Source organism: Vibrio sp. 1CM8B, from assembly GCF_023161685.1.
In the GTDB taxonomy this organism is placed as follows: domain Bacteria; phylum Pseudomonadota; class Gammaproteobacteria; order Enterobacterales; family Vibrionaceae; genus Vibrio; species Vibrio coralliirubri.
Map to the genome: position 1 here is coordinate 1 of NZ_JALNTU010000021.1, position 57662 is coordinate 57662.

The window sequence follows — 57662 nt, forward strand, 5'->3', positions numbered from 1 at the left end:
TCAGTTGGTTAGAATACCGGCCTGTCACGCCGGGGGTCGCGGGTTCGAGTCCCGTCCACTCCGCCACTTATTAGAAAAGCCCTGCTAGAAATAGCAGGGCTTTTTTACATTTGAAGAAAAGTGTTTTGTGGTTAGACTATATGAGTGTTGTAAAGGCACCGAGCTCCCGCACTTCATGCTATCTCGGTACATATTAGAGAGCCTAGTCTGACGACTAGGCTTTCGTCGTTTCCGGTATCTGAGTCTTATTATTCGTCTCAGAGTTTGTAGAGGCGCTTTACGTTGATCACGAGCTCTGATATTCCGACACTTATTATCAAGCCTGCTCTCTCTAACAGCGCTTGATTACGTAAGTTTATACTTGTGGCTATTGATTCGATGATTAACTTTTCCTGAGCGTATTGAGAGCTCTATCTCCTACTAATTTGAACTGGCTGATAAAGATGCCTCGTTTCTAATAACAAGGTTTTGTTGGTCGGTAACTCTTGCTATATCCCTTCTACTAAATAGATGAATGTACAGGCAGTTACGTGAACTCCCCGGTTATAACGGTTTATAGTTGGAACATTGATGGCTATTTAATTGTTAATTCAGCGTGACTTTAAGTGGGTATCTGTCTGCGGGTAAATATCTTTAAACGCCTTCTCTCAAGGTGAGACTCAACTACTCTGGGCTTAAAGGTGTCACTTTTCTCTATGACTCCTCTCGAACCTCTTATAAGGACTTGTTTATAAGAATGGTAAAACTACGTACAGACACAATTAAAGTCGTTCTCCGTGTGTTTGGGAGGCTTAATTGCGCTATTTCATAGTGACTTTTGTGCACTAGGTTTGGTGGCATTGGGCGGGTAAGAGTTTGATGAGCTTGGTTTATAGCTATTGTAGAAGTTATCTAGGGGTTAATAGCAGATACAAAAAAGCCGATGCTAGACATCGGCTTAGTTTGAGTCGCTTTGAATTAAGCGGGTTGAACTAGAGCGAGCGCTTTACGAGAAACTTCGTGAGCTGCTTTCGTTAAGTTTTGCTTCTCTAAGGCGTCAGACAGGTATCCGTAATCTGAAACATTTGAGCGAAGTGCTAGGGCTTTTTCGAAGTGGCTTTGTGCTTCCGCCCACTTCTGCTCTCTTAAGTAGAACTGAGCCAGCGCGCTGTGTGCTTCTGCATTACCACTGTCTTTACTGATTGCACGTTCTAGCATGACAACTACTGGGTGGTGATCGGCTAGGTTCAGCTCTGGAAGCAACATGTAGAGTTCATTTGACCCACTCTTTGCAATGTTCTCTTTGATCACAGTGAAGGCTTCTGAATCAGCTTTACGCGCGATAAGTTGCTTCACAAAGCAGGATACAAGATGCGAACTTTGTTTCTGCTTTCTTGAAAGCTTGTTCCAATGGCTGATTAAACCTTCGCTACCTTGCTGTTGTGCCACATCATGAAGTAGTCCACATTGTGCTTTCTGTTCTAATTCACGTTGCTCATCAGCTGTTAGAAGTTTGTTCTTAACTAATTTAGGCGTTAGCTCTAGCAATGGCTGCCATAACTTCAGTTGCAAGTAAGTGGCTTTTAACAGGCCAAGTACAGCAGTGTTATTAGGGTATGTGCCTTTTAAAGTAGAAAGCGTATCGAATGCAGCTTCGTAGTTTGACTCACTGATTTGCTGTTTAGCTTTTGTTAGCTCAACCGCCAGTAGAGAGTCGTCCTGTTGGCTAGCAAGCTCGATGTACTTATCTCGCTCACTCGTATTACCTTGCTCGTGTGCCGCTTGAGAAGCGACTAAATAACAAAGTAGAGGCATGTCGTGATGGTTAGCCCAACGCGTTACTTTCTTCTCAGCGCCTTTCCAGTCACCTTCAAGCAGCTTGATGATGCCTTCATTGGTATAACGACGAGAGCGTTTCAGTTTACGAACACTGAACCAATTCCAAGTTGTCGAGCTTGCGTACATAAGCTTTTTAAATAGGTACTCTAAGCCGAATAGAGCCGCTAGAAGAGCAATGACAAAGATAACCAGTGTTGTCACGCTCATCTCAATGGTCTTATTCGCAATTGAGATCAGAACGTAGCCTTGTTGACCAGAGAACTGAGTACCAACAATTAACCCAGCACCTAGAACGAGAAAAAGAAAAATCCAACGAATCATTATTTTTCCTCCGTGGTCATAACGGTGACTTCACGACGTAGGCGCTCGCGTATCACATCTGACAACTCATTTTGAGATTCAAGCTTTACAGGGTATTTCACAGAGATGTTCTGTTCACTTAGCTGTTTAATCGCTTTCTCAAATTCAATCACTGAGTTGTTATCTTGGTTTAGATACGCTTTCGACCACTCGCTAGCGGTATTAAGAGCTGCGCTATAGAGTTCACCTTGTTCTTTGTAGACGGCGCGAATTGCGGTTTCTAATTTTCCTTTGATGTTTTCACGCAGGTAGAAGTGCTGTTCTGGTGATAGTAGAGGGATAACTTCGCCATCACGACTGCGGAATGTGATGAAGTTTTCTGAGAAGTCTTTCATCGACGTCATCAGGTTGTTCTGCCAATCATTAATATCTTGCGATACCGCTTTTTTCTCAACAGCTGCGGCTTCTGGAAGAATTGCATTGGCAAGCGGCAGTGTATCGACTTGCTTTTGCAGGCTTGTGATACGCAGAACTAAGCCGTCACGGTCGATCAGAGGAATGGTACGAAGCTTGGTAATGTCATTGGTCATTGATTGACGCAGTGACACTAAGCTCGGGTCATTCAGTGCTGCGATACGTTGATCAGCACTTTCCATTAACTTGGTTGCACTAACGGCATCATGCTCTAGGAACAGTTTACGTCCTGCTAGTTTCACAAGGTAATCGGCTTCGGCAAGTAACCAGTCATTCGGGCGGCGACCTTTCACGTCAGCCACTGCTAACTGCAGGCTTTGAATGCTCTTCTGCTGTTGAGACTGTACGACTTGAGTTTTCTCCACCGCGTGTGACGCTTCTTGGATAGTCTCTTGCTTGATGGTTTGTAGGTCTTTATTTACTGCAGATTGGGTATTTTGCAGTTGAGCTTGAAGAGCGGCGATTTGAGCCGAGTACTCAGCGCTCTTTTGCTGCATTTGAAATGCGATACCGCCACTGAAGATAATTGAAATAGCGATCGCAATAGCGCCTAGTTTGACACCGCGCTTACCTTGCTTTTCTGCTTTCTCAATTTGCTCTTGATGCTCAGCTTGAGGCTGCCCATTTTTAGCGGTATTTGACGCAGAGGCATCAAGCTTCTGTTCAGGCTGTTTTGTCTCTGTAGAGTCAGCTTTTTCGTTTTCAACAACTACTGGCTGAGTATCTTGTTTCTTTTCAGGTTCAATATGCTCATTATTTTTTTTGCTTGTCATGCTTATTTCCTGTTTCTAGCTAGGGCCGGAGAGCAGCCAGTAATATTTGGTTCGTAGCACTGTGAGTATTGGTCACATTCGAGAAGCCGAGTTGTTGTGCTCGTTCTACAATGCGCTGGCTTGGGACAAGTAGATGTCTTGTTGAAAGCCAAGCCAAATACTCATCAGGGGTAATTGAGCAGAGATACTCCAATTGTTCCTGACTAGTGATGACAACTTTGGACGTTTTTTTGTTTATCCATGTTTGATAGGTATTGTGGTCGCTAATAGGAATATATTCTCTACGGTAGGTCTCACAATAAGAGACTTGTGCACCTCGATTGAGTAGAGAATCTCTAATGAGCTCACGCCCACCATTACCACGTAGTATCAAAATGGACTTATTTTCTACGCCATTAAGTTCAGTAAGTTTAAGAAGATGTTCACTATCACTAACTTGAGGGTAGTTTACTTTTTGTTTACAGACTTTGCTTAAAACGTGCGCAGTTTTTTGACCAACGCCAAGATAAAGCGGCGAAGTGGGCCAAATGGATGAGGTTTTCGAAAGGATGTTTTGGGCAGCTGTCACGGCGTGGTGACTGACTGCAATAATGATATCGCTGTTGTTAAGCTGGGTGCTTAAATCCGCAGAGTTTGGATTATCAACGATACGAATTAGCGGATGATGGATTGCTTGAATACCTTCATCCGCTAGTTGTTGGCAAAGCGATTGTCCCTCTGAACCGGGACGAGTCACCAACACTGTCATGATTATTCTTGGTCAGCGTAGAGCTTGGTTAAGATTTCTCTTGCACCATCATCCAGCAATTGATTTGCCAGAGTCACGCCAAGCGCTTCTGCATCTTTACGAGGGCCAGAGATCTCACCACGAACCATCTTAGAACCGTCCGGTTCACCAACTAATGCACGTAGCCAGATGTTGTCGCCATCTAATAGTGAATAGCTACCGATAGGCACTTGGCAACCGCCTTCTAGAGTAAGGTTCATTGCACGCTCGCAAAGTACGCGATCAGCTGTGTCTTTATGATTCAGCGGCTCAAGAAGCTTGATTAGACGTTCATCATCTAGACGGCACTCAATACCAACAGCGCCTTGGCCAACAGCAGGTAGAGACTGTTCTGGTTCGATGAAGCTACGAATACGTTCTTCTAGCTCTAAACGCTTAAGGCCTGCAGCAGCCAGTACGATCGCATCGTATTGACCATCATCGAGTTTACCTAGACGAGTACCAACGTTGCCGCGTAGCTCTTTGATGATGAGGTCAGGGCGGTATTCTAACAGTTGGCATTGGCGACGCAGGCTGCATGTACCCACGACAGCACCTTGTGGGAGTTCGTCGATGTTGTTGTAAGTGTTTGATACGAATGCGTCACGCGGATCTTCGCGCTCACAAATCGTTACCAGACCTAGACCTTCAGGGAAGTCGACAGGTACATCTTTCATTGAGTGAACGGCTAGGTCAGCACGACCTTCTAGCATTGCTACTTCAAGTTCTTTAACGAACAACCCTTTACCACCCACTTTAGCAAGCGGAGTGTCTAGGATGATGTCACCTTTGGTCACCATAGTTACCAACTCAACCTCTAAACCAGGGTGAGCAGCTTGCAGTGCATCCCTTACAAAGTATGCCTGCCAAAGGGCAAGAGGGCTTTTTCTGGTCGCGATACGGATTGGTGCTGAATTTGTCATGGTGTTTCCGATATAGGTTCTGTAATAGCCTAATCCTACCATTATGAGGCGAGAATTCTTACTGTTTGATCATTCCATACTTTGATAGCTGAGAGATTTTCATGAGTTCACCAAAATAGTGTGATTGGTATCTCATTTGAAACATGGGCTATTATTAGAAATAGTCAATAAAGAGGACACTACGGCGCCGTGAGTTTAACTTTCTGTCATCAAGGAATTGACCAGTATGACGGGTTCCTTTGCTTTACCATTAAGGGTAAAAGTGTTAAATTGATCACGTTTTGTTGCTCCTTTCGTTCAGTAACTAAACAGAACTGCACTTAACCTCAAACCAAGGACTTACCTTGCAGGCTTACACTCAAACTTTGATTCAACGATTAGACAATCTAAATCAGCAGCGCATTGATCGTGCGTTGGCGTTGATGAATGTGCAAGGCCAGCGAGTATTCAACCTTATTCCCGCACTGCTTCACTTCAATCACCCGATGATGCCTGGTTATTATGACCAACAAGTTCCTTTTGGAATTCGTAGCTTCACGCTTAATGAATTCCAAAAGCAATTTGTCTCTGATACCGAATTAACGCTTGGTGGCAAACTCACCGAGGCGGATGAACCTGCAATCCTTGGCTTGTATACCATGGGCAGTACTTCTTCTATTGGTCAAAGCACTTCAAGTGATCTTGATATCTGGGTGTGTGTTTCCCCGGATATGGATGGCGCATCTCGCGATAGCCTAACCAACAAGTGTCTCTTGATTACCGATTGGGCTGAAACCCTAGGAGTAGAAGCGAACTTTTTCTTGATGGATGAAGAGCGTTTCCGTTCGAATCATTCAGAAGAGATGACAGGCGATAACTGTGGTTCTTCACAGCATTTATTACTGCTTGATGAGTTTTATCGCTCTGCGGTTCGTTTGGCTGGTCAACGTTTGTTGTGGCAAATCATTCCGCCAGAAATGGAAGAGTGTTACGACGAGTATGTTCAAGGCTTGTGTCAGGATGGTTATCTTGATTGCTCGCAGTGGATCGATTTCGGCAAGCTGAATCGCATTCCCGCTGAAGAGTACTTTGGTTCAAACCTGTGGCAGCTCTATAAGAGTATCGACTCACCGTATAAATCGGTTTTGAAGGCGATCTTGTTAGAGGCCTATTCATGGGAATACCCAAACACCCAACTGCTGAGTATTGATACCAAGCGTCGCTTCTTCGCGGATGAACCGGATCTGTACGGCATGGATAGCTACTATCTGATGCTTGAGAAGGTAACGCGCTACCTAGAACGTATTAACGACCACACTCGATTGGACTTAGTAAGACGCTGTTTTTATCTTAAGACCCACGAGAAGTTGTCACGAGATGCGGGCATTGGCTCTGTTGCGTGGCGTCGTGAAGCCTTAACCGAGATGACTAAGTCTTGGAATTGGGGACATGAAACCATTGCTGAGCTTGATAACCGCCGTAACTGGAAGGTTGAGCAGGTTAAAGTGGTGCACCATGCACTGCTTGATGCATTGATGCTGAGCTACCGTAATCTGATTCAATTTGCGCGTCGTAACGACATCACTTCGGCAATCAGCCCACAAGATATCAGTATCTTGGCACGTAAGCTTTACGCTGCGTTTGAGGTATTGCCAGGTAAAGTGACACTACTGAACCCGCAAATCTCTCCGGATCTGCATGAGCCAGATTTGAGCTTTATCGAGGTTCGTCAGGGTCAGTCGAATAAAGCCGGTTGGTACTTGTATAAGCAGCCTCTGGTTGCACACCGCATTCTTGGTCAGCCTTCTCTGGAACACCATGAGTATTTGAGTAAGTTGGTAGCATGGTCGTTTTTTAATGGCTTGATTACCGAGTCGACGCGTTTGCACTCTGTGGTTCGTGACGCTCACATTGATATCGATAAGTTCTATCAAATGGTGAGCGACCTGCGTAATACGTTTTCTTTGCGTAAGCGTCGCCCGAGTATGCAAGCACTGGCGAGTCCGTGTGAGATAAGCCAGTTGGCGATGTTCATCAACTTTGAAAATGATCCGACGTCTGAATTAAGTGGTCGTGCATTAAAAGTGGATCTCAAAAATGCGGATATCTTCAGCTTTGGTGAAGAAGGTAAGAGCTTAGTCGGCAGTGTCGATTTGGTTTATCGTAACTCTTGGCATGAAGTACGTACGCTGCATTTCCAAGGTGATACGGCAATGCTGGATGCGCTGAAGACGGTACTTGGCAAAATGCACCAAGATGCGCTGCCACCAGAGTCGGTTGATGTGTTCTGTTACAGCAAAAACCTGCGTGGTGTGATGCGTAACATGGTGTATCAACTGCTTGCTGAGTGTATCGACTTGCGATTGAAACCGATTGAACCCGAGAAGCGCCGCCGTTTTAAGGCTATTCGTTTAGCTAATAAGATGTTTGGCCTATTCTTCGAACGTCGTGGTGTGTCGGTGCAGATGTTGGAAAACTCGGTCGATTTCTACCGTAGCATCTCAACCAACAAGCTGAAGGGCTCACCTTTACTGATGCTCGATAAAGAGCAAGAGTACCAGCTGCCAGAAGTGGTTGATGGTTTTGCGAGTGAGGGCTTGATTCAGTTCTTCTTCGAAGATACTGATAAAGGCTTCAATATTTATGTATTGGACGAGTCGAACCAGGTTGAGGTGTATCACCAATACAGCGGTGAAAAAGATGAGATGATCGCGAGCGTGAATTCTTTCTACACATCGGTAAAAGATGAGTCGAAGATGTCGTCTAAGTTGATTAACTTTAATCTACCTCAGTACTACCAAATCGTTCATCCTGAAGAAGGCAATTCCTATGTTGTGCCTTATCGTAACGATGCAACTTTAGCTTCTCGGAGCTCAAAGATAGTTAACATCTAGTCTTACTAAGACTGATTGATATTAAAAAAGGAGTGATTGATTCACTCCTTTTTAGTTTTGCTTACAAATGATTAGACCCAATCGATCGCTTCACCTGCGTGCTTCACGCATTCTTCTTTAACCATCTCAAACAGCTCCATGCCCGTCTTTGAACATGTCCACTTGTCGTTAACTAGCTTGAAGTGAAAGCCACCAGATTTAGACGCTAACCAGATTTCTTTCATTGGTTCTTGGCGGTTAATGATGATTTGGCTGCGGTTCTCAAACTCCAGCGTCATCACGTTACCAGTCACTTCGTAATCAATATCTGCCTCTGACTCATCGATAGCTTCTTCGATGTTTTGCATCTGTATATCGACCAGCTGATGAAATTCAGTCTCGTTCATCCTTTCTATCCTATTGCTTTTCCTGAGTGTGGTGCGATTATAGGGGGCATTGAGTTAATAATCACGATATGCAAAATGAAAAAATTAATTACTGCTCTATTTATGATGTCCGTTATTGGACTTTCTGGTTGTGGTCAAACGGGTCCTTTGTACGATCCTGATGAAGTTCAGCAAACCGAACAATCACAATAAGTGAAAACACGCAGAAATCGTTATTTATAAGGGATAAGAACTTTGGATTACTTCAACTATCAGGAAGATGGCCAGCTTTGGGCTGAGGACGTCGCACTTTCACAACTAGCAGAGCAATATGGTACACCGCTGTATGTATATTCTCGTGCAACATTAGAACGCCACTGGAATGCGTTTGATTCATCGGTTGGTGAGCATCCGCACTTGGTGTGTTATGCCGTTAAAGCTAACTCGAACCTTGGCGTGTTGAACACTTTGGCTCGCTTGGGCTCTGGTTTCGACATCGTATCTGGCGGTGAGCTAGAGCGTGTAGTTGCTGCCGGTGGCGATCCAGCAAAAGTTGTATTCTCTGGTGTCGGTAAAACAGCCGCTGAAATGAAGCGTGCGCTTGAGTTGAACATTAAGTGTTTCAACGTCGAGTCTGAACCAGAACTAGAGCGACTGAATAAAGTAGCTGGTGAGCTTGGTGTTAAAGCGCCGATTTCACTGCGTATCAACCCAGACGTTGATGCCAACACTCACCCTTATATCTCTACTGGTCTGCGTGATAACAAGTTTGGTATCGCTTTCGACCGTGCTCCTGCTGTCTATGAGTTTGCAAAAACACTCGATAACTTGTCTATCCATGGTATTGATTGCCACATTGGTTCTCAGTTAACGGATATCGAACCTTTCATCGATGCAACCGATCGCCTGCTTGCGCTGATCGACCAGCTACGTGCTAACGGTATCAACATCAAACACCTTGATGTCGGTGGCGGTTTGGGTGTGGTTTATCGTGATGAATTACCACCACAGCCTTCTGACTACGCGAAAGCCTTATTGGCTCGTCTAGACAATCATTCTGATCTAGAGCTGATTTTCGAGCCTGGAAGAGCGATTGCTGCTAACGCTGGTGTATTATTAACGAAAGTCGAGTTCCTCAAGCCAACAGAGCACAAGAACTTTGCCATCATCGATGCAGCAATGAACGACCTAATGCGCCCAGCACTTTACCAAGCTTGGCAGGATATTGTTCCTGTGAGCCCTCGTCAGGGTGAAGCCGTGACTTACGATTTGGTTGGCCCAATTTGTGAGACAGGCGATTTCTTAGGTAAAGATCGTGACCTTGTTCTTGAAGAAGGTGATCTGCTAGCAGTTCGTTCAGCGGGTGCTTATGGCTTCGCGATGTCATCTAACTACAACACTCGTTCGCGTGCGGCTGAAGTGATGGTGGATGGCGATAAAACTCACTTGGTTCGTCAGCGTGAAGAGCTTACGAGTCTGTGGGAACTTGAAAACATTCTTCCGGAGTAATTTTAAGCGTTATGCACTTCCACTTTTCTAAAATGCATGGTTTGGGCAATGATTTCATGGTCGTGGACTGCATTACTCAAAATATTTTCTTTTCTCCAGATCTGATCCGTCGTTTGGCGGATCGTCACACTGGCGTGGGCTTTGATCAGCTACTTGTGGTTGAGGCTCCCTATGATCCAGAAACTGATTTCCATTACCGCATATTCAATGCAGATGGCAGTGAAGTGGAGCAGTGTGGCAATGGTGCTCGTTGTTTTGCACGATTCGTTCGCATGAAAGGCTTAACGAATAAGTACAGCATCAACGTGAGTACCAAGAAAGGTAAAATGGTTCTCAAGATCGAAGAGAATGACCTGATCACGGTGAACATGGGCATTCCTGAGTTCGAACCCGGCAAGATTCCATTCAAGGCGAAGCAGCCAGAGAAGACGTATATCCTAAGAACGGATGTACACACCTTGTTCTGTGGTGCGGTAAGCATGGGTAACCCACATGTGGTGACTGTGGTTGATGACGTCGACACGGCTGATGTGGACACCTTAGGCCCGCTACTTGAATCACACGAACGTTTCCCTGAGCGTGTTAATGCTGGCTTTATGCAGGTCGTTAACCGTGAAGAAGTTCGCTTGCGTGTTTACGAACGTGGAGCGGGTGAAACTCAGGCTTGTGGTAGCGGTGCGTGTGGTGCTGTTGCAGTGGGTATCACTCAAGGTTTACTGGCTGAGAATGTGAAAGTTCGTCTACCTGGCGGTGATTTACACATTAGCTGGCAAGGCCCGGGTAAACCTCTGTTTATGACCGGCCCTGCAACGCATGTGTTTGATGGTCAACTTTCTTGCTAATAACGACCCAAAACAAATAGATTCATAAAAATAAAGGATAGGTTTTGTCTTACGTTGAAGCCGACGCACTCACCGCAGAAGTGGTTGCGGAATATTTACGTGATAACCCAGATTTTTTCCAAGACCGAAAAGATTTGGTTGATCGCCTTGCTATCAATAACGTTGAGCAGGGCGCTGTTTCTCTGGTTGAGGTTCAGCTTAAACGCCAGCGTCATCGAATCGAAGAGCTTGAAGAAGAGATCACTGGCTTGATGTCGTTGGCGGCAAATAACGATAAAACCTTCTATGAGTTTATGGATCTGCAAGCGCAAGTGCTGAAATGCAGTGACTTTATGCAGGTGATAAAAGCCGTTGAACAAAAAGCGTTAGATCTTGGGCTTAAGGCTCATGTTCGAATTCTTTCGCAATCTGGATTTTATCAGTTGAGTGCTGAGGGTTACTCTAAGTTTTCGCTTAACCATTTCAATGGCAAAGATGCTTATCTTGGGCGCTTGAGAAAAGCCGACAGACACGATTTGTTTGGTGATTATCCAGTTCCAGAGCTAGGCTCTTATGTAGTACTACCGCTTGCTAAGCAGTCTCCATTGGGTTTGCTCGCCTTTTCTAGTGAAGATGGCGGACATTTCCAACCCCATATGGATACGCTCTTTTTACGCCATTTAGCACTTGTTGTCGCTCATTTGGCGGACACCTTACCTTGGCAGATAAATAATGAGCCTAGAGCCCAAAATACCTCTTCCTAACAGCCTTCAAAAGCCACTTTCTCGCTTCTATGAATATCTCAGAAGCGAGAAGGGACTCAGCCTACACACCCAACGTAATTACAAACAACAACTTGAAACCATGGCCGGTCATTTAGTCACGCTCGGACTTAAAGACTGGGGTCAAGTCGATGCGGCGTGGGTCAGACAACTGGCCAGTAAAGGCATGCGTGAGGGGATGAAGGCGAGCAGCATTGCAACGCGCTTATCTTCACTGCGCAGCTTCTTTGATTTCCTTGTGTTGCGTGGCGAAATGACCGCTAATCCAGCCAAAGGTGTCTCTGCGCCTCGCAAACAACGTCCTTTGCCTAAAAACCTCGATGTCGATGAAGTGGGTCAACTGCTTGATGTGAATGAGGACGATCCATTGTCGATTCGTGATCGAGCGATGATGGAGGTGATGTATGGTGCTGGATTACGATTGGCAGAACTGGTCGGTATCAATCTTAAAGATGTGTTGGGTCGACAAGGCGAAATCCGAGTAATTGGTAAAGGCGACAAAGAACGCAAAGCGCCTTTTTCTGGTTTAGCAAAAGAGTGGGTCGATAAATGGCTCAAAGTTCGTGGTGAATTGGCTTCACCGGGTGAAGCCGCGCTGTTTGTCTCTAAGCTCGGGACTCGTATCTCTCACCGTAGCGTGCAAAAGCGCATGGAAGAGTGGGGCAAGAAGCAATCCGTCGCGAGTCATATTAGCCCGCATAAACTGCGTCACTCCTTCGCAACGCATGTGCTGGAGTCGAGCCAAAACCTTCGTGCTGTGCAAGAGTTGCTTGGCCATGAAAACATCTCGACGACCCAAGTGTATACCCACTTAGATTTCCAACACTTAGCACAAGCTTATGATCAGGCTCACCCGAGAGCTCGTAAGAAGAATAAAGATTAGATTAAAGGGTTTACTATGCGAATTTATCGAGGGTTAAAGCCCATCAAAGCCATGACCTTTGACTTGGATGACACCCTGTATGACAACTGGCCTGTGATCATGAAGGTTGAGAAAGAGATGGCACAGTGGCTTTATCAAAAGCACCCAGTGTCTGCTTCTTTATCGCTTGAAGAGTGGCAGGGCATTAAACAGCAAGTCGCATCTGAAAACCCAGCTTTGAAACATGATGTCACCGTGTGGCGTGAAACTCAGATTAAGAGTGGTTTGCTGCAATTGGGTTACTCTCTGCAGCAAGCAGAGCAAGCGGCTCGAGAGGGCATTGAGCATGCCTTATGGCTGCGCAATCAAGTCGACGTTCCTCAAGAAACACATCGAGTGATGACTGAGCTTAGCCAACGTATTCCTCTGGTTGCGATTACCAATGGCAATGTCGACCCACACAAAATTGGCTTAGGGCAGTATTTTCAATTAATCCTTAAAGCTGGCCCTGATGGCAGAGCAAAACCCTACCCAGATATGTTTGAAAAAGCTCAGCAACACCTAGATTGCGACGCTGATAATATTCTTCATGTTGGTGATCACCTTAAAACGGATGTCTATGGAGCCAAGCAAAATGGCTTCCAAGCGTGCTGGTTTAATGACACTGGTTCCAATTTATACCGCTCCCCGAAGGCGAGCGTGCTCCCTGATGTTGAAATAGACCAACTTAGCGATCTTATGCGACTAATTTAATGGCTCGGTAAGCTTATTGTGTCGCATTTATGATAGTGAATTGTTACATTAGTCGCCTATAAAAGCCTGATTAGGCTAGGATAATTGGCGACTACTTTTTATCGATTCATTTCAGTCATAGCAGTGGTTGCGGGTTGTTACTTCACTCGATTTTGAACAAGGGTTGGCATGCAAACATTTACATTTCTCGCAAATACTGAGGCGTTATTTAGAGCTCAATTTGATCAGCGAGAATGGTGTGACAGCAAACAGTACCTTATTCAAATTTTCTCAGCTCAATCTCCAGACCTGGCTCGTCAAATCGCGAGTGTTGCCCTTAATCGTTTAAACAATGCGACGCTAATTGGTCAGAGTGCTCGTCATGTTATCTGTGATAATTGCCTTGAAAGTGCATGCACTTTAGTCATCATCAGTGAGTTCAACGAAACCCATCTAACCTCTGCGGTTCAGCCTTTTACCGGCAATCCAAATCAAGATAGCCAAGACTTAGCTTTTCAATTGCGCCTTACAGAAGACACCAAAACGGTCATCAGTTTGTGCGATCAAGTTGAAGGGCGTGATTATCCTATCTATAGCGCTTTTGAAAATTTGCCTTACGCCTTGCCGATTGCTGGTGGACTGTGTCATGAGAATGAATTTGGCCGTTGGGTTATGTATAACGAGCAAACCTACCAGCACGCCTGTGTTGCGGTGGCTCTGACTAACCCAAGATTGAAGGTTTGGTCGGACGCGTACTCTGAGTGGAACCCGATTGGGATGAAGCTACGAGTCACACACGCAATCGGAAATCGCTTATACGCATTGAATGACAAGCCGGCTATCGAAGTATTCAAACATTACCTTGCGGATGGCAAAGACCTTCCTTTTAGCCAGCTGATGAGCTTTCCGCTTTATCGAGAACTTGGCAGAAAGAAGGGGATCTCGACGCCGCTACGTATTAATGATGATGGCAGTATCGAGTTTGATAGCCCTTGGCATGTCGGTGAGGAGGCGCAGTTTTGTTATAACCACCCCTCGTTGACTGCAGAAAAGGTGCGCCACGGGGCCGAGATGCTAGCCATGCATCAGCCTGAATCGGTGATCATTTATAACTGCGTATCTCGACTTGAATTTATCGACAGTAAACTTGAGCTCAAGCCATTTGAAGGGATAGTGAATACATGTGGTGCCTACTGCATGGGGGAGCTATACCGTAATGAAGACCGCCAAGAGATACTGCACCACAGCCTGACTTATATCGCTATGCGCGAGTCTGACGAGATTAAAGAGTTTCATTGCGAAGACTTTCAGTGTGGCTCAACCGTGTCGCCATTGCTTAACCTTGTCAGAAATGCAGTCGCTGATCTCGACAGTATGAATACTCAGATGGAGAAAAAACTCCATCAACAAGCGCGTCGCTTAACCGAAAGCTATCGCATTGACTCGCGTACTGGTTTGCCGAACCGTATCGTATTGAAAGAACGCCTCAATACTATTCTGTTTAGTGAACACTTACTCACGTTAAAGCTCACGAATTTCCATCAAGTTAACGAAAAATACGGCTATCAAGTGGGTGATCAGCTACTGCTTGACCTGTCTAATCACTTTATCGAGCGATTGCAGCTTCGTGTCGTCAAAGAGCCTCGCGTGAAGGTAGAGCTATTCAGTATTGGTGTTGGAGAGTGGGCGATTATTTTCAATGCTAGTGTTAGTAGTACGAAAATAAAAGAAGGTTTCGTTGAGTTCGCCGATGACATCGAACACATAAATTTTGAGCCGTATGGTTTGGCTGATATTGATTACCTGTCGGTTTCTCTGTGTGGCGGCTTTGCTAGTCGTTGTGACTTCTTAACCGACAGTGGTGACGAGATCTTATTGAAAGCGATCGAAGCTCGACGCTATGGAGTACGTAACAATACCCACATCACCAATGCCAAAGACATTCAGGTGAGCGAAGAGGACCGCAAAGAGCAACTTGGTTGGTTGAGCTGTGTGAGCCGTGCAATTTTAGATCAGAACATCATCACTTACTCACAGCCGATTGTGGAATCGGGTACGCACGAAATGATTGGCCAAGAGTGTTTGGTCAGAATCATGGAGTCGGACGGTACCATTGTGCCACCAGGAAAGTTCTTACCTATCATTGCTGACACCCACCTATACACGCGCCTTAGTCGACACATGATTAAGAGCACTATTGGCTATATGGCGGATAAGCAGAGCTCGTTTTCTATCAATCTATCCCCACAAGATTTGTTGAGCGACAAGACGCTTGAGGTTCTTGAAGCTGCGATCAATGGTATGAACGATCCTACTCGACTTGGTTTAGAAGTTCTCGAGTCTGAACAGATTAAAGACTATGGCCGCATGATTGAGGTGTGTGATCACTTCCGTGCGCTTGGGGCGAGAATCATTGTTGATGACTTTGGCTCTGGTTACTCCAACATCGATGAAATCATTAAGCTTGAGCCGCAGATCATTAAGCTCGACGGTAGCTTGATTCGTAATATCGACAAAGATCAAAAACAAAGAAACATAGCCTCTCAGTTGGTTCGTTTGTGCCAAGTGTTCAATGCCAAAACGGTCGCTGAATTTGTCCATAACCAACAGGTTTGTGAGATAGCAGAGCAAATGGGTGTCGATTATCTGCAGGGTTACTACTTCGGTGAGCCTAAGCGACTGTTTTAGCGGTTAAAGCTTCCCGCATTGTGTAACTACTGGCTATAAAAGTACTGCGCCGCCATTAATGACTGCTTTTTGGCGGAATGAATGATGTCTAACTAAGGTCACATTATTCATAACACGATCGTAAGTATTCCGTGCAAGCCTTATCTATAATAAGCACAATAACAAATCATTAACGTAACGATTAATGTGAATATGCAGTCGACTTCTCTCCTGATACAAGACATTGAGCAAACCCAACGTGAATTGGAAAAGATAGATTTTCATCAACATGAAAGCCTTCTGATTCAGGTGTTTTCGTCTTTCGAGAAAGGTTCTGTTTTGGCTGCCTGCCAAGTGATTCAATCGACATTCCCCAATGCCAAACTGATTGGTTGCAGTGCTAACCACTACATCAGCCAAGGTGTCATCCTGCACCAAGGTCTTTATCTGATTGTTACCCGCTTTGACGCGACGTCATATTCCTGTGGTGTTGTCGAATATAGCGAACAACCATTGTTCGATAGCCACGCTATGTGGCAACAGCTTGAGTGCAATGATAATACTCAAAGTATCATCTGTTTCGCAGACCGCTTGCAGATAAATAACCGAGATCTATTTTCAGCGTTTGAGCAGTCGAGGTATTCATTACCTATCTGTGGCGGTGCATCGACCATCACAGATAATGGACGATGGGTGATGTTAGACGGCATTTGCTATGAAAATGCCTATGTGATGTTGGCGCTGCACAGTGTCGAGCTGTCCATTGCTAAGGGGTATTACACTGAATGGAATCCGATCGGTTGGACTTTTCGAGTGACAGGTGCTCAAGATAACCGGTTGCTGGAGTTGGATGGGATGCCTGTTCGCGAACTCTATAATCGTTACCTCGCTGATGGCTTCGAAGTACCTTTTGAGCAACTGCATAACTTTCCCTTGATGGTCGGTGACCCGAAAGAGCAAAACATTCACTTACCGCTCAAGGTAACGGAAAGTGGAGAGATAGAATTCAGCGGCCTGTTCCAAGTGGGCGATGAGGTCCGGTTTTGTTATGACCATCCATCATTAACCCTAGAGCAAATACGACTGGGCGTTCAACAGATCGCTTCTCATAGACCAGAACAGTTCTTCATTTACAACTGCACCTCTCGTATCGACTTTATCGATGGTAACCAAGAGGTTGAGGTTTTCCAAAAATTGGCCGACAGCTATGGCGTTTACTGCATGGGAGAACTTTATCAAGAGAATAGCCAACAGCGAATCTTGCACCATAGCCTCACTTACCTTGCGCTTAGAGAAGGCGAGGGTAAGGCGGTATTGCCATTAGAGACACAACCCGCGACCAACATATCCCCTCTGTTTTCATTGATCCGAAATGCACTGCTTGATGTCGATGACATGAACAACAGCATGGCGAGTAAGATTCAGCAGCAAGCGACCGCATTGACGGCAAGCTACCGAATTGATCATCGTACTGGTTTACCCAATCGCAGTGTATTGCGTGAGAAGCTGTCGAAGATGAGCAGTGACAGCCATTTGTTAGCTTTGAAGGTCACGACCTTTGGTCAGATTAATGAGAAGTACGGGTATCGAGTGGGTGACAAGCTTCTGCATGATTTGAGTGAGTACTTTCAAAAGGCGCTGTGGCAGTTCTTTGATGAGGGCTGTCAGCTCTACAGTATCGGTATTGGTGAGTGGGCGGTGGTGTTTGATAGCTGGGCGAGCCAAGAGCATATTCATCAGCGATTCTCGGAATTTGCGGATCAAACCGAGCATGTGAATTTTGAGCCTACCGGTTTACCCGATATTGATTACTTGTCGGTGTCTATCTGTGCGGGTATTGCCAGCCGTCGAGATTTCCCGACTACCTCTATTGATGACTTATTGTTGAAGGCTATTGATGCGCGGCGCAGCGCCGTCAGCCAAAACAAACACTTAGTGAGCGCCAAGGCACTCATTCAATTGGAGAAGCATCGCCAAGAGCAACTTGGTTGGCTATCGTGCGTGAGTCGTGCTGTGCTTAATCAGAATATTGTGGCGTGTTCTCAACCGATTGTTTCGGCGCATAGCCATCAGGTAGAGAGCTACGAGTGTTTGGTTCGAATTGAAGAGGACGGTCAGCTGATTGCACCAGGTAAGTTCTTGCCAATCATTGAAGGAACCCACCTCTATACACGTCTCAGTCGTCAGATGATAACGCGCACCTTCGATTTTATGAGTCAGCGAACCGATTCGTTCTCAATTAATTTAGCGCCACAAGATTTCAGCAATGAGAAAACCATTCTTCACCTTGAGCAAGCGATCAAGAAAATCAGTCACCCACAGCGTATTGGCTTGGAGGTGCTAGAAACGGAACAAATACAGGATTACGGTCGCTTGATCGAGGTGTGTAATCACTTCCGCGATCTTGGTGTGAATATTATTGTCGATGACTTTGGTTCGGGTTATTCGAACATTGATGAGATATTGAAACTGGAACCACAGGTGATCAAGCTTGATGGCAGTTTGATTCGCAATATTGATAAAGATAAAAAGCAACGCAAGATCGCTCAGCAGTTAGTGAGCTTATGTCAGATTCTGAATGCTAAGACGGTGGCAGAGTTCGTTCATAACGAACAGGTGTGTCGTATTGCTGAAGACATGGGCGTTGATTACCTGCAAGGGTATTATTTTGGTCAGCCTCAGCGTTTGTTTTGATGGAGCGACCGTTTCACGTGAAACACTCGTTGGATCAATAACGAAAGTACGATGTAAAAAGGGTGAGCTTATGGCTCACCCTTTTTGTTTTTAGTATCTGTCCCGTCCTGAAATGTGTTTATTGCCTTCCCGCGCGCCTGCTTCGTCTATTTGAGGGCGTGGCCACACTTGTCGGCGTGGAAAACTTTTAGATACTGTTGGTAGTAGTCATCAATGAGCTTGGCTGGCTCGCTGTCACCTAAAGACTTGAGTAACTCAATCCCAACTTCACAAGTACACAAGTGGCCGCTGTCTTGATTGCGGCGCAAGGTGTAAGAGGATTCGCTGGTGATGTCGAGGTGAACTTGTGGAACGGCTTGTAACCACGAGCTCTTGTTAAGCATCTTCTTCGCTTCTTGCCATGTGCCATCCAAGATGATGAATAGCGGCTTACGACTCTGGGCTTGGGTCATTACAGCTTGTTGGCACTCGATGCTTTTATCACTCGGGAATAACAGAAACGGTTGTCGTGTTTCATCGTCAAGCAGTGCCATTAGCTCCGCTGGTGGTGTTTTCCTTTGCCATACAAGGGACTGACACTGCTTAAGGGATTGCTGAAGCAGCTTTCCGGTATTGGTATCGCGCGACAGTTCATTCTCATGAGTGAGCAGTACAAGATCGATTTCGCTTTCGACACTAGGTATCAGGTGACAAATACATTGGTGAGTAAAGCCACAACCAGGGCAAGCTTGTTGGTTACTCATGTTTACAGCTTCACTCCACTTTGTGCGGGTGAGATACCATCAGCAAACAAAACCACGTCGCTGATATCAGCATCATCTGCTACTGGAGCGACACTTGGGTTTAGCGGGTAGCTGACACCAGAGTATGACAGTGTGTGTTTCGCAGCTGTTGCACCGCCGCCACTGACGTTGAATATCAGATCCTGCCAGCCGTGGTTTTGCGATTTACCTAAGCGTATGTCGCCCTTAACCAGTGTCACTCGGCTATTGAAGCGCCAGTTATCTTGATGGTTTTCGAAAATTAGCAGGGTACAGCCACCAGAACCACACCAATCGAGTTGGGCGAACAGCTCTTCTTTACCGTCGCCGTTGAGGTCGTAGGTTAACCAGCGGTATTTGGTGTCGTCAGGTGAGCTGTTGTTGATCTTAAAGTATTCGCGGATCGCTTGGTCGACTTTTGGATCAAGTTGATCACTGGAGTTGACCTGCTTTGCGGTTAGATCAACGTTAGTGATGGTGTTTACTTGCGCTTGCGCACTCTTAGCTGCGAATAGCACCAGACCGCCATTGGCAATCGGATACACCACGTTGCCCACTTTCTCTTTTTCAGCGATTAGCTTGCCATTATCGAGTGTGAAGATGCGCTCGGAGATCAAATACTGTTGCTGATGGCGAGTCATAACCACTTGTACCTGATTTTGGTTCAGTTGCTGCCAGAAGCCTTGTTCAACAATAGAAGGGTCTCCATTGTTGTATGAATAAGTCGTGATAGCACTGTGGTCATTGTTGAGTTCAAGGTTGATAGATAACCCTGAGTTTTGCGTTGAGCTAGCGAAGTAGAGTCCGCTCCAATCCAGTGTTGGATCTTGGTTAGAGACTGTCGCACAACCATTGTAGTCACTGTCATTGAGGTTAAGCTTGGCATGCCACCCATAGATAGAATCGCTCATGCCGTCGCTACAGCTCTCTTTCGTAAGGTTGAGTTTGCCTTGTGCTGCTTTACCTTCTAATTGGTAATCACGGCTGCTCGATGTGGTGCGGCTTGATTCAATATCGAGGGTTTGTGGCTGTTCGCCCATCTTAGTGTATTTGAGCTGGTCTTTATCGAAGGTTGCTGACCAGAAGGGTTCATTACCAAATACTCGTGTTGAACGCAGTGGTTGGTCGCAGCGCTCTGGGTTCTCTGCGGTTAGGATGTTCACTTGGTCAACCACGAAACGGGCTGTGAAATCTGCGTTATAACCCGTTTGGCTCGGTACAGTTAGGTGACCAATCAGCTCGCCATATAAGGCTTGGTAAGGTCTCGTTGAGAGCCCTTGTGCTTCTAACGCTAACTCTGGAGATAAGTCTAGCCAGTATTGTTGTTGGCTACCGCAAGGAGTGAAGGTTCGGCTTTCATGACCAACCACCACCTGACCACGCATGATGAAGGTTTGTGGTTGAATGCTCAGTGGCTCATCCAAGGTTGCTGGGGGCTGTTCAGGTTGTTGTGGCGTATCAGGTGCCGTAACACAGCCTTGTAGAGCGAACGCGACTAGCCATGTCACTGGGTTTTTCATTACCTTCATGTTATATCTTCCTCGGAGCAACCGTTAATTGGATTTATTATGGCATATTGGTTATTTAAAACAGAACCCGACACCTTCTCTATTCAGGCCCTGAGAGTACAAAAAACCTCTTGTTGGGAGGGTGTACGCAACTATCAGGCTCGAAACATGATGCGTGATGACGTCAAGCTTGGAGATTTGGTGATGATATACCATTCATCATGCAAAAAAGTTGGCGTAGCGGGGATCGCTAAAGTAACCAGAGAAGCCTACCCAGACCACTTTCAGTTCGACCCAGAGAGTGATTACTACGATCCTAAGTCTTCACCCGATAACCCACGTTGGATCATGGTGGATGTCGAGTTTGTGCGAGTGACTGAGCGCTTGATTCCTTTGGCAACGCTTAAAGCCATGCCTGAACTCTCCGAAATGCCATTGGTGAAGCGCGGTAATCGCTTATCGATCATGCCGGTTACCGAACAAGAGTGGCAGGCAATCTTAAGCAAAGAAGTGCTAGGTTCTCGATAGCGTTAGAGAGAGCTTTTTACGTAAGGTTCAAAAAAGGCAGCCAGTTGGCTGCCTTTTTAATTATTCAGATCTCTTCAACGAGCGAGATTAGAGCAGGTGCTTTTCTAGGTAGTGAGCAACAGCATCGTCTGCGTTACTGCCAATCACTTCATTGTCTGGTAGTGCTTTCATCACTTTCTCATGTGATGTGCCCATGATTAGCCCTTTACCTGCCATAGCCAGCATTTCAGCGTCGTTCATGCCATCACCAAAGGCAATACAGTTGTCCAGTGTCAGGTTCAGTGATTTCGCAACAGCGTCTAGAGCGTGGCCTTTAGAGACTTCAGCTGCCATCACTTCCAGACACCAAGGTGTAGAGAAGGCGATGTTCAGTTTGTCGCCAAAAGCATCTCTTAGCTTTTGTTCAAACGTGACGAGATATTCGTGGTCTTGTTCTGGATGTGTGAAGAAGACTTTCGCGATGCCTTCGCTTGGTGCGTTTTCAGCTTCAAAGCGCTTGTAGCTAAAGCCAGACTCACTGTGGAATTTAGCCAACATTTCATCTTCACGGTCTAGTAACCAATCTTCATTCTGGTACATGTGAATAAAGAGGTTTGGATCTTGGCGCACAATATCAATAACCGGCTGAACGAGTTCCTGAGGTACGTTCTGGCTATACATCAGTTGATCGTTTTGGTCATGCACGCGTGCACCGTTTGAAGTGATCATGTACGCCGGAATGCCTGCTATCTGACGAATACCCGCCACATCGACGTGGTGACGACCCGTAGCGAAGATGAAGGTATAACCTTGGTCGTGTAATTTCTTAAGCGTTAGCTTGGTAAAGTCGCTTAGCTGATGGTTGGGAGCCAAAAGCGTACCATCTAAATCAGAAGCAACAATTTTCACGGAATCTTTTAGTGCAGGAATACTCATTTAACCCTCATTGCAAAATGCTTAACCAATATTGACGCTAGCCAGCGCTAGAATCGTTTTAACTACAATATCTCTAGGTAGAAATTGTATGCCAAATTCATGCAAGAAAAGAGGGCAAAGCTCACTTACTTCTCTTCCTCTTTAGCGCTTATTTTCTTGGTAGGTTGCTTAGCCTATTGGCTTTAGGCGAAAAACTGATTGATCGCATCCAGTGTTTGATTGCGATATTCATCTTGCTCAAACAACACCTCATGCCTAGAACCCTCAACCAACTTAAACTGACAATCAGAGTTGGTTTTCTTCAGCTTAGAGATGAACTTTACTTGGGCACTGTTACTGACAATCTTTTCATCCCCAGCTTGAATCAATAGCAGAGGGATCTTGATTTGACGAGTTTGTTGAATCGCTTGCTTGGCGGCCATTAACCCTTGCCACACCCAACGCGTGCTTGGTCCACCCACCTGCAAAGATGGAGACTCGTCATATAAGCGACGGAACCACTGATAACGAACCTTGCTGTGGCTTAGTAAGTTGTTTTCAAAAGGCTTCGAATAATATGCTTGCTGGCCCGGCGCGTAAGTCGGCTTGGTATAAAAAGCGGTGAGCACTTGCCCAACGATCATCGCGATAGGTTTCAGGTACCACTCGGTATTGATACCAAACATCGGAGCACACAGAGTCACCTTATCAAATGGGTGGTCTGGATGGGTTTGTAGGTAGCGGGTGGCTATGGTGCTGCCCATTGAGTGTGCGAGCAGGTAGCGATTGGAATACTTACTGAGATCGAAACTGGCAATGACGTCAGACATGTCAGATGCATAATCATCAAACTCATGAATGTGACCAATGTCAGAGTCTGTTACCATACGCTCAGACTGGCCTTGACCTTGGTGGTCAAATGAATAAACGTCATAGCCTTGTTGATAGAAATCATAAAAAAGTTCTTGGTATTTTTGGCAGCACTCAATGCGGCCATTTGAAATAACAATCGCCTTGGTATGAGTCTCTGAAGTCAGGCTACACCAGTACAGCTTCTTTTTACCGGATGTTGTTACATACCCATCTTTTCGTTGTTGCCAAAGGGTGGGGATCGGGTGTTTAATCGCTTGCTCGAATTGAGGTTCTTGCGTGTACGAAATCGGGGCGCCGCTGTGGTTTTCCATGGGAAATTACCTGAACTGATGCGTGTGAGAGCTTTATTGCTACTAATGTTGTTAGATTAAAGAACTAGTAAGGAAATGCAAATGGATACTCATGTTTGGCTTGCTTATGTCGTCACGGCGATATTGTTTAGTTTGGCTCCGGGCTCAGGTACCGTTAACTCAATCAGCAATGGGCTAAGTTATGGCACCAAGAAGTCACTTGCGTCGATCGCGGGCTTACAGCTCGGTCTTGCATTCCACATCATGCTGGTGGGCGCGGGCATTGGTGCATTAGTCGCTCAATCCGCGTTGGCGTTCACCATCATCAAATGGGTGGGCGTGGTTTACCTTCTTTGGTTGGGTATTCAAAAGTGGCGTGACAACTCTAGCTTAGTGGCTTCACAAGAAAACTCGATGCTATCGAGTGGTAAGCTGCTTAGAAATGCGGTGCTGATTAACCTTACCAACCCAAAATCTATTGTGTTTTTGGTGGCTCTTTTCCCTCAATTTATCGATCCAACACAGCCGCAAGCACCGCAATTATTAGTATTAGGTGTTACAACAGTATTCATTGATAGCGTTGTTATGTTGGGTTACACCTCATTAGCTTCGCAAATGGGACGTTTTATTCGTTCAGATCGCATAATGGGTAAGATAAATAAAATCTTTGGTGGTATGTTCATGGGCTGCGGCGCATTGCTGGCTGCTGCCAAAGCCTAATCAAAGCAATAGAGTTAAAGTTAAACCAATTAGAGTTATCAAGAAATGACCGCTACCTACGTTGCTCGACAACCTATCTTAAACCGTAAGAAGAACACGCTTGGTTATGAGCTGCTGTTTCGTGACGGAGAAAGGAATGCCTATCCAGCGCATATAGAGTCTAATCGAGCAACGTATCGTCTGATCGTTGAGAACTTCTTGTCGGTTGGGCTTAACCCATCGATCCCATCTTCACGCTGCTTTATTAACTTCCCTTACCAAAGCTTGATTCGTCGGTTGCCTTTGAGCTTGCCGAAAGACAAGGTGGTGGTTGAGATCCTTGAAACCTGCCAACCGACCGACGAATTATTAGAAGCCGTTAAAGAGCTTTATCAAGCGGGGTACATGATTGCTCTAGATGACTTTACTTCGACGCCAGAATGGGAACGTTTCCTCAAATACACGCATATTGTTAAGCTCGATATCATGCAGATGGGCTTGGATGAGGCGTGTGATTTGGTCAAAGCACATCAAGGGAAAAAGTTTAGCTTTCTTGCTGAACGAGTCGAAACCGAACAAGAATTCCAGCAAGCCAAAGAGGCGGGCTTTAAGTTCTTCCAAGGCTATTTCTTTAGCAAGCCGGAAATCATCAAGACTAAGTACATTAGCCCAGAGCAAGTGATTGCCATGGAGCTGTTCCAAGAAGTGTGTAAGCCCGATGTCGACTTTCAGCGTGTCGAGAGCATCGTCGCGAAAGATGTCGCCTTGTCTTATAAGCTACTGCGCTTTGTGAACACCATGTCGCCTCGTCTAGAGGTGACCATCTCTTCATTCCGTCAGGCCTTGGTGTATCTAGGGCAAGAAAAACTGAAAATGTTTGTCTCGCTGGCGGTGGCGTCTTACGTTTCGGATAAAAAACCGAAAGAGTTGTATGGCTTGTCTTTGCAGCGAGCACAGTTTTGCCAGCGTATGTCTCGTTATCAGGCATTTGAAGGACATACCGAGCAAGCCTTTATGATTGGTTTGTTCTCGTTGCTGGATGCATTGCTCGACCTATCGTTAGAGAATTTAGTTGAGCAACTGCCTTTGTGTAAAAGTATCAAGGTGGCTCTGCTTCGTAGAGAAGGGCCATATGGTACTTTGCTCGCACTTGAAGAGAGCTTTGAACATGCCGATTGGCAACAGATTGATGAGCACTGCGCTGATTTAGGATTAAGCGTGGATCAGGTCAAAACGGAGCTTACTGAAGCTCGTCGCTGGAGCCATACCGTGACTAACAAGCTCTGATATTTCTTCGTTAAACTTTTATGACAATTGAAACGCACGCCTTGACGTGCGTTTTTTTATAACTAATATATACGCATATCCATATATGAGTATGTAATTATGCTTCCTCACCAATTTTTTAAATTACTGTCTGATGAAACGCGAGTGCGTTGCTTAATGATGATTGTGCGCCAAGAGTGCCTTTCTGTTGGTGAGTTGACTCAGGCATTACAAGAAAGTCAGCCAAAGGTTTCACGCCACCTTGCGCAGTTGCGTTCAAACGGCATTTTGACTGACGTTCGCCAAGGGCAATGGGTGTTCTATCGCCTTGCTAATGATTTACCGGGTTGGATGCTAAAGTTAATTGATGACCTTATCGCATCGAACTGTTTGAAAACTGAATACCAACAAGATATTGAGCGCCTAGAAGCGATGACTTCACGTCCTCAATGTTGCGTTTAAATACATTAAAACTTATTGCCAAGATAGTTTAAGTTGCAGCTAGGCGACAAGTGAACTTATCCCTATGAGCATAGGTTTCCTATGTGATTAGGGCGGCCGGCGATCCGGTAAGTGAATGCAGTCAACAACGCTGCGGCTTCAAATATGAAGGCAATTAACTGAGAGAACAGAAAATGACAGTCAAAGTAGGTATTAATGGTTTTGGTCGTATCGGCCGTCTAGCACTTCGCGCAGCTTTCGATTGGGAAGAGCTAGAGTTTGTTCAAATTAACGATGTTGCTGGCGACACGACAACACTGGCTCACCTTCTTGAGTTCGATTCGGTTCAAGGTCGTTGGAATCACGAAGTGGCTGTTGAAGGCGACGAGATGATCATTAATGGCCAGCGCATCAAGACCACACAAGAGCGCGACATCGATGCGATCGACTGGTCTGGTTGTGATGTGGTTATCGAAGCGACAGGTGTTCACCGTAAGACCTCTTTCCTAAACAAATACCTAGAGCAGGGCGTGAAACGTGTTGTGGTATCGGCGCCAGTGAAAGAAGAAGGCATCGCAAACATCGTTGTTGGTGTGAATGACAATATCTTCGACCCTGCGGTACACAAAATCGTAACGGCAGCGTCTTGTACAACGAACTGTATCGCGCCAGTGGTTAAGGTGATCAACGAGAAGCTTGGTATCGAGAACGCAGCCTTCACCACTATTCACGATTTAACTAACACGCAAACTATTCTTGATGCGCCGCACAAAGACTTACGCCGCGCACGTGCATGTGGCATGAGTCTTATCCCAACAACGACGGGCAGCGCCAAAGCGATTGTTGAGATCTTCCCTGAGCTAGAAAACCGCATCAACGGCCACGCAGTTCGTGTACCGCTAGCGAACGCTTCTCTGACAGACATCATCTTCGAAGTGAAGCAAGACACCACGGCAGAAGAAGTTAACGCGATGCTGAAAGAAGCGTCTCAGAATGAACTAAAAGGTATTCTTGGCTTTGAAGAGCGTCCACTGGTTTCTATCGATTACAAAGGCGACCAACGCTCAACAATCGTGGATGCACTATCAACGATGTTGGTCGGTAAGCGCATGGTTAAGATCTACGCTTGGTACGACAACGAGATGGGTTACGCGACACGTACCGCTGAGCTAGTTCGTACCGTTGGCCTTGCTTAATAAGAATCTGGAGAAGATATAATGACACATCCAACATGGCAACTAGACCTAGAGCAAGGTGCGCTAATCCTGACTCCATGCCCAGGTACAAAAGAAGCAACGCTTGATGCATCACTGGCTCAGCTAAAAGAGCAAGGCGTTGAAGCTATCGTGACAGCACTTGATGACCATGAGCTTGCAAGCAAAGACGTGGCGGCACTTGGTGAAAAAACACGTGCGCTAGGCATGCAATGGTTCCAAATCGAAATTGAAGACGACTGTGCACCGGGTGCTGATTTTGCTGCGAAGTGGCAAGCGGCTAGCCCTGAGCTACATAACATCGTTGATAACGGCGGCAAGGTTGCGATGCATTGTATGGGTGGCTCTGGTCGCACTGGTTTGTTCGCGGCTCACCTACTGTTAGAAAAAGGCTGGGATTTGAGCAAGGTTGTTCAAGAGGTGCAGGCACTGCGTCCCGGCGCATTTACTAAGCCTATTCAGGTTGAGTATATCAACGGCGTAGCTTCTGCGTAGCTCTTCATACTTGAACCTGCAGCGTTGTTAACTGCGCAAGTTCACCGGAACGCCGGCCGCCCTAATCACATAGAACACCTATGCTCATAGGGCTGAACTTGCTTGTTGCCTAGCTGCAACTCCAATTATTTTGAGTATAAGTTAAGTGGAAAGTAAGAATTAGAGCTTTTGGACACCTATGATCTAAAAGCTCTTTTTGTTTAGATTGCAGAGATAGCGTTATGTTTTCAAATCTAAGTAAGAGCGTTCGCCAATACATGTTGGTGACTTTTAACTACTGGAACTTCACCATTACTGATGGTGCACTTCGTATGCTGGTGGTTCTGTATTTTTACGACCTTGGTTACAGTTCGTTAGAAATCGCCTCACTGTTCCTTTTCTATGAATTCTTTGGTGTGGTGACTAACCTAATCGGTGGCTGGTTAGGGGCACGTCTTGGCCTCAATAAGACCATGAATATCGGGTTAGGCATGCAAGTTGTCGCCTTGGGTATGCTCGCTGTGCCAACGGCAATGCTGACCATTCCTTGGGTCATGGCGGCGCAAGCCTTGTCTGGTATCGCTAAAGACCTCAATAAGATGAGTGCCAAGAGTTCGATTAAGACTCTGGTTCCTGATGAACAACAGGGCGCGCTTTATAAATGGATTGCGATTCTGACCGGATCTAAGAATGCGCTTAAAGGGGCTGGCTTCTTTATTGGTGGTTTGCTGCTTTCAACGATTGGCTTCCAATACGCTGTGCTCGCGATGGCAGCCGTGTTGGCATTGGTCTTCGTTGGCAGTGTGTTGAGCTTAGAAGCGGACATGGGTAAAGCGAAAACCAAGCCTAAATTCAAACAGATCTTCTCTAAGTCTGAATCCATCAACATCCTATCTGCAGCGCGTATGTTCCTATTTGGTGCTCGTGATGTGTGGTTTGTGATTGCTTTGCCGATTTACCTAGGCAGTGTGTTTGGTTGGGATCACTCATGGGTTGGCGGTTTCTTAGCGGCTTGGACTATCGCTTATGGCTTTGTACAAGGCATAGCGCCGAAGATTACTGGTAAAGCTCAAGGCAAGGTGCCAGATGGCCATGCTGCGCTGTTATGGGCGGGGGCGTTGGCTATCGTGACCGCTGCTATCGCTTATGCAGTACAGATTGGTTGGCAACCAGAGCTCGTTATCGTGGGTGGTTTGATGGTATTTGGTGCCATCTTTGCGGTGAACTCATCACTTCACTCATATTTGATTGTGAGTTATGCGAAAGGCGATGGCGTTTCTCTTGATGTCGGTTTCTACTACATGGCAAACGCGATGGGTCGTTTGATTGGCACGATATTGTCGGGCTTGGTATTCCAAATGGCAGGTTTGTCTGCGTGTCTGTGGGTCTCTTTCGCATTCTTAGCGATAACGACGGTGATCTCTCTGCGTTTACCGAAAGTACCGCAAATTTCAGCGGCATAAGCTTCAGCCGCATGATTGAGAGCCAAAGTCGCATAAGCTAGCGTCGTATGAGCTAAATTCGCGATAAGCATCTCCTTTAACACTAAGCTGACTTGGTATTTATTCCGGTCAGCTTTTTTATTGCTATAGTAGAATGATTGAATATTAATCAGGCATTTACATGAAGCAGCGAATTCTCTTTTTTGATTTAGCACGATGTGTCGCGGCCGTAGCGGTTATCGCGATTCATGTTTTGGCGCCTTATCGCAATGAATTGGGCACTATTCCTTTCGGTGAATGGCTTACTGCCATAACGGTAAACGGCTTCAGCCGCTGGGCAGTACCTGTGTTCATCTTGATTACTGGTGCACTGATGCTCAGTGATCAGCGCCCGTTTGACGCCAAATACTACCTCAAGCGTCGTCTGGGCAAGGTACTGATACCTTTCATTGTCTGGTCGCTTTTCTATACCTATCTGTCAGGTTGGTCGGCAATGGGCTTTGATGCCAACGTCAGTTGGGACGTGTTGCTTAATAGCTACCATCATTACACCTATTACCACCTTGGTTTCTTCTATTACTTCATTCCGCTCTACTTTGTGATTCCTTTCTTGCAGATCATGGTTAGAAAGTACGGTGATAGATCGGTCTATGTCTTTACGGCGGTATGGTTGTTCACAACATTACTGTTCTTACTGAAAATCGATGGCCCTTGGAGTCACGAGTTGTGGTTGTACACCGGTTACTTACCATTGGGTTACTTGCTGTATAAAATTGTGCCACTTAACAAGATGACTGTTGGCGTGAGTGTGTTACTGGGTGGGCTAGCGTTACTAACCACGGTTTACATGGTTGTTGATGCAAGCTTGGTTGCAGAAGAGTACACGGTAGGGCGCTGGTTATCTTACAAAACGTTGAATACCGTATTAGCCGCGAGCATGGTGTTCATGGTATGCCGTTACTATGGTGAAGGCTTGTCTGAGAAGAGTAACCAAGTAGTTGGCTTTATCAGTAAACACAGCTTGGGTATTTACCTGCTGCACCCGATTTTCTTGTGGCCGATGAAAGAGTTCGGTTGGTACCAAGGACACCCGGCTTGGGTTATTCCATTATGGATCGTGATCAGCGGAGCTGGCGCGTTATGGATGAGTTGGTTGGTGTCTAAGTCAGAGAAAACGCGTTGGTTATTGCCTTAGCGGTGAGTGCTAAGGCTTTCTGATGGATTGCTTAGGGACGAAAGTTGAAGCGGCTGACGTTTAGCGCTTCAACGCAAAGTGTAAGAACTTATCGCCTTGGTAGGTTAAGGTTCCTTTGTCGCCAGGGTTAAGGGCGTGGAAATAGTGGATGCCGACTTGGAATTCTCGCTTCGGACCAACCACACCACGTTGAACGTAAATCCAGTACTCTTGATCTTCTTGGCCCGGTTCTGCGTCAGGAAGGTCGATCGATTGTTTGTCTAACACCGTGACATTCACTTTCTTCTCTGGCGCATTTTCACCTTGCGAGTGTTTTCGATAGAAACCAATAAATACCCAAGCCGCTAGAGCAGCGAGAGCAAAGATGGCAAAAAAGAGTGAATTAGGCATATAACCTCCATGTAGTCGTGATGGTTATTCTAGTCTTTCAGGCAATAGGGATATGTGTTTAAAGCCGTTATTCGTGAACTGTTGTAAGCCAAGCTGATTATTTTTCGGCAGACATCACATTTAATGGTCAGTTTGGGATAAAGCATTGTTATTTATTGTCTCTTTCTCTCGTAAATAACAGTGATTTTGTATAAGAATAGGGAAATGCTCGACTAGAATTATAGTGTGGAGTGGGAGGGCCAAGATGACCGATATTGAAAAAGTGGTGACAAGAACTCGCAATATAGAGAAATTATTGAGGCTTCAATATCATGCCGAAGGCGAAGGATTGCATGAGCTTGTAACAAGCTGTGAAGAAAGGCTACCGCACGATATGGTGAGCAAGCTGCGCTATATCGCAACGTGTCGTAATAAGGTAGTCAATGAACATGAGGCTAAGTTGGAAGACCAACATAAGTTTATCATGATGTGTAACGACTGCGAGAAGGAGCTGACTCCACGTAGTGGTCGTTTTATCTGGCGAGTTGCGATCTTACTGATGATGGCAATGACTTTAGCTGCCGCAGGTTTCTATTATGCGAACTGGGATGTGCTAACACTGCATCTGTTTTCGAAGTGAAAATGAAAAAATTGAACAAAAAAAGGGACGCTCATGGCGTCCCTTTTTTTATCTGTAACTTGCTTAGTACATCATCGGTAGTGTCATTAGACCTACAACTACCGCGATCATTACAAGTCCTTGTCTTTGCGAAGATGAAATCATAACACTACTCCTAAATTTGGTTGTCTCTCGCTATGTTTTAAAGAATAGCACTACTTATGGCTTTAGATCAAGAATTACTTTCGAAAGCTTTAAAAGTAGTAGAAAACTATGAGTTTTTGGCTGGTTTGGCAGTGTTTAACTGTGTTTTATGGTGTGTTCTTAATTTGTTCGTTGTGATTTATGTTTGTTCTGATTTAATTTAACTTGTTGTTTTATAATGGTTGTTTTGTGTAATTTATATTGTTAAAGGTTGTTAAACTGTATTAATAGAGGTTGGTGGTGGCTAGGTTGATTTTGGTTGGTTTTTTAAGTTTTCGGCTTGGTTTTTGTGGCGATTTTTACCGGAGGCTTGAAATAACCTGACAAAACTGGGCGTTAAAAAAGAAAACTGGCTACTTTACAAGTCTAGGCTTGGTTGGCGTTTTTATTTCCCTATTAATCTTGAGTTTGTTTGTTTAAGTTATTGTTATTATTTGTTTTAAATGTGGTTATTTTAATTTTTTAAGTGTGGTATTTGACGGAATTAGGCCGGTTTTGGTGGGGCCGACAGGTTAGAATTGGCCAAAATTCAAGTATGGCGACTCTAATGCCAGTTTGAATGGGTTTTATGTTGATTCGTTCTAGTTTTAAACGAATGGCCATTGTCATGGTGGTAATTGTTACGACTTCAATCTAAAGAGACTCTTTTTAGTGGAAGCGTAATCAAGATCCAATTTTGAGGGGCTGAGGCTTTACATCAACACTCGTGTGCCTAGACTGGCGACGATTTAAAGCAATAGGGCAAATGGTATGTGGAGTTGGTTGGCGGTTTCCTTGTCTGGTATCGGAGCAATAGCAGGAACGAAACATGGACATATCGGTCAGGCCTTATCGTATAAGGTTTTTACCTATGTATTATTAGCGACCATTGCTTTAACTCAATCTGTCGTTGCTGATTTTACCTATTGGGTCGTTGCTGGGTTGGCGGTCTCTGCGATCGCAGATGTCTTGCATACTGTTACTCAAAAACGTCCACTGCATTTTGTTTGCTTCTTGCTGGCTCAGCTCTGTTACAGCAAAGCATTTTGGTTACAGCTATCAGGAGAAATGGTCTGGTGGTTGTTCGCGCTGCTGTTGGCGGCTTGTGTCGTTGCTTTCTTCTTGCTTCTGCCTCGTTTAGACAAACTCGTCTTTCCTGTGGTTATCATGGGTATCGTGCTTATTCAGCTTGCATGGGCTTCTGGTGAGCTCTGGTTGCTTGATCCTCAACTGTCGCATGCGGTGGGTTTTGCGGGTTGTGCCGTGTTGCTGCTTTCAGCATTGGCATACGCGCTAAATTTCTATCGTAGCCCAATTAAGGGTGCCTACTTTTGGGTGACGGGCAGCTACTTTCTGGCTCACGCTCTCATTGTTGCTTCCCTTACCATTTAGGGTAGAGCTAACTTAACTCTGAGCTACATCAAGGCAGCTCAGATGAAAGTAGGTACTCTACGTCTAGTTCATTAAACATGAGATAGAGTTATGACTACCGAAATTCATGCACACAACGTTTTAAACCTACTGAGTGAAAAGCCACTGACTCGTGAAGAGTTGACGCAAGAGCTCGCTCAAACTTATGGCGCAGAAGCGCGTTTTCATACCTGTAAGCTGAACGGCCTGGATTTAGATGGATTGCTGAAGTTTTTCCTGAAGATGGAAAAAGTCGTAGTTATTGATGACAAGCTTTGCACTAATCGCGAACGTGTGTGTAACCACTAATTCCCAGTGACTTGGTTTTTAGCGCCTTTTGGCTTTTATAGATAAGAAGAGTGGATGCGACGTTTCGGCTTCACTCTTTAAATTCTCTTTTTACTTTTCTCCTTTCTACCTTTCTATTTGCTTTCGCAAAATTCCCTTCTAATTACATAAGTTAATCCTTTTATTACTGCGTTCGAAAATCAATGTTGAGGCTGCTATACTCCGCGCACTTACGCTTTTCGAGACAAACTTATGGAAATTTTATCTGCAGCAACCATGCTGTTTCTTATTATGGACCCGCTTGGCAATCTACCAATCGTGCTCTCTATCCTTAAGCATATTGATCCGAAGCGTCGCCGTATTGTTCTTGTTCGTGAACTGATGTTTGCGCTGGTTATCCTGCTGTTGTTCTTGTTTGCTGGTCAAAGCATCATGAACTTCCTGCATGTGCAGCCTGAAACCTTGAGTATCTCAGGCGGTATTATTCTGTTCATCATCGCGATTAAGATGATTTTCCCAAGTGCGGGCAGTATTACCGGCCTTGCGGCGGGTGAAGAACCGTTTATCGTGCCGATGGCGATCCCAATGATTGCTGGCCCTTCAGTGATTGCGGCATTGATTCTGTTGTCGACTCAGCACCCTGACAATATGTTAGAGCTTTCAGGTGCTGTGATGCTGGCTTGGGGTGCTACCTTCTTTATTCTGATGTTTAATGGCTTCTTCCTGCGAGTGCTGGGAGAGAGAGGTCTTAAAGCCATCGAACGCTTGATGGGCTTGTTGTTGGTTATGCTGTCGACGCAAATGTTCCTCGATGGTGTGAAAGGCTACATGGGCTAACATCAATATCGTTGCTGAATAAAAAAACGCCGCTCAAATGAGCGGCGTTTTTGTCTCTACTGTTTCTGTCATGATGTTTTCTGTAGCTAAGCGTTTTATATCTGGGCTTAAGCTCGATTACATCATGTGTTTGCGTCGGATATCGAGTAAGGCGAAGACACCGAAAATCAATATTGACCATTTCTCCCAACGTGACATCTCGATCTTGTCGCCGAATGCACCGATGAAAATCAGCATCTGCAGGCCGTGCATGAAGAACAAGAATGCTGTCATGATATAAAGCGCAATCGCAGCGTTACCCGGGAACGGGTAGAAAATATTTACTATTAAGATAAACCAAACAAAGGCGATGGCTGCTTTTGCTAGTGGAAGCAAGAACTTCATTCAATAACTCCTATTCTTCAGTGATTCGATTGAACAGTCGGTAGCTTGACTGTCCGGTGGTCTTATCGCGATGCAATTCCCAGTTTTCTGGCATAGCTTCGAGTTTCAGTTCTTTCTCGGTCTCGACGTAAATGATGGCATTGTCTGCAAGCCAACCATTACTCTCAAGCAGTTGTACTGTTTCTGCCAGTAAGCCTTGACGAAATGGTGGATCAAGGAAAACCATATCGTAAGGAGTGCCTGGTTTCTTAAGGAAAGAGATAGCATCAGTATTCACGACATTAATGTTGTCTGCCTTGAGCTCTTTCGCGTTATCAGAAAGCTGTTTAGCCGCCTTTTGATTCATTTCGAGCAGTGTCACCATTTTTGCTTGGCGAGAAGCTGCTTCAAAACCTAGACCGCCAGAGCCGGCAAATACATCCAAGCAAGTTGAATGTGGGATATCTTGAGCCACCCAGTTAAAGAGCGTCTCTTTTACTCGGTCAATGGTTGGGCGTAATCCTTCTAAATCATGAACAGGTAGCTTTCTACCTCTCCATGAGCCACTAATAATTCGAACAAAGCCTCCGGATGGCTTTTTTTGTGATGTGTTTTGCTGGCGACGTCTTACCATAGATTTTTTGACCGCTAATAAAGTGATACTATACCGAGCCCAATTTAAGTGGGTTCGTGTATTAAATAAATTTGCAATGACAAAGTGTATCAAGCTAAAAGCAAACTTATCACTGCTTTGTCATTTTTCTTTACTATTCGTTTGTACAAGCTTGTATTGTATAACAATAGCAAAGAGTCGACGTGTATTAAGTCAATACAGCTAATTAGTAGATCTAGGAAACTCCTCTGATGACGGAAAAAAAGAAGCGCGGATTATTATCGTGGCTTGGTTTTGGTGAAGAAGAACAAAGCCCTAAAACTCAGAATGAAGCGAACGTAGAAAGCGTTGAAGATCAAACTGAAGTTGAATCACAAGTTGAGGCTGAACAGGTCGCGCCTGAAGCTGAACAATCTAAGCCAACTGAACCTGAGCAAGTGCTTGAAGAAGCTCAACAAGAGCAGCAACCTGTCGCAGCAGAAGCAGAAGCAGAAGCAGAAGCAGAAGCAGAAGCAGAAGCAGAAGCAGAAGCAGAAGCAGAAGCAGAAGCAGAACAGGAAGAAGTGGCTGCTCCGCAAGCCAAGGTTGAAGAAGTTCAAGAAAAGCCAACAGAAAGCTTCTTTGCTCGCCTCAAGCGCAGCCTAAGCCGCACTAAAGCAAACATCGGTGCGGGTTTCTTTGGTCTGTTCAAAGGCAAGCAAATCGATGAAGACCTGTTTGAAGAGCTAGAAGAGCAACTTCTGATCGCTGACGTGGGTATGAATACTACGGTTAAGATCATTGAAAACCTGACAGAAAAAGCATCTCGCAATGACCTAAAAGATGGTGAAGCGCTTTATGGTCTGCTCAAAGAAGAGATGGCAGACATCTTAAGCCAAGTGGAACAGCCACTGGTTGTTGATACCACTAAAACACCTTACGTTATCTTAATGGTGGGTGTGAACGGTGTAGGTAAGACAACTACGATCGGTAAGCTGGCGAAACAATTCCAAAATGAAGGCAAGAAAGTGATGCTAGCAGCGGGTGATACCTTCCGTGCTGCAGCCGTTGAACAGCTTCAGGTTTGGGGCCAGCGTAACGATGTGCCAGTTATCGCTCAGCACACGGGTGCGGACAGTGCGTCTGTTATCTACGATGCGATTGAAGCTGCGAAAGCGCGTGGCGTTGATGTTGTGATTGCCGATACGGCAGGTCGCTTACAGAACAAGAGCAACCTGATGGAAGAGCTGCGCAAGATTGTTCGTGTAATGAAGAAGATTGATGACTCTGCACCACACGAAATCATGCTAACGCTCGATGCAGGTACGGGTCAGAATGCTATCAGCCAAGCGAAGCTGTTCAGTGAAGTGGCTCCAGTAACGGGTATTACACTGACTAAGCTAGACGGTACGGCGAAAGGTGGTGTAATTTTCTCAATTGCTGACCAGTTCCAGATTCCAATCCGCTACATTGGTGTGGGTGAAGGTATTGATGACCTGCGTCCATTTGAATCTAAAGACTTCATTGAAGCACTATTTAGCCGCGAAGAGTAACGCGAGTAGCAAAGTGGTTTATCCTTAATCTGCTACCGTTTTTAAATTTGATATTAGTGATCGTAAGAGGAATTTTCGGTGATCAAATTTCAGCAAGTGAGTAAAGCCTACCGAGGTGGAAGACAAGCGCTCCAAAAAGTGGACTTTCACCTGAAACGTGGAGAGATGGCTTTTTTGGGTGGGCACTCTGGGGCTGGTAAAAGTACCTTGCTGAAGTTGATCTGCGCGATAGAGCGTCCAACCGATGGACGAGTCTGGTTCAACGATCACGATATCACTCGTATCCCAGCCAAAGACATTCCTTTCTTACGCCGTAATATAGGGATTGTTTTTCAAGATCATCGCCTGCTGATGGACCGTTCGATTTTCGATAACGTCGCTCTGCCTATGCGTATTGAATCTATTTCTGAAAACGAAATAAAACGCCGAGTCAGTGCTGCGTTGGACAAAACCGGTTTATTAGATAAAGCCCGTTGTTTGCCAAGTCAACTTTCTGGTGGTGAACAACAACGTGTGGGTATTGCTCGCGCCGTGGTGAACCGCCCAACTCTGCTTTTAGCAGATGAGCCTACCGGTAACCTAGATCCTGAATTATCCAACCGTGTGTTGCGATTATTTGAAGAGTTCAACCGCGCAGGCGTGACGATCATCCTAGCAACGCACGATATCGGGTTAGTGAACACTCGCCCTCAATACCGCCATCTTGAATTAAACCAAGGATTTTTGAGTGAGGTTGAAGACTATGGCCGCGAATAAGCGCATCAAGAAACCTCAATCTAATCGAGCAGCGAACCGCGCCTCAAGCGACGACTTCTTTATTGTTCACTGGAAACAAGCCAAGTCATCGTTCTCGCAAATGTGGCAGCGCCCGTTAGGCAACTTGCTGACCCTTGCGGTGATCTCAATGGCTTTAGCGATGCCAGCTTGTTTGTACCTACTAGGTAAAAATGTGGGTGAAGTGGCGCAAGATGTCACTAGCCCGTCACAAATAAGTGCTTATGTAGAGGATGGTGTTCCTGAGCCACGAGTAATGGTGCTTAAGGATGAAATCGAAAGTTGGGATCAAGTCGAGCTGGTGGAGTACATCTCTCCACAGCAAGGGCTTGCAGACCTCAGCCAGTATTCTGGTTTTGAAGATGCCCTAACCATCCTAGACGATTATTCACTGCCAGGTGTGCTGGTGATTACACCAAGCGTACACAGCGATACCCTAATTAAAGAACTGGCAGGCACAGTTAAACAACAAGAATTAGTCACCGATGTTCGCTTAGACGAAGATTGGTTAGCTCGATTAGATGCGATCAAAGCATTAGCGGCTGTCATCGTGATTACCTTAACGGTATTGATGTTGGGCGCGGTATTTCTGATTATCGGCAATACACTACGATTTAATGTGTTGGCGCATAAAGAAGAGATTCAAACCATGAAGCTGATTGGTGCGACCGACAGCTACATTCTTCGACCATACCTTTATGCAGGGATGTGGTTTGGCGTTTTAGGTTCGATTAGCGCTTGGGTAATGACGGCATTGATTACCGTATTACTGAACAGCGCAGTGGATGACTTGGCTCAGCTATACGACAGCCACTTCCGTTTAATTGGCCTGAGTTGGGATGAATCTTTACTGCTTTTGATCGTAGGAACCCTACTTGGTAGTGTGGCTGCGAAGCTTTCTGCACAGCGTCACCTAAAAGAAATTGAACCAGTTTAGGTGAATAGAGTCATATTTAGACAAAAAATAGGCACTTCTTAACCAGTTTTTGCCTTGTATAGACGAATTGATTATGCATAATTACTTCCCCCTCCTTGAAACCTGTTCATTTTAGGTTCAAGATTGTCGGGTTTTAATAGATGTATTACTCCAGATCAGAGATTGATGAGGAACCGAATGGCAAACCAAGCGTATCAAATGGCTTTAGTCACACAAGATAGTTTAGATAGCTATATCCGCTCAGCGAACAGCTACCCAATGCTGACACCTGAAGAGGAACGTGGACTTGCAGAGCGATTACATTACAAAGGTGAGATCGATGCTGCGAAAGGTTTGATCCTTTCCCACCTACGATTCGTGGTGCACGTTGCAAGAGGCTACTCTGGCTACGGGTTGCCAATGGCTGATCTCGTCCAGGAAGGTAACATCGGCTTGATGAAGGCTGTTAAGCGCTTCAATCCAGAAGTTGGTGTTCGTCTCGTCTCGTTTGCTGTTCACTGGATCAAAGCTGAAATCCATGAATACGTTCTACGTAACTGGCGTATCGTTAAAATTGCGACCACTAAGGCACAGCGTAAATTGTTCTTTAACCTTCGTAAGTCTAAAAAGCGTTTGGGTTGGTTCAATAACGGTGAAGTTGAGACGGTTGCTCGTGAACTGGGTGTTGAGCCTTCAGAAGTTCGTGAGATGGAATCTCGCTTAGCGGCACAAGATGCGACGTTTGAAGCGCCTATGGACGATGACGATGGCGGTTCTGCTTATACTGCTCCAGTTTACTACCTAGAAGACAAAGCGTCAGACGTTGCTGAGACGGTTGAAGCGGCTAACTGGGAGTCACACACCAATAATCGCCTAGGGCTAGCACTAGCAAGCTTAGACGAGCGTAGCCAACACATTGTTCGCTCACGTTGGTTAGACGACAACAAGGCAACACTGCAAGATTTGGCGGATACCTACAGTATCTCTGCTGAGCGTGTTCGCCAGTTAGAAAAGAATGCGATGAAGAAATTGAAACAAGCCGTTGGTGATTTCTAATAGCATCTAGTTTCTATTAGCTTCTACTTTTTAGTAGAGCTAACAAATAGCTGAATTTTGAAAAGGCCGAGATCGAGAGATCTCGGCCTTTTTGTTTTGGATCGATTTCTCAACTTTTGCGATCGAAATTTGCAAAATGATTTTGTGGATAACTCTGTGAGAAGTTTATTCGTCAGCTGTCTAAAAGCAGGGTGTAGTAAGGCTTTGACGGAGTTTTTCGAGTGGGGATATGTTTCAGTTAACCCACAGTTAGATCAGGATCATTACTACATGTTGTGGATCTATTTTTGAAAAGGCACTTTATTCACGCAATTCACAGATTTATCCACAAATGGTGTAAAAGTGATCGCTGGTGGATAACCTTATTAAGTGGATGTGAATGTTAGCCTTGGGATAGGTTACAATGGCAGCAAAGTAAATCAGTATAAAAAGAGAAAGTCATGGACCAGTTTAAACATATCGATGTTAAAGGCGCTCAAGCCCTCATTGAACAAGGCGAAGCTCGACTTGTCGATATACGTGACCCGCAGTCTTTTGCGGTTGCCCACCCAAAAACAGCCTACCACCTGACTAACGATACGATGGTGTCGTTCATGGATGAGGTGGAGTTCGAACAACCTATCTTAGTGATGTGCTACCACGGCATCAGTAGCCAAGGTGCAGCACAATATTTAGTGAACCAAGGCTTTGAAGAGGTATATAGTGTTGATGGTGGTTTCGAAGCTTGGCATCGTGCTGAACTTCCAGTGATCGCAGGTTAATTACTTTCGTCACCTGAACCGCTTCAAGCATCCCTCATAGAATGAATAGGAAGTAACAATGATTAGATTGATGGTGTTAGACAATCCACGTCTTGCTCAAGCATTTATTGATTATATGGCCTCTCGTCAGATCCCTATTCAGATGTCTCCAGAGGGAGAAGGGCGTTTTGCTCTTTGGCTTCTTGATGGCCAATTTCAGGTTGAAACCGAAGCTGAGCTGAATCGTTTTCTGGCTGAACCCAATCATAAGCGCTATCAAGCGGCGTCTTGGGACATGGCAGAGACCAGAAAGAGCAACTTCCATTACTACACGCCAAGCTTCATGGGCATGATCAAAGCCAAAGCAGGCCCTGTGACACTAAGTCTGATGTTGGTGTGTGTGGTGATTTTTGCGCTGCAACAGATCGGTTTTGGCCAAGCAATTTTCAATGCCCTGCATTTCCCAGCGGTTGATGGACAGCAATGGCAATTGTGGCGTTGGCTGAGTCATGCCGTTCTGCATTTCTCTGTTATGCACATCGCATTTAATATTTTGTGGTGGTGGCAGCTAGGTGGAGACATTGAGAAGAAACTTGGCAACCTCAAGCTACTTCAGATCTTTGCTGTCTCTTCTGCGCTTTCAGGTGCTGGGCAATATTGGGTTGAAGGGGCGAACTTCGGTGGTTTGTCTGGTGTTGTGTATGCCTTGGTTGGTTACTTATGGGTTGTCGGTGCGAAGGCGCCACAGCTTGGTTTGGGTATCCCAAGACAGATTGTCGGCTTTATGTTGGTGTGGTTGGTGCTTGGGTACATGCAGCCATTTATGGCTATCGCCAATACGGCGCATTTAGCTGGCCTAGCCGCTGGTGTGATTATTGGCTTTATCGATGCGATGAAAGCACCAAGCTCGGCAAGAAGTTAACTCATCTCTTCTAGTGAGTAGCCAAACGATAGAGACAAAAAAAGCGGCCAGATGAGCCGCTTTTTTATTGGGATTCGTTTTACATCATTACTGATAAAGGTATTTGGTAAACAGTAAATCAGCAATCAGGGTTTTACCTGTCTCTGGAAGCAAAATCTTGTTGAGGTGTTCAACTAAGGATTTTCTTAAGTCTTCACGGCCAGATAGAGATTTAATGGTTTCTTCGTTTTGTTTGCCAAGCAATTCAATCACCGCATCACGAATCAGTGGTTGGTGATGCTCAATAGCGGCCAAGTCGTTACTATTTGCCACCATGATGTCGAGGCGAACCTGAATGTAGCCCAGTTTTTTACCTTTAGTGTAAAAATTGGTGGTCAGGTCTGGCTCTAGCGTGAAGTAGGCGAGTTTAGCTGCCGACTCCTCTTCAGCGAAACTTGATGCTGAAAAGAGTAGGGTAATCGCAAGAAATATTTGGGCTACATAACGTTTGTGCATATTTGTGACTTTTCTTTAGTTTATTCGCGATATTCGAAACGCATTAGTCTTGTTACAATGAGCGGTCTAAATCTAAATACGTTTACAATTCGAAGAACGCTTTAATTTTGTTCGAAAGTTGAAGCTTTATTGTACGTGTAAAGTCACCTATTGAATACTAGTATGAATCAGCCAATATCGCTGTATCTTAATTCGTTAATGAATGTAGATTGGCAAAGTACAGAAACATTTGATTTTCCTAATGAAACCACCAAAGAGTGGCTGATGGAGCAAGGTTCTCTTTCCCGCAAGTTGGGGAAGAGCTGTCAGCACCTGTCTGTTGAGTTGCTTCATAATCAAGTTGTAGAACGCTCAATGCTACAACAAGACGAGGAACATCTTTTATCATCGTTTGATTGCTTACTGCGTAAAGTGATTTTAAAGGGTGATGACGAACCGTGGGTGTTAGGTCGAACCTTGATTCCCCGAGTCACATTAGAAGATCATCAGCACTCAGACCTTTCTCAACAAGGTAATGTCCCGCTTGGATTGACCGTTTTCAGTGCTGAGAACGTGGAGCGAGATGCGCTGCAAGTCGGTTGGGTTATTGCAGGCGATGAGCGATTACTCGCGCGTCGTTCTCGATTATGGATGAACCATAAACCGATGCTTGTGGCAGAACTGTTTTTACCAACATCACCCATTTACTCTAAGGAGAGTGTGTAAATGCTTGCCACCAAAGCGAAGGCGTATTGGCAATTAACGCGAATGAATCGCCCGATTGGTACCCTATTACTCCTTTGGCCGACCTTGTGGTCACTGATTATCGCCGCGCAAGGTATGCCTGATTTTGATGTCTTGGTTGTTTTCGTACTCGGCGTAGTGTTGATGCGTTCAGCTGGCTGTGTGATCAATGACTTTGCTGACCGTAAAGTAGATGGCCATGTTAAACGTACCAAGCAGCGCCCATTACCCTCAGGTTTGGTTTCCAGCAAGGAAGCGATTCTGCTCTTTTTAGTGCTCGCCGTAGTTTCATTCTTGCTGGTACTGACCATGAATCCACTGACCATTAAGCTCTCATTTATTGGTGTGGGTCTGGCGTTCATTTACCCTTTCATGAAGCGTTTTACGCATCTTCCACAGTTGTTTCTTGGCTTAGCGTTTAGCTGGGCGATACCAATGGCTTGGGCGGCACAAACCAATGAGCTGCCAAGCATTGTGTGGTTTATCTTCGTGATTAACGCGTTGTGGACGATTGCTTACGACACGCAATATGCGATGGTTGACCGAGATGATGACTTGAAGATTGGTATTAAATCGACGGCTATTTTATTTGGTCGCTTCGATAAACTGATTGTGGGCTCTTTGCAACTCGTCACCCTAGCGATGCTGATTGCGTTAGGCATGCATTACCAACTAGGAGATACCTTCTATTGGGCATTGTTGGTAGCGGGAAGCTTATTTGTGTATCAACAACATCTGATGCGCCATCGCGATCGAGACCTTTGTTTCCAAGCCTTTCTAAACAACAACTATGTTGGAATGGCAGTGACAGCGGGCTTGTTCATTACCTTCTGGTAAGCATCAGCTTTTCGAGTTAACGAACGCTAAAGAAAAAGGCACCCATTGGGTGCCTTTTTTGATCGTGTTCGGTCTCGCTATTCAAGAGACTCCAAGCTGTTGATTACTCCGCTTGGTGGATACTTTCTTGAATCGTCAAACGTACTTCAGGGTAAAGCATTGAGTAGAGAAGCTTAGCGAATTGCTGAGTCTTTTCTAAATCACAGTTACCATCGTTATCCAGATATTGCTGTTGTTTCAGAGTGGCGAACATCGACGCAAACACGCCTTTATCGAAGAACTCTGGTGCATTGATGCCTTGCAGACGACCAAGTCGCTGTGCAATGTCTTGGCTCTTCTGTTCAAGATCGGATTTATCCAGATCAGGATTCTCTGCCAACAGGTTCAGAGCAATAGAGTAGCGTTGTAGCGTCTCTGAAATCGTACGACCTAACAGCATCAGTGCTTGGCTGTTTGATTGGTTAATGGTGACTTCGTTATCAGAAACCACAAGCATACCTTGGTTAACCAGCTCTTCAATGATGTTAGAAACCACGTCTTCAAGCTTGTCTTCGTCGTAGCTTAGGAACAGCTCTTTCTTCAAGAACGGGTAGATAGCAGCAACGTTCTCTTGGATCGCGTCAATCGATAAACCGCGTTGACGAATGGTCATCTGTGCAATTAACGATGGCAGAGCAAACAAGTGAATGATGTTGTTTCGGTAGTAGGTCATCAGAATTGACTGGTGACGGTCTAGCGAAATGATGTCGCCCATTGAGTCTGATTCAATCAAGAACTTATTCAGTGATTCAGCATGTTTTACCAAATCTTCAGCACTGTCTTTTGGCACAGTGAACGTTGCAGAATATGGAACATTCTTAAGCAGAGATAGGTAGCAATTGATCTGAGAAACCAAAGAGTCACGAGACAATGCGCGCTGTCTTGAAGCCAATAGCGCCGTTGCACAAAGGGTCAGAGCATTGGTCGCTGCCGCATCGTTAATGTGCGTCATCATTTTAGTCGCCAAGTCATTAACCACCGGGTTCATCCATTGTGGCTTGCTGGTGCCCATTGGATCGATGTCTTTCGTCCACTCAGGTGAGTGTTCATTCAGGTATTGGTTCAGTTGAATCGGCTCACCGAAGTTCACGTAGCCTTTACCAAAGTTACGCAGCTTACGAATGGTACGAATCACTAAGCTCGCGTTTTCTTTCTCTTTACGCTTGCCACGAAGTTCTTTTGCGTAAGTCGCCACTTCCATCACGTGCTCGTAGCCGATGTACACAGGAACCAAAGTCACCGGACGGTTCATGCCGCGCAGCATTGCTTGGATTGTCATCGCTAGCATGCCTGTTTTCGCCTGTAATAGACGACCAGTACGAGAACGACCACCTTCACTGAAGTACTCTACTGAGTAACCTTTAGCGAACAGTTCCGCTAGGTATTCACGGAAAATCGTCGAGTACAGCTTGTTGCCTTTAAAGCTACGACGAATAAAGAACGCACCACCATGACGGAAAATAGGACCGGCAGGGAAGAAGTTTAGGTTGATACCCGCAGCGATATGCGGAGGCACCATGCCTTCATGATAAAGCACATAAGAAAGCAGTAAGTAGTCCATGTGGCTACGGTGACAAGGCACGTAAACAATCTCGTGACCATCTTGAGCCAACTTGCGAACCGTTGAAGCGTTACTGATATGCAGGCCTTGGTACAGCTTATTCCACAACCAACCGAGAATCTTCTCACCACGCTTGATCAGCGAATAAGAGAAGTTCGCAGCAATCTCGTCCATGATGTCTTGAGCTTCTTTGCTCGCTTTCTCGATCGAGATGTTCTTTGCTTGTGCTTCGTCTTCAATCGCTTTCTTGATCGCTTCTGATTTTAGTAGGCGATCAAACAGAGCTTGGCGGCTTGGCAGGTTAGGGCCTGATGCTGCAAGCTTTTGGCGAGAGAAGTGAATACGTGCCACGCGCGCCAATTTATGTGCGATGGTGCTGTCGGTACCATGTGAATTAGCCATGTAGCGTAGAGAAACCACTGGGCTGAAACGAACCAGACAGTCACGACCGGCTAGCAACACCGCTTTTGATTTCTCTAAGCCGTTCATTGCTTGTAGGTAAGGCTTCTGGTTATTCTCTTTACCAGGCTTACGTCCCCACAGCACTGTAGCAGGGATAACTTGAACATCGAGTTCAGAGTCGTCAGCGTGCAGTGAAAGCAGCTCAGAGAACACTTCAATTGAAGAGCTTGGTACATAATCATCGTCTTGCAGCAGAGTTTTACGAGAAGAGATGAAAACGTAGCGTTGCAGTGATTTGCCGTTGATTTCAAGCTTGCTCAACGGATCAGGTAGGCCTAATTCAAGTGCATGTTTTTGCAATGTAAGAATGTCTACACTTGAGCGAAACGGTAAGGCGTATACAATCGGTTTGCTCAAATCAATGTTCAAATCCTCAACAGGGTTTGAAGGAATTGATGTGCCCTTTACCAATACGGATAAAGGTAGCTTCATTAATGAACGTGAAAAAGATTGTCCAGAAGACATATAGGTTCACTGCCTCAATAGTTATTTCAATGTGCTGAAGCGTATCTCTATTTCTCTGATAAAAAGGATAAATCCTATGAGTGAAATAGGGATAAGCCTAGGCGTAAATTTAATCGATGCAAGAATACCAGAAACTGGTCTAACCTTTTAATGGAAATAGTCATATTGCCGTTAAGTTTGTGGAAAATCATTCATCGACTGATTGAGTATAGGGTTAAAAATGACCAAAAAATCAAACACCGGATTCAAACGCATCATCAAAGCTGCAGGCTTTTCATGGCAAGGTATTACGAGTTCGTTTAAAAACGAGGCTGCATTTCGACAGGAAGTGTTCATGGCGGCCGTGCTTATTCCGTTGGCATTTTACCTGGATGTAAGCCAGGTTGAACGAATCTTAATGATCTCATCGGTGGTATTGGTGATGGTTGTCGAGCTAATCAATACCGCGATTGAAGCGGTTGTCGACCGAATCGGCAGTGAGCATCATGAGTTATCTGGAATGGCGAAAGATGTCGGTTCGGCAGCGGTTTTCATCTGTTTGGCACTCGCAGGTTATGTGTGGCTAGAGATCTTGTTTTTGTAATTTGCTAAAAATGAACTAAAAACAACCAATTGCTTTGCTTTTGTTCAGTTACTGGATATACTCACAGTCAACTGTATAAAAAGACAGGTGAATCATGAAGCCGTTAACGCCCCGCCAGCAACAAGTCTTTGACCTTATCAAAGGTAAGATCGAAGATTCCGGTATGCCACCGACACGTGCAGAAATCGCGCGTGAACTAGGCTTCCGTTCTGCTAATGCTGCAGAAGAACATTTGAAAGCTCTTGCTCGTAAAGAAGCGATTGAGATTATCCCGGGTGCGTCTCGCGGTATTCGTATTTTGCTTGAAGATGCAGCAAACGAAGAGCAAGGTTTACCATTAATCGGTCAGGTTGCCGCTGGTGAGCCTATCTTGGCTCAAGAGCATGTAGAAATGCATTACCAAGTTGACCCTGGCATGTTTAAACCACAAGCTGACTTCTTACTTCGTGTAAATGGCGAAAGTATGAAAGACATCGGTATTATGGATGGTGATTTATTAGCTGTTCATAAAACACAAGATGTACGCGATGGTCAGGTTGTCGTGGCTCGTGTCGATGATGATGTAACGGTAAAACGCCTAGAACGTAAAGGTTCAACGGTTCTGTTACATGCTGAAAATGAAGAATTTTCTCCAATCCATGTCGATCTTGAATCTCAACACTTGTCTATTGAAGGACTTGCGGTTGGTATTATTCGCAACACCGACTGGATGTAGTCAGTACAAACAGCTTATTGATATTTATTCTCAATAACTTGTTATTGTAATTGATATTCATTATCATCTTCTTTGTCGAGATACAAGGAAGATGATGATGCCAAACCCAACCAAACCTCAAATGAAGCCGCTTACTCGTAAGCCGCGCTCCTCTGTTCAAAAGGCTTCTTCTGAACAAGGGTCTGCACATCAAGAATTCCAAGTTCCGACGAACCTCGTTCAACATCTTTGGTTTCGTAGTCGCGAAAGCCTAGCCGATGATGGTCTCGTTTATGACCCCATCGCAGCTCAAGCCTGCAAGCGTTGCCAGCTCGCACCTGAATGTCTTACTGGCGAGCTCGACCAGCAGCAACTCCTTTACGCTACACTGACTCAACTTTGTGACTCTCAAGTTCAGCAATTTCTATCTCACAACCCAGATGCTTGGATCATCAATGTTGGGGCAGGGCTCGACACCCGTTTCTACCGTTTAGATAATGGACGCTGCCATTGGGTTGAGTTGGACGTCACGGAAAACCTAGTGTGGCGCCAACGCCTGTTCCACAAAAATGAACGCTATCGCTTGGAGTGTGGTTCTGTCGATGACCTAACTTGGTTGGATGAACTTAATATTCCAGAACAAGCCTCGGTGATGGTGGTGTGTGAACATGCTCTGCTCGATTGCAATGAACAGCAGACGGCGAACTTCATTCAGTCTTTGAGCCGCTACTTTACTCATGCACATGCGTGTTTAGTGTTAGCTGGAGATAAAAGCTCAAGTACGTTGGGGCAAAAACTTGGTTCAGGAAAGTATGCTCATGGGTTGTCTTCACCAATAGACAGCGTTCTTAATTGGCTGCCATGGGCACAATGGGTAAAAGCGTTTTCTCCCCTAGACCAACAATGCAATCGTTGGAAATTGTGGCAGCGGCTTCTTTGTAAAATCTCTCAGGTCAAAAAGCGTTTAACGCCACAGTTAGTGCTCGTGAAATGGTAACCCTAGTGGTTCTGTATTTCGAGTAACTGAGCACATAGCCGGTATAAGTAAAATTCCACAACATAGTGACCACCCACTAGGTTAAACTATCGCCTCTAATCTAAGAGGTGATCGTGAAGCTATTTAATCCCCAAACTATTTTTCAAACGCTATCCAATCAGGCGATGCACAAAAAAGTGCTGCTGCTCGCGATCCCGATGGTTCTCTCTAATATTACTGTTCCACTGCTGGGCTTAGTCGATGCGGCGGTTATCGGTCACCTCGAGCACTCTTGGTATTTAGGTGGTGTGGCGCTGGGCGGCACAATGATCAGCGTGACCTTTTGGTTGCTCGGTTTCCTGCGTATGTCGACAACAGGGCTAGCCGCACAATCTTATGGTGCGAATGATGGCAAGCAACTTGGTTTAGTCTTCGTGCAAGGCGTGACCATGGCCTTAGGGTTTGCTGGTATCTTTTTGCTTTTACACAGTCTAGTCGCCGATTTAGTTTTCTCATTGAGTAGCGCCAGTGATCAAGTTAAGCACTATGGTCAGCAATATTTTTCAATCCGCGCCTGGAGTGCGCCTGCCGCGCTGACTAACTTTGTGATTCTAGGTTGGCTGCTCGGGACTCAAAATGCCAAAGCGCCCATGTGGATGGTGATCATCACCAATATCACCAATATCATTTTGGATATCGTTTTTGTTATCGGCTTAGGATGGCAAGTGGAAGGTGCAGCATTGGCATCTGTAATGGCTGATTATGCCGGTCTAACATTTGGCTTGATTTGTGTTTACCGAATCTGGGCGAAGAAACGGTTACCATCGCCATGGGATCTGCTTAAGAAAACCAGCCAAGGTTTGAGTCGTTTCGTGAAATTGAATCGCGATATCTTTCTTCGTTCACTATGCCTACAAGCGACTTTCACTTTCATGACCTTCCAAGGTGCAAGCTTTGGCGATGATGTTGTTGCAGCCAATGCCGTGTTGATGAGTTTCTTGATGATCATCTCTTATGGGATGGATGGCTTTGCCTACGCAATGGAAGCGATGGTAGGTAAAGCGATAGGCGCGAAAGACAAAGATGAACTGAACCAGTCATTGATTGGTACTTTCTTCTGGAGCTTCAATATTTGTTTGGTACTGACCATAGCGTTCGCACTCGCTGGCTCGAGTTTGATTAATATGATCACTACCATTCCTGACGTGAAGAGCCAAGCCGAGGTGTATTTACCGTGGTTAATCGCAATGCCATTGGTGTCTATGTGGTGCTTCTTGTTGGATGGTATTTTTGTTGGAGCAACCAAGGGCAAGGATATGCGCAATAGTATGTTTGTTGCGACCTGCAGTTTCTTCGTGATTTTCTACTTAGCATCAGGTTTAGAGAACCATGCACTGTGGTTAGCGATGCTGAGCTTTATGGCAATGCGCGGAATTGGTCTTGGTGTGTTGTTTGTTTCTCAGTGGAAGAAAGGGGAGTTTCTCGCTTAGCTCTGAGGGCTCTGTTTGTGGAGAGTAAATGAGGCTGTACAGGTAAAGGGGTATTTAGAACATCATGATCTAATTACTATCAATGCCTTAATATTCAATATCTTAAATAAAAACAGCAAGCGCATGGCTTGCTGTTTATGCATTTGGCCTATGGGTGGTCAAATACTCCTATTAGTTCTATATCTAGAATAAACGGTTGAGTCCGTTGAGTGCTGCAACGCGATAAGCTTCCGCCATCGTTGGGTAGTTAAAGGTCGTATTCACAAAGTACTCGATGGTATTTGCTTCACCTTTCTGTTCCATGATCGCTTGCCCGATATGGATGATTTCAGCGGCACGCTCACCAAACACATGGATACCTAAAATCTCTTTGGTTTCGCGATGGAACAAAATCTTCAAGCTACCAATATCTTTACCCGCAATTTGAGCACGAGCTAGGTGTTTGAATGAAGAACGTCCTACTTCATACGGTACTTTAGCTGCGGTAAGTTCTTGCTCGGTTTTACCAACAGAGCTGATCTCAGGGATGGTGTAGATGCCGGTTGGAATGTCTTCGATAAGGTGGCGTTCAGCTTCACCTTTCACAATTGCCTGAGCCACAAAACGACCTTGGTCATAAGCAGCGCTTGCTAGGCTAGGGTAGCCAATCACATCACCGACAGCGTAAACATGGTCAACATTGGTTTGGTAGTTGGTGTTTACTGAGACTTGCCCACGCGAGTCCGCTTCTAAGCCAACTGCACCAAGGTTAAGTTTATCGGTATTACCCGTTCGGCCATTAGCATACAGCAGGCAATCAGCACGCATCTTTTTGCCTGACTCTAAGTGAATGATCACGCCATCATCAGTGCCTTCAATTTTCTCAAAGGTTTCATCGTTGCGAATCACGACACCGCTGTTCCAGAAGTGATAAGAAAGTGCATCTGAGGTTTCATTGTCTAGGAATGACAACAGACGGTCACGAGTATTGATAAGATCGGTTTTTACACCCAAACCGCGGAAAATCGACGCATATTCACAACCAATAACGCCAGCACCATAAATGATGATGTGTTGCGGGTCGTGTTTAAGAGAAAGAATCGAGTCACTGTCGTAGATACGTTCATGTAGGAAGTCGACGTTATCTGGTTGGTAAGGGCGAGAGCCTGTCGCGATAACAAATTTGTCTGCACTGTAATGTTCTTCAGTGCCATCGCTTTGCATTACCGAGACAGTGTTGGTATCGATAAAACGTGCAGTACCAAATACCAACGTGCACTGGTTGCGGTCGTAGAAGCCTTGGCGTAATCGAGTCTGCTTGTCGATAACCGATTTGGCATGACCCAAAATGTTGGAAAACGTTGAGTGAATGCTTTTGTTGTTCTGACAAAACAGCGGATTACTGTTGAATTCGATAATACGACTTACGGCATGACGCAGTGCTTTTGAAGGAATCGTTCCCCAGTGAGTACAACCACCACCAACGCTGCTCTCTTTTTCAATGATTGCAACGTTCAACCCTGCTTTGGTTAATCCCATCGCTGCCCCTTCTCCTCCGGGGCCACTACCAATTACGATTACATCAAAGTGGTTGGAGTGCGGCATAGATATCTTCCTTGTTATATTTGATTAACATTGCTTTAGCGAGATTTTAACTGATTCTGTTCTTGGGTACATGAAAAGGGCATCAGAGAGTCGGTGGGATCACGCAGTGTTATCGAAAAAATAATATTTGGTATGTCGTATGTCTCCAAATGACAGTGTGGATATTGAAATTTTTTCTTCGAACGTATTTACTTCGGTACGTGAACAAAGAGGTATGTTTAGTGTCTTATATAACCAGAGTGCCTTATATAAATAAGTGATTCGCGTTATATTGAACAGAGTATTAGACATGCCTGTTTAGGCTGTAAAAGAAGAAATTGATAAAGTATGAAACCAATGGGCATTCGCGCACAGCAAAAAGAAAAAACTCGTCGCAGCTTAATCGATGCAGCATTTAGCCAACTCAGCGCCGATCGTAGTTTTTCCAATCTAAGCTTGAGAGAAGTCGCTCGTGAGGCTGGAATAGCACCGACTTCCTTTTATCGTCACTTTAAAGACATGGATGAGCTTGGCTTAACCATGGTTGATGAAGGTGGCTTACTGTTGCGCCAGTTAATGCGTCAAGCTAGGCAACGCATAGTAAAAGAAGGCAGTGTGATTCGCACATCGGTTGAAACCTTTATGGAATTCATTGAAAGCAGCCCTAACGTATTCAGACTGTTATTGCGAGAGCGCTCAGGAACTTCATTTGAGTTTCGTGCAGCGGTAGCTCGTGAGATACAGCACTTCTCTGCTGAGTTAACCGAATATTTGATAACGACTGGCATGACAAGGGACGAAGCTTTCACTCAAGCGGAAGCCTCGGTTATCTTAGTCTTCAACTCAGGGGCAGAAGCATTAGATTTAGATCGACGTCAGCGAGATGAATTGGCTGAACGCTTGATCATGCAATTGCGAATGATGGCCAAAGGAGCTTTTTGGTATCGTAAAGAACGTGAACGTAACCGATTAAAAGGCGGGATTGAATAATGTCGAATGAAAATAATACTGTAAACCGTGGTTCTGAAAGAAAGACACTCGTACTTGCTGTTGTAGCCGGTGTGTGTGGTGATGCATTGTTATCTTGGGTAACAATGAGTGAAGTGGGCTTCTCTATTTTCCCGCTGATCGCTTTAGTTTTGGCAGTACAAGCGCTTTACCAAGAATACCTAACTAACCCAGTATCTGAAGATATCCCACTAGTAGGCTTAGCTTGTTTCTTCGTGGGTGCATTTGGCCACTCGGCTTTCGTGAAAGCACAGCACCCTGATGCAGGTTCAAACTTCTTTGCGATTATAGTCGCGATGCTGCTTTTAGCCTGGGTAGGTAAGAAGCTAGGCTTTATCGGTAAAACCGCTTAAACCAATCTACAAATAAAAAAAACGAGCCAATTGGCTCGTTTTTTTGTATCTGCTGTTTGTCTTAGACCGAGAAAGCGGATTTATGCTTTACGCTCTAAGAACACACCCGCTTCCATGTGGTGGGTGTAAGGGAACTGGTCAAATAGAGCAAAACGAGTGATATCGTGTGTTTCGCTTAGAATGTCTAGGTTCTCTTTCAATGTTTCAGGGTTACAAGAGATGTACATGATGCGCTCGTAACCTTGAACCATCTTACAAGTGTCAACATCCATACCTGAACGCGGTGGATCAACAAAGATAGTGTTGCAGTTGTAGCTCTTAAGATCGATGTTCGCTTGTTGTAGACGACGGAACTCACGCTTGCCTTCCATTGCTACGGTAAAATCTTCTGCAGACATACGGATGATCTGAACATTTTCAATGTTGTTCGCCGCGATGTTGTATTGCGCAGATTCCACTGACGGTTTCGCCAGTTCTGTTGCTAGTACACGCTCAAAGTTTTGTGCCAGCGCTAATGAGAAGTTACCGTTACCACAGTAAAGCTCAAGCAAGTCGCCTTTGCTGTCTTGAGTACAATCGACTGCCCATTCCAACATTTTCTCTGCTACTTTGCCGTTTGGTTGAGTAAAGCTGTTCTCTACTTGCTGGTAGATGTAGCTATCACCATTCACGTCTAGCTTTTCAATGACGTAGTCGCGGTCCAGTACAATTTTCATCTTACGCGCACGGCCAATCAGGTTTAGGTTAAAACCTTCATCGTTTAATTGTTGCTTAAGTGCTTTAGCATCTTGAATCCACTGTTCACCTAATTGACGGTGGTAAAGCAGTGACACCAAAATCTCGCCGCTTAATGTAGAAAGGAAATCTACTTGGAATAGCTTGTGGCGCAGAGAGTGGTTGTCCTTCATTGCATCTGTTAATAGAGGCATTAGGTCGTTGATAAGACGGCTAGCAGCAGGGAACTGATCTACACGGTATTTTTCTTTAGTCTCTTGATTGAACATGACGTAATACATATCGTCACCTTCATGCCACACGCGGAACTCAGCACGCATGCGGTAGTGTTGTTCTGGAGATTCATACACTTCCAGTTCAGGCACATCATATTCTGAGAACATTTCTGTAAGACGCTCTGTCTTTTCTGCCAGTTGTTCTTGGTAGCGTTGCGGGTTTACATCTAAATTCGCCATTGTTATGCCTTTTGCTGTCGTGCTTTTAAATCAAGAGCGCAGATTTTATTCAATCACAGGCGCTTGTCCAGTGTTGAGAGCCATTCAATGTAAATCGACCATGAAAACTATAGCTTATAACAATCTTAGACTAGACAAATGATTCAGAGGTCAATACTATCTTCGGCAAGCTGGTGTCATTTAGATGTATAGATGGCTGAAGAGGGAATCTGGTGTAAATCCAGAACTGACGCGCAGCGGTAAAAGAGAACGAGTATTCATAAGACACTGCAAATAGCTTTTTGTGGGAAGTCGAATATTAGGTAACCATAAGGGTTGTGCTCTTGAGTCCGAATACCTGCCAGCGGCCAAACCATAAGATGTGGTTTGGTAGGACTTTACGCGATTTAGGATCACAACATGAACAAATCCCTTTTAGCGGTTGCTGTAGCATCGCTGCTTTCACCTATCTCCAATTTACACGCCCAACAAGCATCTGCCGACGAAACCATGGTGGTGACGGCTAACCGTTTTGAGCAACCTTTAAATGATGTTATTGCTTCTACTACCGTTATTTCAAAACAAGAAATAGAAGAAACCCAAGCTAAATCCTTAGTGGACGTTTTGAAACGAGTACCTGGTGTTGAAGTTTCTCAAAGTGGCGGACGTGGACACAGTGCCTCTGTTTTTATGCGCGGATATAATAGTGATCAAGTATTGTTTCTAGTCGATGGTGTTCGTATCGACTCTGCTGCGGGCGGCATTAACTTCAATCATATCCCTGTAGGTATTATTGAGAGAGTAGAAGTTATTCGCGGCTCTGGTGGCGCTTTATATGGTTCAGATGCGGTAGCGGGTGTGATTAACGTTATTACAGAGTCTGCTCATTCGACTGAATCGACAATGATAGCGGTTGGAGCTGGTAGTGATGCTCAAAAGGAAGCTAATTTCTCAACGACTCGAAAATTGTCGAACGGCGGAACATTGAAACTCGCTGGCGGTTTTGATGAGACTGAAGGTTACGATATTAAAGACCCGGCTACTGGTCTTAATTATGGCTATGAAAGCCAAAATCTTTTTGCGTCATATTCACAGCCGATCAATGAGGCTTTTACTGGCACAGCATCTGTTCGTTGGTTTGATAGTCTGACTGAGTATGACTCGGGTGGTAAGAACTATGGTTACTCTGAGAACTTGAGTGTTACAGCCGCTGTTGACTATAAAGGTGATAACTTAAGCTCTACCTTTAGAGCTAATCAGCAGGCAATCGAAAACCTAGACTATTCTCAAGCTCAAGGTAAAGACAATGCTGGAACAAAGAAGAAAATAGATCTGACGAACCTGCAGTTCTTAAATCAGTATTACGTTAATGAGAACGTATCTGTTGGTGCTGGTGCCGACTGGCGTAGAGAAAAACTTGATGATGATGCCTTGTCATATGGTTCACCTGATGCTCTAGCTGGCGAATCTCGCGATACTACTGGTGTCTATGCTTCTTCTGAACTTCGTTTCGGTGATGTTCAAATTGTAGGTAGCGTGCGTAACGATAAACATGATACTTACGACAATCACACTACATGGTCTTTAGGTACTCGCTATTACCTAACAGAAAAGCACTCACTTAGAGCGGCTGCTGGTACATCATTTAAAGCTCCGAGCTATTCTGATCTAACAACAAATCCAGACCTAGAGCCTGAAGAAGCCGAAAACCGCGAGATTGGATATACCGGTGAATTCGATTTATTCAAACTGGATGTGACAGCATACGATAATGAAGTCGATAACTTGATCATTTGGTACGAAGGTAGTCCGTTTTGGTATCCTCAAAACGTAGATGCAAAATTGAAAGGGTTAGAAATTACAGGTAATTTCGACACGTGGTTCATCCATCACACGGTTGTTGCTGAGTTTAAAGATCATAAAGATTCTGCGGGTAATAAATTAGCGAAGCGTGCTGATGAAAACTATAAGTGGTTGATGGATGCTTCATATAACGATTTTGATGTGAACCTTACCTATACATACACTGGGGATCGAGCGGGTAATCCAAAAGAAACCACTGACCCAGATAATATTTTGCCATCAGTGAGTTTGTGGGATGTTTCTGTAGGGTATTGGATTTCTCCTGAGTTAGTGGTTCGTGGTCGAGTTGATAACTTAACTAACGAGAAATACCAAACAACGCTAGGGTATAACGCTCCTGAGCGTAGATATTTCGCAAATCTAACTTACCAATTCTAATTATCACTTAAACCGCCTTCGGGCGGTTTTTTCTTATTGGGTATATCAATGAAAAAGAAAGTCGTCATAAGTTGGTCATCAGGCAAAGACTCAACATTAACCCTAGAACGCCTACTTGAAAGCACCGAGTATGAAGTTGTTGCTCTCTATACTACCTATGTTGGAGATGAGGTTCCTTTCCAAGTCACGCCAATTGAGGTTGTTGGAATGCAGGCAACATTGATTGGTTTGCCATTAATAACGATTGAGCTGCCGGAAGTCTTCCCAAGTAATGAAATCTATCAAAGTACGATTGTTACGGCGCTTAAAGGATCGGGTTTATCTATTGATGCTGTGGCATTCGGCGATATGTTTTGCAATGGTATTGCTGCTTACCGAAGAAGTTATATAGAACCTGCGGGTTGGGAGTGTGTATTTCCTCTACTGGGAGAGAGTAGCCAAGCGCTGGCTCAAGAAATCATAGATAGAGGAATCGAGACCTTTCTCGTCACAGTCGATAGCGATGCATTAGACATGATCTATTGCGGGAAAGAATACACGCCTGAGCTAATTGACAGTTTGCCAAGGCACGTCGACCCATGTGGTGAAGATGGTGAGTTTCATACCTTAGTAACGTCAGCGCCATGCTTTAAAGGAAAGCTTAAGATAGAGCTAGAAAATGCAGAGCAGGGTGAGCGCTTTGTGCATCAACGCTACCGAGCTTGCATTATATAGAGTGATGATTGGCGAAAACTAAGTGAAGGGGTATCATTGCTGCGGAACTTCTTACAGGTAATGGTTGTGTCGGAAAGCATACAAAAAAACATATTGGTCTTTGACTCTGGTGTTGGCGGTCTCTCTGTATATAAAGAGATAAGCCATTTACTACCCAATCACAACTATATCTATGTATTCGATAACGAGGCTTACCCATATGGTGAGCTCGATCAGCAAGTCCTCATTCAGCGAGTCCAAAATATCGTCGCCAGTTTTGTGGCGAGTCACGCTATTGATATTGTCGTGATAGCTTGTAATACGGCCAGTACGATAGTCCTGCCTACACTTCGCGCTAATAACCTTATCCCTATTGTCGGTGTTGTCCCAGCAATCAAACCTGCCTCGTTACTGGCAAATAAAGCGGTTGGCCTTATTGCGACTCCCGCGACGATTACTCGTGAATACACACACGAGCTCATCAAAAACTTCTCGAGTAATAAAAGAGTAGAGCTGTTGGGTTCTACTCGGCTGGTGGATATGGCCGAAGATAAACTAAGAGGTGAGGAGATTAGCCTTGAAGAGTTACAGCAAATCCTTCAACCGATGATTAATACAATTGATGTGGCCGTATTAGGGTGTACCCATTTCCCACTGATCAAATCAGAGATTCAACAAGTACTGGGTGAAAGTGTAGTGTTGATAGATTCAGGTAAAGCGATAGCTAAGCGGGTTCAAGATTTGTTGGGTTTGGAAAGCATTAATAAAGAAGAGGGAGTGCGTGAGGCTTTTTGTAGTGCACTTCCTAAAAAAGAAAGTGCACTAAATAGTATGTTAAAGCAGTTAGGGTTTAGCTCAGTTCAGATTCGTCCGCTTCAGGATGTTTAGGATCATTTGCAACACGTACTTTTAAAGTGCGTTGCATGTAATCTTTATCGTTAAGTGCAGAGATTGCATGATTCACATCATTACTTGCCATAACAACAAATCCAAAGCCTCTTCTTTTACCAGTACGTTTGTCTTTCATTAAACGTACTGCAAATACTTCACCATGCTCTGAGAATAATTCACGTACATGTGATTCGTTCGCTTTGTATGGAAGGTTACCCACATAAAGTGTTTTGGTTGAAGCCTTAGGTTCTGAATCTGATTTTGAGTCGGTGCTTGAAAAGTTAACAACAAAAGCGGAAGCCAAGACACCAAGGATAAAGGTAATTGCAGGCGATATATCTACCTGAGAGAAAACAATGCCGCCTAATACAGCCAGTGCGACAATTAACAACATCGATTTTTTTGAGTTCATATCGGAATACTACATATTAATAAACGAAATAGACGCATCTACCATTAACAAAATAGACACATGAATCTTACGTTCATGGCTTCCATTTTTCCAATGTATTGCTGTGATACGTCTCAAATGTTTAGTTTTTATTCGAAAAATGCGGATCTGGTGGCTTTTTAGGCGAACAAAACTTTTATTTCAAAAAGCCCTTGTGCTCCATCTCAATCTCTCTATAATGCCGCCTCACCGACACGGAGTGAGACGAAAGTCACACAGCGAAATCGGTAGAGAAAAAGAGTTTGAAAATAACCCTTGACTCTCAAAGTGGTGCAGGTATAGTACGCACCCCTAGCGACTGAGATGTGAATCACAAAACGCTAGCGCTCTTTAACAATTTAAACCTATCAATCTGTGTGGGCACTCGTTGATGAATATCAAAACGTTTTATCGTTAGATAAA

General features: G+C 45.0%; 56 protein-coding genes and 1 riboswitch. Of the genes, 39 read left to right on the forward strand and 17 right to left on the reverse strand.

All coding sequences use genetic code 11. The annotated features are described in order from the left end of the window. Positions 1-957: 957 nt before the first annotated feature. From MSG36_RS22890 to hemC, 4 genes are read right to left on the reverse strand one after another with little or no spacing between them, the layout of a single operon-like run. Positions 958-2139 (reverse strand): heme biosynthesis HemY N-terminal domain-containing protein, encoded by a 1182-nt coding sequence (locus MSG36_RS22890; RefSeq protein WP_017063752.1) that lies wholly within the window; start codon positions 2137-2139, stop codon positions 958-960. Next, positions 2139-3365: a uroporphyrinogen-III C-methyltransferase gene (locus MSG36_RS22895; RefSeq protein ID WP_248369824.1), complete on the reverse strand. Its 1227-nt coding sequence runs from the start codon at positions 3363-3365 to the stop codon at positions 2139-2141. Before MSG36_RS22895 ends, MSG36_RS22890 begins: the two co-directional genes overlap by 1 nt. A gap of 19 nt (positions 3366-3384) precedes the next feature. After that, positions 3385-4113, reverse strand: coding sequence for a uroporphyrinogen-III synthase (locus MSG36_RS22900; RefSeq protein ID WP_248369826.1), 729 nt, complete (start codon positions 4111-4113; stop codon positions 3385-3387). Positions 4114-4115: 2 nt separating this feature from the next. Beyond that, positions 4116-5054 carry a hydroxymethylbilane synthase gene (hemC, locus tag MSG36_RS22905; RefSeq protein ID WP_048610790.1) on the reverse strand — a complete coding sequence of 313 codons (939 nt, stop codon included), beginning with the start codon at positions 5052-5054 and terminating at the stop codon, positions 4116-4118. 344 nt (positions 5055-5398) lie between these two features. On the opposite strand from hemC, the gene MSG36_RS22910 reads away from it, so the two are divergent. Continuing rightward, positions 5399-7927, forward strand: coding sequence for a class I adenylate cyclase (locus MSG36_RS22910; RefSeq protein WP_017063755.1), 2529 nt, complete (start codon positions 5399-5401; stop codon positions 7925-7927). A 71-nt stretch (positions 7928-7998) separates the two neighbouring features. Here MSG36_RS22910 and cyaY read toward each other — a convergent pair whose 3' ends face one another. Continuing rightward, positions 7999-8313, reverse strand: coding sequence for an iron donor protein CyaY (cyaY, locus tag MSG36_RS22915; protein WP_050634944.1), 315 nt, complete (start codon positions 8311-8313; stop codon positions 7999-8001). Between cyaY and MSG36_RS22920 the strand changes: the two genes are divergently transcribed. The 8 genes from MSG36_RS22920 (at position 8293) to MSG36_RS22955 (ending at position 18359) form a co-directional block, all read left to right on the forward strand. Next, the gene (locus MSG36_RS22920) at positions 8293-8505 is read left to right on the forward strand and encodes a lipoprotein (RefSeq protein WP_017061011.1); all 213 of its coding nucleotides are present in this window, start codon (positions 8293-8295) and stop codon (positions 8503-8505) included. The two genes, cyaY and MSG36_RS22920, sit on opposite strands and share 21 nt — an antisense overlap. Positions 8506-8547: 42 nt before the next feature. Next, complete coding sequence (gene lysA / locus MSG36_RS22925) at positions 8548-9801, forward strand: diaminopimelate decarboxylase (RefSeq protein WP_017061012.1); 1254 nt, start codon at positions 8548-8550, stop codon at positions 9799-9801. 11 nt (positions 9802-9812) lie between these two features. Beyond that, the gene (gene dapF / locus MSG36_RS22930) at positions 9813-10643 is read left to right on the forward strand and encodes a diaminopimelate epimerase (RefSeq protein ID WP_017061013.1); all 831 of its coding nucleotides are present in this window, start codon (positions 9813-9815) and stop codon (positions 10641-10643) included. 44 nt (positions 10644-10687) lie between these two features. Then, complete coding sequence (locus tag MSG36_RS22935; RefSeq protein ID WP_017061014.1) at positions 10688-11386, forward strand: DUF484 family protein; 699 nt, start codon at positions 10688-10690, stop codon at positions 11384-11386. Continuing rightward, positions 11355-12287: a tyrosine recombinase XerC gene (gene xerC, locus MSG36_RS22940; RefSeq protein WP_248369828.1), complete on the forward strand. Its 933-nt coding sequence runs from the start codon at positions 11355-11357 to the stop codon at positions 12285-12287. The genes MSG36_RS22935 and xerC overlap by 32 nt, the downstream gene beginning before the upstream one ends. A gap of 15 nt (positions 12288-12302) precedes the next feature. Beyond that, on the forward strand, positions 12303-13019 hold the full coding sequence (yigB, locus tag MSG36_RS22945; RefSeq protein WP_248369830.1) for a 5-amino-6-(5-phospho-D-ribitylamino)uracil phosphatase YigB: 717 nt from the start codon (positions 12303-12305) through the stop codon (positions 13017-13019). 168 nt (positions 13020-13187) lie between these two features. Next, positions 13188-15686 carry an EAL domain-containing protein gene (locus MSG36_RS22950; RefSeq protein ID WP_248369832.1) on the forward strand — a complete coding sequence of 833 codons (2499 nt, stop codon included), beginning with the start codon at positions 13188-13190 and terminating at the stop codon, positions 15684-15686. 192 nt (positions 15687-15878) lie between these two features. After that, positions 15879-18359, forward strand: coding sequence for an EAL domain-containing protein (locus MSG36_RS22955; RefSeq protein WP_248369834.1), 2481 nt, complete (start codon positions 15879-15881; stop codon positions 18357-18359). 146 nt (positions 18360-18505) lie between these two features. On the opposite strand, the gene MSG36_RS22960 is transcribed toward MSG36_RS22955, so the two are convergent. After that, a complete protein-coding gene (locus MSG36_RS22960; RefSeq protein ID WP_248369836.1) occupies positions 18506-19102 on the reverse strand; it encodes a DTW domain-containing protein in 597 nt (198 codons plus the stop codon). A gap of 2 nt (positions 19103-19104) precedes the next feature. Continuing rightward, entirely contained in the window at positions 19105-20649 is a 1545-nt protein-coding gene (locus MSG36_RS22965) for a hypothetical protein (RefSeq protein ID WP_248369838.1), read from the reverse strand. Between the two features lie 39 nt (positions 20650-20688). On the opposite strand from MSG36_RS22965, the gene MSG36_RS22970 reads away from it, so the two are divergent. After that, a complete protein-coding gene (locus tag MSG36_RS22970; protein WP_248369840.1) occupies positions 20689-21156 on the forward strand; it encodes an EVE domain-containing protein in 468 nt (155 codons plus the stop codon). 87 nt (positions 21157-21243) lie between these two features. On the opposite strand, the gene MSG36_RS22975 is transcribed toward MSG36_RS22970, so the two are convergent. Together MSG36_RS22975 and MSG36_RS22980 are read right to left on the reverse strand one after the other, a co-directional pair. Next, positions 21244-22071, reverse strand: coding sequence for a Cof-type HAD-IIB family hydrolase (locus MSG36_RS22975; RefSeq protein WP_048658888.1), 828 nt, complete (start codon positions 22069-22071; stop codon positions 21244-21246). A 182-nt stretch (positions 22072-22253) separates the two neighbouring features. Continuing rightward, a complete protein-coding gene (locus MSG36_RS22980; protein ID WP_050622210.1) occupies positions 22254-23234 on the reverse strand; it encodes an alpha/beta fold hydrolase in 981 nt (326 codons plus the stop codon). Positions 23235-23315: 81 nt separating this feature from the next. On the opposite strand from MSG36_RS22980, the gene rhtB reads away from it, so the two are divergent. From rhtB to MSG36_RS23015, 7 genes are all read left to right on the forward strand, one after another. Further along, entirely contained in the window at positions 23316-23933 is a 618-nt protein-coding gene (rhtB, locus tag MSG36_RS22985) for a homoserine/homoserine lactone efflux protein (RefSeq protein WP_029405646.1), read from the forward strand. A gap of 45 nt (positions 23934-23978) precedes the next feature. Beyond that, positions 23979-25199, forward strand: a complete 1221-nt coding sequence (locus MSG36_RS22990; protein WP_050622211.1) for an EAL and HDOD domain-containing protein — start codon at positions 23979-23981, stop codon at positions 25197-25199. A gap of 99 nt (positions 25200-25298) precedes the next feature. Continuing rightward, complete coding sequence (locus tag MSG36_RS22995) at positions 25299-25640, forward strand: metalloregulator ArsR/SmtB family transcription factor (RefSeq protein ID WP_012605038.1); 342 nt, start codon at positions 25299-25301, stop codon at positions 25638-25640. 173 nt (positions 25641-25813) lie between these two features. Beyond that, on the forward strand, positions 25814-26815 hold the full coding sequence (locus MSG36_RS23000) for an ArsJ-associated glyceraldehyde-3-phosphate dehydrogenase (RefSeq protein WP_248369842.1): 1002 nt from the start codon (positions 25814-25816) through the stop codon (positions 26813-26815). 21 nt (positions 26816-26836) lie between these two features. After that, positions 26837-27328 carry a cyclin-dependent kinase inhibitor 3 family protein gene (locus MSG36_RS23005; RefSeq protein WP_048615023.1) on the forward strand — a complete coding sequence of 164 codons (492 nt, stop codon included), beginning with the start codon at positions 26837-26839 and terminating at the stop codon, positions 27326-27328. 221 nt (positions 27329-27549) lie between these two features. Next, positions 27550-28770: an organoarsenical effux MFS transporter ArsJ gene (arsJ, locus tag MSG36_RS23010; protein WP_048610756.1), complete on the forward strand. Its 1221-nt coding sequence runs from the start codon at positions 27550-27552 to the stop codon at positions 28768-28770. A gap of 160 nt (positions 28771-28930) precedes the next feature. Continuing rightward, entirely contained in the window at positions 28931-29944 is a 1014-nt protein-coding gene (locus MSG36_RS23015; protein ID WP_248369844.1) for an acyltransferase, read from the forward strand. Between the two features lie 60 nt (positions 29945-30004). On the opposite strand, the gene MSG36_RS23020 is transcribed toward MSG36_RS23015, so the two are convergent. Further along, on the reverse strand, positions 30005-30334 hold the full coding sequence (locus MSG36_RS23020; RefSeq protein WP_017061032.1) for a DUF2500 domain-containing protein: 330 nt from the start codon (positions 30332-30334) through the stop codon (positions 30005-30007). Positions 30335-30578: 244 nt separating this feature from the next. Here MSG36_RS23020 and MSG36_RS23025 point away from each other — a divergent pair, with 244 nt between their 5' ends. The 5 genes from MSG36_RS23025 to MSG36_RS23045 all read left to right on the forward strand — a co-directional run bounded on the left by MSG36_RS23025 (position 30579) and on the right by MSG36_RS23045 (position 33650). Continuing rightward, on the forward strand, positions 30579-30953 hold the full coding sequence (locus MSG36_RS23025; protein WP_004736595.1) for a hypothetical protein: 375 nt from the start codon (positions 30579-30581) through the stop codon (positions 30951-30953). A 200-nt stretch (positions 30954-31153) separates the two neighbouring features. Next, entirely contained in the window at positions 31154-31300 is a 147-nt protein-coding gene (locus tag MSG36_RS23030; protein WP_248369846.1) for a hypothetical protein, read from the forward strand. A gap of 586 nt (positions 31301-31886) precedes the next feature. Further along, entirely contained in the window at positions 31887-32507 is a 621-nt protein-coding gene (locus MSG36_RS23035) for a lysoplasmalogenase (RefSeq protein WP_048615031.1), read from the forward strand. A gap of 90 nt (positions 32508-32597) precedes the next feature. Further along, positions 32598-32834: a YecH family metal-binding protein gene (locus tag MSG36_RS23040; protein WP_017061034.1), complete on the forward strand. Its 237-nt coding sequence runs from the start codon at positions 32598-32600 to the stop codon at positions 32832-32834. Between the two features lie 231 nt (positions 32835-33065). Beyond that, on the forward strand, positions 33066-33650 hold the full coding sequence (locus MSG36_RS23045) for a YhgN family NAAT transporter (RefSeq protein WP_017063768.1): 585 nt from the start codon (positions 33066-33068) through the stop codon (positions 33648-33650). A gap of 117 nt (positions 33651-33767) precedes the next feature. Here the strand turns inward: MSG36_RS23045 and MSG36_RS23050 are convergent, their stop codons facing one another. Next, positions 33768-34034, reverse strand: a complete 267-nt coding sequence (locus MSG36_RS23050; protein WP_016784000.1) for a DUF1145 domain-containing protein — start codon at positions 34032-34034, stop codon at positions 33768-33770. Between the two features lie 10 nt (positions 34035-34044). Next, a complete protein-coding gene (rsmD, locus tag MSG36_RS23055; protein WP_017066764.1) occupies positions 34045-34647 on the reverse strand; it encodes a 16S rRNA (guanine(966)-N(2))-methyltransferase RsmD in 603 nt (200 codons plus the stop codon). 230 nt (positions 34648-34877) lie between these two features. Between rsmD and ftsY the strand changes: the two genes are divergently transcribed. The 6 genes from ftsY to glpG all read left to right on the forward strand — a co-directional run bounded on the left by ftsY (position 34878) and on the right by glpG (position 40566). After that, entirely contained in the window at positions 34878-36158 is a 1281-nt protein-coding gene (gene ftsY, locus MSG36_RS23060) for a signal recognition particle-docking protein FtsY (protein ID WP_248369848.1), read from the forward strand. 78 nt (positions 36159-36236) lie between these two features. Continuing rightward, positions 36237-36914 (forward strand): cell division ATP-binding protein FtsE, encoded by a 678-nt coding sequence (gene ftsE / locus MSG36_RS23065; protein ID WP_004736585.1) that lies wholly within the window; start codon positions 36237-36239, stop codon positions 36912-36914. Then, positions 36901-37869 carry a permease-like cell division protein FtsX gene (gene ftsX, locus MSG36_RS23070; protein WP_248369850.1) on the forward strand — a complete coding sequence of 323 codons (969 nt, stop codon included), beginning with the start codon at positions 36901-36903 and terminating at the stop codon, positions 37867-37869. The genes ftsE and ftsX overlap by 14 nt, the downstream gene beginning before the upstream one ends. Before the next feature lie 177 nt (positions 37870-38046). Next, the gene (gene rpoH / locus MSG36_RS23075) at positions 38047-38904 is read left to right on the forward strand and encodes an RNA polymerase sigma factor RpoH (protein WP_017055518.1); all 858 of its coding nucleotides are present in this window, start codon (positions 38047-38049) and stop codon (positions 38902-38904) included. 440 nt (positions 38905-39344) lie between these two features. Beyond that, complete coding sequence (gene glpE, locus MSG36_RS23080) at positions 39345-39665, forward strand: thiosulfate sulfurtransferase GlpE (protein ID WP_017061039.1); 321 nt, start codon at positions 39345-39347, stop codon at positions 39663-39665. 58 nt (positions 39666-39723) lie between these two features. Beyond that, the gene (glpG, locus tag MSG36_RS23085; RefSeq protein ID WP_248369852.1) at positions 39724-40566 is read left to right on the forward strand and encodes a rhomboid family intramembrane serine protease GlpG; all 843 of its coding nucleotides are present in this window, start codon (positions 39724-39726) and stop codon (positions 40564-40566) included. Between the two features lie 87 nt (positions 40567-40653). Here the strand turns inward: glpG and MSG36_RS23090 are convergent, their stop codons facing one another. Further along, positions 40654-41061, reverse strand: a complete 408-nt coding sequence (locus MSG36_RS23090) for a flagellar basal body-associated protein FliL (protein WP_048610748.1) — start codon at positions 41059-41061, stop codon at positions 40654-40656. Between the two features lie 162 nt (positions 41062-41223). Between MSG36_RS23090 and MSG36_RS23095 the strand changes: the two genes are divergently transcribed. Then, complete coding sequence (locus MSG36_RS23095) at positions 41224-41766, forward strand: chorismate lyase (protein ID WP_165903508.1); 543 nt, start codon at positions 41224-41226, stop codon at positions 41764-41766. Next, the gene (gene ubiA / locus MSG36_RS23100) at positions 41767-42621 is read left to right on the forward strand and encodes a 4-hydroxybenzoate octaprenyltransferase (protein WP_048610746.1); all 855 of its coding nucleotides are present in this window, start codon (positions 41767-41769) and stop codon (positions 42619-42621) included. 103 nt (positions 42622-42724) lie between these two features. On the opposite strand, the gene plsB is transcribed toward ubiA, so the two are convergent. Next, entirely contained in the window at positions 42725-45148 is a 2424-nt protein-coding gene (gene plsB, locus MSG36_RS23105) for a glycerol-3-phosphate 1-O-acyltransferase PlsB (protein ID WP_048610744.1), read from the reverse strand. A 220-nt stretch (positions 45149-45368) separates the two neighbouring features. On the opposite strand from plsB, the gene MSG36_RS23110 reads away from it, so the two are divergent. From MSG36_RS23110 to dinF, 4 genes are all read left to right on the forward strand, one after another. Continuing rightward, positions 45369-45731 carry a diacylglycerol kinase gene (locus tag MSG36_RS23110; protein WP_048615036.1) on the forward strand — a complete coding sequence of 121 codons (363 nt, stop codon included), beginning with the start codon at positions 45369-45371 and terminating at the stop codon, positions 45729-45731. Between the two features lie 94 nt (positions 45732-45825). Further along, complete coding sequence (gene lexA, locus MSG36_RS23115; protein ID WP_019820514.1) at positions 45826-46446, forward strand: transcriptional repressor LexA; 621 nt, start codon at positions 45826-45828, stop codon at positions 46444-46446. Positions 46447-46543: 97 nt separating this feature from the next. After that, a complete protein-coding gene (locus MSG36_RS23120) occupies positions 46544-47422 on the forward strand; it encodes a class I SAM-dependent methyltransferase (protein ID WP_048610739.1) in 879 nt (292 codons plus the stop codon). Positions 47423-47535: 113 nt separating this feature from the next. Next, positions 47536-48891 carry an MATE family efflux transporter DinF gene (gene dinF, locus MSG36_RS23125; RefSeq protein ID WP_248369854.1) on the forward strand — a complete coding sequence of 452 codons (1356 nt, stop codon included), beginning with the start codon at positions 47536-47538 and terminating at the stop codon, positions 48889-48891. Between the two features lie 183 nt (positions 48892-49074). Here the strand turns inward: dinF and sthA are convergent, their stop codons facing one another. Beyond that, positions 49075-50475 (reverse strand): Si-specific NAD(P)(+) transhydrogenase, encoded by a 1401-nt coding sequence (gene sthA / locus MSG36_RS23130; protein WP_017061048.1) that lies wholly within the window; start codon positions 50473-50475, stop codon positions 49075-49077. Positions 50476-50802: 327 nt separating this feature from the next. Here sthA and fabR point away from each other — a divergent pair, with 327 nt between their 5' ends. Continuing rightward, entirely contained in the window at positions 50803-51444 is a 642-nt protein-coding gene (gene fabR / locus MSG36_RS23135; RefSeq protein ID WP_010438693.1) for an HTH-type transcriptional repressor FabR, read from the forward strand. Further along, entirely contained in the window at positions 51444-51815 is a 372-nt protein-coding gene (locus MSG36_RS23140) for a YijD family membrane protein (RefSeq protein ID WP_004736696.1), read from the forward strand. The genes fabR and MSG36_RS23140 overlap by 1 nt, the downstream gene beginning before the upstream one ends. 80 nt (positions 51816-51895) lie before the next feature. Here the strand turns inward: MSG36_RS23140 and trmA are convergent, their stop codons facing one another. Further along, positions 51896-53005, reverse strand: a complete 1110-nt coding sequence (gene trmA, locus MSG36_RS23145) for a tRNA (uridine(54)-C5)-methyltransferase TrmA (protein WP_017061050.1) — start codon at positions 53003-53005, stop codon at positions 51896-51898. Positions 53006-53159: 154 nt separating this feature from the next. Beyond that, a riboswitch (cobalamin riboswitch) is annotated at positions 53160-53365 on the forward strand. A 39-nt stretch (positions 53366-53404) separates the two neighbouring features. Between trmA and MSG36_RS23150 the strand changes: the two genes are divergently transcribed. The 3 genes from MSG36_RS23150 to murI are packed head-to-tail and all read left to right on the forward strand — an operon-like array spanning position 53405 to position 56806. Then, positions 53405-55225, forward strand: a complete 1821-nt coding sequence (locus MSG36_RS23150) for a TonB-dependent receptor (RefSeq protein ID WP_248369856.1) — start codon at positions 53405-53407, stop codon at positions 55223-55225. A 48-nt stretch (positions 55226-55273) separates the two neighbouring features. Continuing rightward, a complete protein-coding gene (locus tag MSG36_RS23155; protein ID WP_248369858.1) occupies positions 55274-55939 on the forward strand; it encodes an adenine nucleotide alpha hydrolase in 666 nt (221 codons plus the stop codon). Between the two features lie 60 nt (positions 55940-55999). Continuing rightward, positions 56000-56806, forward strand: coding sequence for a glutamate racemase (murI, locus tag MSG36_RS23160; protein ID WP_061040016.1), 807 nt, complete (start codon positions 56000-56002; stop codon positions 56804-56806). Here the strand turns inward: murI and MSG36_RS23165 are convergent. Then, positions 56769-57221: an RNA-binding protein gene (locus MSG36_RS23165; protein WP_017061054.1), complete on the reverse strand. Its 453-nt coding sequence runs from the start codon at positions 57219-57221 to the stop codon at positions 56769-56771. The two genes, murI and MSG36_RS23165, sit on opposite strands and share 38 nt — an antisense overlap. Between the last annotated feature and the right edge of the window lie 441 nt (positions 57222-57662).

Excerpts from the sequence above, each read along its gene's own strand:
- MSG36_RS22970 (WP_248369840.1), top strand. The coding sequence starts at position 20,689 with ATGGCATATTGGTTATTTAAAACAGAACCCGACACCTTCTCTATTCAG.
- MSG36_RS23090 (WP_048610748.1), bottom strand. The coding sequence starts at position 41,061 with ATGCACAAACGTTATGTAGCCCAAATATTTCTTGCGATTACCCTACTC.
- trmA (WP_017061050.1), bottom strand. The coding sequence starts at position 53,005 with ATGGCGAATTTAGATGTAAACCCGCAACGCTACCAAGAACAACTGGCA.
- MSG36_RS22895 (WP_248369824.1), bottom strand. The coding sequence starts at position 3,365 with ATGACAAGCAAAAAAAATAATGAGCATATTGAACCTGAAAAGAAACAA.
- MSG36_RS23095 (WP_165903508.1), top strand. The coding sequence starts at position 41,224 with ATGAATCAGCCAATATCGCTGTATCTTAATTCGTTAATGAATGTAGAT.
- rhtB (WP_029405646.1), top strand. The coding sequence starts at position 23,316 with ATGGATACTCATGTTTGGCTTGCTTATGTCGTCACGGCGATATTGTTT.
- MSG36_RS23025 (WP_004736595.1), top strand. The coding sequence starts at position 30,579 with ATGACCGATATTGAAAAAGTGGTGACAAGAACTCGCAATATAGAGAAA.
- hemC (WP_048610790.1), bottom strand. The coding sequence starts at position 5,054 with ATGACAAATTCAGCACCAATCCGTATCGCGACCAGAAAAAGCCCTCTT.
- dapF (WP_017061013.1), top strand. The coding sequence starts at position 9,813 with ATGCACTTCCACTTTTCTAAAATGCATGGTTTGGGCAATGATTTCATG.
- MSG36_RS22975 (WP_048658888.1), bottom strand. The coding sequence starts at position 22,071 with ATGAGTATTCCTGCACTAAAAGATTCCGTGAAAATTGTTGCTTCTGAT.
- MSG36_RS23020 (WP_017061032.1), bottom strand. The coding sequence starts at position 30,334 with ATGCCTAATTCACTCTTTTTTGCCATCTTTGCTCTCGCTGCTCTAGCG.
- MSG36_RS22920 (WP_017061011.1), top strand. The coding sequence starts at position 8,293 with ATGAAATTCAGTCTCGTTCATCCTTTCTATCCTATTGCTTTTCCTGAG.
- ftsY (WP_248369848.1), top strand. The coding sequence starts at position 34,878 with ATGACGGAAAAAAAGAAGCGCGGATTATTATCGTGGCTTGGTTTTGGT.
- MSG36_RS23030 (WP_248369846.1), top strand. The coding sequence starts at position 31,154 with ATGGCTTTAGATCAAGAATTACTTTCGAAAGCTTTAAAAGTAGTAGAA.
- MSG36_RS22965 (WP_248369838.1), bottom strand. The coding sequence starts at position 20,649 with ATGAAGGTAATGAAAAACCCAGTGACATGGCTAGTCGCGTTCGCTCTA.
- arsJ (WP_048610756.1), top strand. The coding sequence starts at position 27,550 with ATGTTTTCAAATCTAAGTAAGAGCGTTCGCCAATACATGTTGGTGACT.
- MSG36_RS23040 (WP_017061034.1), top strand. The coding sequence starts at position 32,598 with ATGACTACCGAAATTCATGCACACAACGTTTTAAACCTACTGAGTGAA.
- lexA (WP_019820514.1), top strand. The coding sequence starts at position 45,826 with ATGAAGCCGTTAACGCCCCGCCAGCAACAAGTCTTTGACCTTATCAAA.
- yigB (WP_248369830.1), top strand. The coding sequence starts at position 12,303 with ATGCGAATTTATCGAGGGTTAAAGCCCATCAAAGCCATGACCTTTGAC.
- MSG36_RS22960 (WP_248369836.1), bottom strand. The coding sequence starts at position 19,102 with ATGAGTAACCAACAAGCTTGCCCTGGTTGTGGCTTTACTCACCAATGT.
- MSG36_RS22900 (WP_248369826.1), bottom strand. The coding sequence starts at position 4,113 with ATGACAGTGTTGGTGACTCGTCCCGGTTCAGAGGGACAATCGCTTTGC.
- sthA (WP_017061048.1), bottom strand. The coding sequence starts at position 50,475 with ATGCCGCACTCCAACCACTTTGATGTAATCGTAATTGGTAGTGGCCCC.
- plsB (WP_048610744.1), bottom strand. The coding sequence starts at position 45,148 with ATGTCTTCTGGACAATCTTTTTCACGTTCATTAATGAAGCTACCTTTA.
- cyaY (WP_050634944.1), bottom strand. The coding sequence starts at position 8,313 with ATGAACGAGACTGAATTTCATCAGCTGGTCGATATACAGATGCAAAAC.
- murI (WP_061040016.1), top strand. The coding sequence starts at position 56,000 with ATGGTTGTGTCGGAAAGCATACAAAAAAACATATTGGTCTTTGACTCT.
- MSG36_RS23165 (WP_017061054.1), bottom strand. The coding sequence starts at position 57,221 with ATGAACTCAAAAAAATCGATGTTGTTAATTGTCGCACTGGCTGTATTA.
- fabR (WP_010438693.1), top strand. The coding sequence starts at position 50,803 with ATGAAACCAATGGGCATTCGCGCACAGCAAAAAGAAAAAACTCGTCGC.
- MSG36_RS22990 (WP_050622211.1), top strand. The coding sequence starts at position 23,979 with ATGACCGCTACCTACGTTGCTCGACAACCTATCTTAAACCGTAAGAAG.
- MSG36_RS23120 (WP_048610739.1), top strand. The coding sequence starts at position 46,544 with ATGCCAAACCCAACCAAACCTCAAATGAAGCCGCTTACTCGTAAGCCG.
- rpoH (WP_017055518.1), top strand. The coding sequence starts at position 38,047 with ATGGCAAACCAAGCGTATCAAATGGCTTTAGTCACACAAGATAGTTTA.
- MSG36_RS23110 (WP_048615036.1), top strand. The coding sequence starts at position 45,369 with ATGACCAAAAAATCAAACACCGGATTCAAACGCATCATCAAAGCTGCA.
- MSG36_RS23155 (WP_248369858.1), top strand. The coding sequence starts at position 55,274 with ATGAAAAAGAAAGTCGTCATAAGTTGGTCATCAGGCAAAGACTCAACA.
- MSG36_RS22955 (WP_248369834.1), top strand. The coding sequence starts at position 15,879 with ATGCAGTCGACTTCTCTCCTGATACAAGACATTGAGCAAACCCAACGT.
- glpG (WP_248369852.1), top strand. The coding sequence starts at position 39,724 with ATGATTAGATTGATGGTGTTAGACAATCCACGTCTTGCTCAAGCATTT.
- MSG36_RS22980 (WP_050622210.1), bottom strand. The coding sequence starts at position 23,234 with ATGGAAAACCACAGCGGCGCCCCGATTTCGTACACGCAAGAACCTCAA.
- rsmD (WP_017066764.1), bottom strand. The coding sequence starts at position 34,647 with ATGGTAAGACGTCGCCAGCAAAACACATCACAAAAAAAGCCATCCGGA.
- MSG36_RS22995 (WP_012605038.1), top strand. The coding sequence starts at position 25,299 with ATGCTTCCTCACCAATTTTTTAAATTACTGTCTGATGAAACGCGAGTG.
- MSG36_RS22890 (WP_017063752.1), bottom strand. The coding sequence starts at position 2,139 with ATGATTCGTTGGATTTTTCTTTTTCTCGTTCTAGGTGCTGGGTTAATT.
- MSG36_RS23015 (WP_248369844.1), top strand. The coding sequence starts at position 28,931 with ATGAAGCAGCGAATTCTCTTTTTTGATTTAGCACGATGTGTCGCGGCC.
- MSG36_RS23050 (WP_016784000.1), bottom strand. The coding sequence starts at position 34,034 with ATGAAGTTCTTGCTTCCACTAGCAAAAGCAGCCATCGCCTTTGTTTGG.
- MSG36_RS23150 (WP_248369856.1), top strand. The coding sequence starts at position 53,405 with ATGAACAAATCCCTTTTAGCGGTTGCTGTAGCATCGCTGCTTTCACCT.
- MSG36_RS23140 (WP_004736696.1), top strand. The coding sequence starts at position 51,444 with ATGTCGAATGAAAATAATACTGTAAACCGTGGTTCTGAAAGAAAGACA.
- MSG36_RS23005 (WP_048615023.1), top strand. The coding sequence starts at position 26,837 with ATGACACATCCAACATGGCAACTAGACCTAGAGCAAGGTGCGCTAATC.
- MSG36_RS23000 (WP_248369842.1), top strand. The coding sequence starts at position 25,814 with ATGACAGTCAAAGTAGGTATTAATGGTTTTGGTCGTATCGGCCGTCTA.
- ftsX (WP_248369850.1), top strand. The coding sequence starts at position 36,901 with ATGGCCGCGAATAAGCGCATCAAGAAACCTCAATCTAATCGAGCAGCG.
- MSG36_RS23035 (WP_048615031.1), top strand. The coding sequence starts at position 31,887 with ATGTGGAGTTGGTTGGCGGTTTCCTTGTCTGGTATCGGAGCAATAGCA.
- ubiA (WP_048610746.1), top strand. The coding sequence starts at position 41,767 with ATGCTTGCCACCAAAGCGAAGGCGTATTGGCAATTAACGCGAATGAAT.
- MSG36_RS22950 (WP_248369832.1), top strand. The coding sequence starts at position 13,188 with ATGCAAACATTTACATTTCTCGCAAATACTGAGGCGTTATTTAGAGCT.
- MSG36_RS23045 (WP_017063768.1), top strand. The coding sequence starts at position 33,066 with ATGGAAATTTTATCTGCAGCAACCATGCTGTTTCTTATTATGGACCCG.
- xerC (WP_248369828.1), top strand. The coding sequence starts at position 11,355 with ATGAGCCTAGAGCCCAAAATACCTCTTCCTAACAGCCTTCAAAAGCCA.
- glpE (WP_017061039.1), top strand. The coding sequence starts at position 39,345 with ATGGACCAGTTTAAACATATCGATGTTAAAGGCGCTCAAGCCCTCATT.